Origin of the sequence: Crocosphaera sp. UHCC 0190 (genome assembly GCF_034932065.1) — a bacterium.
Classification (GTDB): domain Bacteria; phylum Cyanobacteriota; class Cyanobacteriia; order Cyanobacteriales; family Microcystaceae; genus UHCC-0190.
On sequence record NZ_JAYGHP010000007.1, the window covers coordinates 173,015 to 218,506 of the forward strand.

Here is a 45,492-nt window from a genome sequence, read left to right on the forward strand (position 1 = left end):
ATTTGGCTATATGTTAATGAAAAATGTGGTTGCTGGTTAGCCAATCATCTTATTGCCGATCACCCAGAAATTAAAGCTTATTTGTCAACCATGACTAATGCTCAAAAAATTAGCATTATTCCTTATGGAGCCGAGCCAATTTTGTTAGTAGATGTGAAGATTTTGGAACCTTATCACCTGCTTCCCAATCAGTATATATTACTGATTGCTCGGCCCGAACCAGAAAACTCAATCCTAGAAATTGTCTCGGCATTTTCAAGAAAAAGACGTGGTTTTAAGTTAGTTGTATTAGGTCGCTATGTCCCTGAAGATTTTGCCTATCATAAAAAGGTATTAGAAAGTGCGAGTGAAGAAGTCCTTTTTACCGGTGCTATTTACGAGCGACCAATTGTCGATGCTTTGCGTTTTTACACAAGGTTGTACATTCACGGCCATCAAGTAGGGGGAACGAATCCCTCATTAGTAGAAGCTCTCAGTGCTGGTTCGCCAGTCCTAGCCCATCAGAATCCGTTTAATGGCTGGGTAGCTGGCCAAAAGGCTCATTATTTCAAAGGAGAGGAAGATTGTGCTAAGGAGCTAGAGCAATTACTAAATGATGACCAAGAATTAGAGAGAATGAAAAAAGCTAGTTTTCAGAGATATCATCAAGATTTTGCCAACCAAACAGATTTGCAAGCTTATGAAGATCTATTCCGCTCTTTTGTGAGCTAATTTACTGACAAAAATATTCAAAAATTTTAGTCCGTGTACTCAGTCATGACTACCAATTTAACCAGTAGTAAATTACGTCAATTTTTTGTTGTCGGCAACAGTCGAAGTGGCACGACATTAATGGCTCGTATTTTAGGGAATCATTCTTTAGTATTTACGTTTGAAGAGCTACATTTTTTTGAAGAACTTTGGAGTACAGATCAAAAATTTACTATTGTCTCCCAGTCCCAAGCTCTTAAAATTATGGCTCGTTTATTAACAATTCAACGTCAAGGTTATTTAACTCAGGGAAACCCTACAGATTTTCTTGAAGAAGCTCAAAGTATATTAGAAACATTACCTCAAGATTTGAATTTAACAGATATCTTTCTGGCTTTTTTGGAATATGAATCTTCGCAACATAATAAATCAATTTCTTGTGAACAAACCCCTCGAAATGTGTTGTATATAAAAGAAATTCTTGAATTTTATCCAGAGGCTAGAATTATTAACATGATTCGAGATCCTAGAGATATATTACTATCTCAAAAAAATCGGTGGAAACGTCCATTTTTTTCAAAGACAATCCCTAAAAAAGAAGGAATTCGTTATTGGATTAATTATCATCCTATTACCATTAGTAAATTATGGAATACTAATATTTTAGCATCTGAAAGGTATCGGCACGACCCACGGGTTTATCACCTTCGTTTTGAAGATTTATTATTCCAACCCGAAGAATCTGTTCAAGAAATTTGTCAATTTCTTGAAATTAGTTATGATTCAGAGCTATTAAACGTTCCCCGTGTAGGATCTTCCAATCTCTCAGATAGACCCGATCAAAACACGATAGATTCAGCTAGAGCCGGCAGTTGGATGAAAGGTGGACTAACAGATACAGAAATTTTTATCTGTCAAAAAATTAATCGAGCTTTAATGAATAGAAAGGGGTATGATTTAGTTGTCGCTCATCCCAATCCAGGGTTTTTCTTGGTTGTTTTAATATCATTTCCTCTTAAATTATGTTTCGCTTTACTTTTTAGTTTTAAAAGAATGAAAAACATTAAAGAAACCTTGAAAAGACGTTTGATGACAAACCATTGAAAAGGTGTTATTCTATCAACATAACTTTTTTGAAATCTGTCTGCTAGAAAATCTAAATCAAGATTAAATCTAGGTTATTTATTATCAGAAACTTAAGCAATGGCAAAACAGAAACTATTATTTAGCAATCTCTTAAAAACAGGTACAGGTAGTGGCTGTATAGTGCTTTGTTTAATACCTCTAATGTTACTGTTTTCTGGATTAGCCAGAGCAACTGATATCCTGCCAAATTCTCCAATAAACCTCCAGCAACAGAGAGCAGAAGAGCCACTCGGATCTACTAAGCAGGAAATGTTTTCAAGCTTGCCCCTGTCTCCAGGGGATCTCGTAAAAATTACCATCCCAGGGAAAGGGGGAGAAGATTTTACCGGGCAATATGAGGTTAACCTGGAAGGCAATTTAGAGATTCCCTATTTAGATCCACTTCCTGTGCTTGGAATGCAGCGTGAAGAAGTTGCCAGAAAGCTACAAGCAATTTTGCTAGAAAAGAAATTTTTTCGCCCTGATTTATTGCGTGTCAGCGTGCAAGTTTTGGAATATTCAGCCATCCAAGTAACCGTAACAGGTGAAGTCTTCCAACCAGGACGGTTTTTGATTAACGAGAGAAATACGTCATCAACGACAGCTTCAGTTTTCACCAATGCTCCTGGGGATAATCCTCTCAATCGTTTTTTGACTATAGCCCTACAAGCAGCCGGAGGAGTCAAACCCACTGCCGATCTAAATAAGATTGAGATTGTCAGAAATGGTAAGTCTTTGGGAATAGTTGACATCCAGGGAATTTTAACAGGAGAGTCAGTGGCAGATGTCCCCCTTGTGGCGGGAGATCATATCATTGTTCCTAATGCAGGCAAGTTCCAACAAGCATTAGTACGTCCTTCTCAAATTACTCCTCAACAGATTCCTCTTTATATCTCCAATCTTACAGATCCAACAGAGGGAAGATTGAATGTGCAAGGAAGCCAACAAAACTCAGTTAACTTTACCTATGGAACTCGTTTTTCGCAAGTAGTGATTGCTGCCCAATGTATTGGAGGAAGTGCAGTAAGCAATGCGGCTCGAACTGCGGTATTAGTACGCTCCGAGCCTGCCATTGGATCGGAAAAAACCTTAGCGATAGCGGTGGAAGATTTATTACAACCATCATTAAACGACCAAAAAAATCCCTTTCTTATGCCCTATGATGGTATTGCTTGCTATGACTCCGATGCCGTCAATTTTAGTAATTTTTGGAAGCTTGTAGGGGATGTCGTTGCCCCATTCAGTCCATTCTTGATATTTTTCAATGGTCGTTAATAACAATATGGACAATATTATGGAAACTGTTACTCCCAAAAAAGGTTCATCCCACCGAGGTAGACGATGGGTTTGGTGGTTAAAATATCTTGGAGCATGGGTTCTAAGTAATGCAGTGGTTTGGGGTTTAGTCTGGGCTTACCTAAAACTCCTTCCCCCTACTTACACCACCCAATGGGGACTGATGATTCTCGGACCTGATCCTGGAGTTGATCTTAACTTACAAGAGGTAGGCCAGGCTAGTTCTGATAGTAAAAACCTCAATAGACAACCACCTTATCAAGATGTTAGAAGCGATTATGTCTATATTGCTAATAGTCCTGGCATTTTAGGGAAGGCAGCGAAGTTAGTTAATTTGTCAGTCGATGATTTTGGAGAACCTGATATTACTACTGATGACAATAGTTCGATTATTTCGTTTGAGATGACTGGTGATACCCCAGAACAAGCCAAGCAAAAATCTGAAGTCCTTTATAAGCTATTGATACAAGAAATTAATCGATTAAGAGAAACAGAGCAACAACGGCGAATCCAAGAAACACAAAAAATCTTGGAATCAGCTCGCCAACAGCTTAATGTTTCTAAAAGCAAGCTGGCTAATTATCGCGCTAAAGCTAGCTTGAGTTCCGATGAACAGACTAAGGCACTGGCAACTAATGTTGAAGCTCTACGCCAACAGAAGGCTCAATTGCTTGCACAAGAACAAGCTTTAAATGCCCATCTACAACAATTATCAAAAGATGTGGATTTTTCTGATCTAGAAGTATCTGAGGCTTATATGCTTCAGGCTGATAAAGTCTATCAGCAACAAGTTGAAACCTATGGTCAACTTAATACTGATTTAGCAAATCTTTTATCTGAATTAGGGTCTGAACATCCTCAAGTTTTAGAAAAAAAGAATCAGCTAGATTCTGCTTTAATTGAGTTACAGACACGAGCTAGTCTTCTATTAGGAAAGCAAATTTCTCAGACAGAACTCGTCAAGCTCGCCGCTCTGACTCTCGATCCTAAGCTGACTACAGTTCGGCAAGAACTTTTCCAAGATTTTGTGACTACTAGATCTGAACTGCAAGCTACTGTCGCCCAGTTTCGAGAATTAGATACTCAACTTGATCAGTTAGAGAAAAAATTAAAAGTCTTAACTCAGGAACAGTCTACGATTGATAGCCTTAAAATCGATCTCAATATTGCTGAGGCAATATTTTCAACAACGGTGACTAAATTGGATTTGACCAAGGGGAATATTGATATCATCTATCCACCAGTTCAATTAGTCGGTGGTCCAAATTTACCTGATAAGGATAAACCTACTTCTCCCGATCTGAAAATTGGCTTAGTTGGTGGAGTTGCTGGATCTTTTCTTATAACAGTTGGCTTCATTTTGTACTGGTGGGAAAAACACAGTCCCTACAGTTTCTACGGAAAGCAATCTTGGACTAACGAGATGCAGGAAACAAATGAAGAGGAAGAAAAGGGTTAGGAGGAATAATAATGGAACAAAAACCGGAAATATATTAAAATAAAAATCAAGAATCTAAACTATAATTATTGAAGAGTAACAGTGATAGCATGATAGACTTTTCTTGGACTGAAGAACAACGTCAATTACAGCAAAAAATCCTTGAATTTTCTCGTCAAGAACTCAATAGTAATTTAATAGACTTAGATGCCCAAGAGGCCTTTAATTGGGAGGGGTGGAGAAAATGCGGGAGCTTGAAAATTCAGGGATTGCCAATTCCCAAAGAGTATGGGGGAATGGGTGCAGATATCTTGACGACTATATATGCTTTAGAAGCATTAGGTTTAGGATGTAAAGATAATGGTCTGATTTTTGCAATCAATGCCCATTTATGGGCTTGCTCACTGCCAATTTTAACTTTTGGCAATGCAGAACAGAAACAAAAATATTTGCCCCAACTTTGTCAAGGTGAACTGATAGGAGGCCATGCTATTAGTGAACCAGAAGCAGGATCAGATGTTTATAATCTTAAAACAGTCGCCCAAAAACGAGACGACAAATATATTTTAAATGGGGTTAAAAATTGGGTTACTAATGGACCAGTTTCAAATCTTTACATTGTTTTTGCCACTGTCGATCCATCTAAGGGAAAGTCAGGAATAAGTGGTTTTATTGTCGAAGCAAACTTGCCAGGTTGTACCTTAAAACGAAAAATCTCTAAAATGGGATTACGGACTACTCAATTAGGGGAATTAGTCTTAGAAGATTGTGAAGTTCCTGCGGAAAATTTACTCGGTAAAGAAGGTGGAGGAATGGCTATTTTTACCCATAGTATGGAATGGGAAAGAGGATTTATTCTGTCTAGTGCCATTGGAACGATGGAACGATTACTCACAACTTGTGTTGACTATGCTAAGAAACGAAAACAATTTGGTCAATCTATTGGCAAATTTCAATTAGTTTCTACCAAGCTAGTTGATATGAAGCTAAGACTGGAAACTTCCAGAACCTTGCTTTATAAAGTAGGATGGTTAAAAAAAATGGGTAAGTCTATTTTGATGGAAGCAGCAATGACAAAATTATATATTAGCGAGTCTTGGGTGCAATCTTGTTTAGATGCTATTCAAATTTATGGCGGTTATGGATATTTAACCGAATTTGAAATTGAACGAGAATTAAGAGATGCTCTGGGAAGTAAATTATATTCAGGAACTTCAGAGATTCAACGCCATATTATTGCTCAATTCATGGGACTCGGACGATGAAACAAACTTTATTAGTCGAAATAGATGATGCGCGTCCTCACCGTTTTTTTATTAAGGTAGTCATCAGCGAAAAAGAAGATTAAGTGAAGCTTAAGTTATGAAAAGGTTAAGAAAATAACAACCAAAAATAAATCTTAAGAATCCTATGTTTTAGATATTTTAGCCTTAAAAAAGAGAGGTGAAAAATCATCAAATTAAAACGAATATGCCATTGTCTTTAGTTCCCAACCCTGTTAAACAGTTTACCTTAAGTATTATTCCAGCTACCTTGATTTTAGGAGCCTTTGGAACTTCAGTTAACGCCTTAGATCTTACCCGTTTAGGTAGTTTTGAAACGGGACAAGCACAAGGCTCAGAAATTGCAGCTTATGATCCAACAAGTCAAAGATTATTTGTTACTAATGGAGCGAATAATCGCTTAGATATTATCAGTATTAGTGATCCAAGAAATCCCACAAAATTCGGTGAAATTGATCTTTCCCTTTTTGGAGGGGGTGTCAATAGTGTTGCTGTAAAAAATGGTGTTGTGGCCGCAGCAGTTCAAGCAAATATAATCACTGATCCTGGTACAGTTGCCTTTTTTAATGTTAATGGAAATCCCCTTAATAGTGTTACAGTAGGGGCATTGCCAGATATGTTAACTTTTACCCTAGATGGGTTGAAAGTTTTGGTTGCTAATGAAGGAGAACCCAATGAAGATTATACCATTGATCCAGTAGGATCAGTTAGTATTATTGATTTATCCAATGGAGTGCTTAATGCAACGGTAAATACTGCAGGTTTTAGTGCTTTCAACAGTGGAAATCTTGATCCTAATGTGCGTATTTTTGGCCCAGGTGCCAGTATAGAACAAGATTTAGAACCAGAGTATATAGCACTTTCTCCTGATGGTCAAAAAGCTTTTATCACTCTCCAAGAAAATAATGCTGTTGCAACTCTTGATCTTGCTAGTGGGACTATTACTGACATTGTAGCACTTGGTTTTAAAGATCACAGTTTACCAGGCAATGGTTTAGACGCTAGTGATAGAGATGGCCCTGGTAATAATGGTCGTATTAATATCCAAAATTGGCCGGTTTTTGGGATGTATCAACCCGATGGCATTAGTGCTTTTCAAGTTGGTAATCAAACCTATTATATCACCGCCAATGAAGGAGATGCCCGTGTTCGTCCCACAGGTGATAATATTTTACCTCCTCCGAATGATGGAGAAGGTGACATTTTTAACGAAGAAGTAAGAGTTAACAGTATTACCCTTGATCCCACTGCTTTTCCTAATGCTGCCATATTACAAGATAATGACAATTTAGGTCGTCTTACTATTACCAATACTCTGGGAGATACTGATGGAGATGGAGATTTTGATCAGCTTTATGCCTTTGGTGGTCGTTCATTTTCAATTTGGGATGATCAAGGTAATTTAGTCTTTGATAGTGGGGATGATTTTGAACAAATTACCGCCTCTTTGTTTCCCTCAATTTTTAATGCTAACCGAGATGCAACCCCCGATAGTTTTGATAGTCGCAGTGATAATAAAGGGCCTGAACCCGAAGGAGTTGCAATAGGACAAATTGGAAATCGTCTCTATGGTTTTATCGGTTTAGAACGCATTGGGGGCTTTATGGTTTATGATATTACCGACCCGACTAATCCTCTATTTGTTAAATACCAAAATGACACGGCATTAGGGGATCTTAGTCCTGAAGGGGTATTATTTATCTCCCCTGAAGATAGTCCCACAGGTCAATCTTTGTTAGTGTTAACCAATGAAGAAAGTGGTAATACGTCTATTTATTCAGTAAGTACCCCGGAACCTGCTTCTATTTTAGGGTTAATGATGGTTGGTTTAATGGGGGGTTTAAGTCGTAAATTTTCCCGTAAGTCTTCATAAAAAAAGGACTTAGGCAACGCCTCTAGATATTGAGTGTTTTGGAAGGGTCAATTCATGAATTGACCCTTACTCTATCTATTATAAAACTTCCTCAAAAGCTGATCCTGATGCAGCCAAAACGAACACCGTTGTCGGTAAATTTTTTGTCCATTGTTGCAACTTTTCATAGGTTTGCATAAAAAGATGGCCCGGAGTAGGCATTCCCAAAAAAATGAAATCTGCACCCGCAGAAGATTGTTTGAGAATGGTGGCAAAGGTGCGTCCATCGGCCAAAATCACCTCAGACAATGCCCCAATCCGTAATTCTTGGGCTAATTTATCCAAATTATTTTTGGCTTCGATGACTGCACTTTCATCCATTACGACCAATTTTAGATAAATTTCCCCTCGTTGCCACTGGGGATTAGAACGCAATAAATAGGCGAGAAGTAACATCAAACTGCCATTGCCTTGCATACCACCTCCCCACCAAACATCAATGCGACAACTGCGGTTTTTGGATTCATCCCAAGGATTATCAGGTAGATCAGGATTTTCTCGCAAAATAATCACATTGCGTTGGGCCTGATGAAGATTAGCGATCATTTGACAATAGCGATCGCGGTGGCTTAGTTGTTGAGAATCCCCCAATAAAATTGTATTAGGAACAATAGACCCCAAACCATAGGTTTCTACCAATCTTTCCGCCCCATCAAAGGTATCAGGTGCGGTAACTAACCTGACTAACGCTTGTACGCCACGACGTTGTAGATAACTGTGAATTCTCTGTTCTAAAACCGCTTGTTTCGCTACATCCCGTGATCCCGTCGGTAAAACACTTGATACGGTGATTAAGCCGCGATTATGGGTTAAAGCTTGGGCTAATTGTATCAGCGGCCAACGTTTAGTTGGGGCCCCAGACAGTACCAAAATTTGAGGCCGCCAGTTTTTTGTATCTTGAGTGTGATCAATCTGCAAAATTGCCATGCGTAACAAGGCCATCCAGATGCCGCGCCGCACATCGCCCCAAGTGACGAATAATTCCCTCTGACGTACCCAAAAATAGATCCCAATGACCACAATACCTGCAACCAGGGTAGCAACGGCATCAATGAGAAACATGACTCCTAAACAGCCGATCGCCCCTAATAAGGAAAAGCCCCAATGAACTTTAAAGGAAGGGCGAAAGGAAGGGCTTTTTAAGAAACCTTCCACCGCAGCCGAAATATTCAGCACTAAATAAGTGGTGAGGAAAAACATGGTCAAGACTGGGGCAATTAAATTTAAGTCCCCAATACAAACAGCAGCGATCGCCACTACTAAGGTAACTAAAGTACCAATTCTGGGTTCATCATCGGGGCCACTACCTTGCCCTAAAAACCTCATCCACTGGGGTAAAATACCATCTCTCGCCAAGGCTTGCAAAATGCGCGGGGCCCCTAACATACTGCCAATGGCACTACTGAGGGTTGCTCCCCAAACCCCTAATAAGATAGAAGGGCCCCAGAGGGCCATCTGTTCCATAATCAAGGGTTCTGCAATTAGGGTACTGCTATCGGCCCGCATGGCCAGGAAAATGGGTAAGGTGATATAAATTAGAAAACCCGTTCCCACGGCTGCTAAGGTGCCAATGGGTAAAGAACGAATGGGATCTCGTAAATCTCCTGACATATTGACCCCGGCCATAATTCCCGTGACAGCCGGGAAAAAAACCGCAAAAACTGCCCAAAATGGCTCCTTATTCGTCACCCACAGTTCAATATGCGTCGGTTCAACGGGATGACCAAAATAAAAGGAGAATAAAGAGAGGAGGATCGCTGCCATGATCACGTATTGGGTTTTAATGGCAATACTAGCAGACGTTAAGGCCAAAATTCCTACGGCCACGGTGACAATTAATCCCACATACAATTGACTTAAGTGGGGAAAGGCAGTCACTACACTTTCCGCAAAACCGATGGTATAAAGAGCGACGGAGAGGGCTTGGGCAAAATAGAGGGGAATGCCCACTGCGCCCCCTGTTTCGATGCCTAGAGAGCGGCTAATCATATAATACGCCCCCCCGACCCTGATGACGCGATCAGTGGCAATGGCACAAACGGAGAGGGCAGTAAAAAAGGTAATGGAGTTGGCTAAGACAACAATTAACAGTGTCCCAATTAACCCCGCATTGCCCACTACCCAGCCAAAACGCAAATACATGATTACGCCGAGGATGGTGAGGATAGAAGGGGTATAAACTCCACCAAAGGTTCCTAACCCAGATTTATTTTCTTCTGTAGAGGTATTCGGCGGTTGGGAAGGTGGCATAAATGGCAATTTCACAGGTTAAAATCATCTAATCAACTCAGTCACCGTCATTATGCCAGATTTTTTCAGAATTCCCTATAAAAACTACCTATCAAATGCTAACAATCCTGATAACTTGATAGTGATTTCTACAACCAAAACCAAGCTGCCAGGATTGTTATATTAGTTGAAAAATAAGGCTAATTTGAGTTAACCTGCTGTCCTATTCAGCCGTTGCTAATTCTGTACTACCATTAGCACGACGACGGGTTAAGGTATTAAAGAGCATGATACCAATGGCTTTGACTAAGTTACCTTCTAATTCCATAAACATTTTCATGTTCATGCCAAAGGCAGCATTTGCTTCTTCAACAATTTTGTCAGCCGTTTCTTGATCAATGGGTAATTCGTTTAAGGCTTGGCGGTATTCGTTTTTAAAGGCTTTTTCATCAGAAATGGTTTCAAATTCATAAAAAGCTGTTCCGCCATTTTCCCCAAGATTCATCGCCCGTTGAGCAATTTTCTTGAGAATTTGTCCCCCTGATAAATCCCCTAAATAACGGGTGTAAGAATGGGCCGCTAATAGTTCGGGTTGGGTGTTAGCAATTTCTCGAATGCGGGCAACATAAGCTTGTGCTGCTGAGGAAGGGGCGACTTCATTGCGCCAGTTTGCCCCATAGTAGAAGTATAAATCTTGCTCTAGGGACTGTTTGCGATGTAATTGGGGAAAGTAAATTTTAGAAACGATGTCATGGTGGCGTAGTTTTTCCATTTCCTCTTCCATCGCTGTATAAACGAAGTAGAGGTTAGCCACCAATGTTCGATAAGAATTTTTTTCAACAACCCCTTTTAAAAAACACTTGACAAAACCGACATTTTCTGCCATTGTATGGGACTTTTTCGTCCCTTCTCGTAACATGGTTGCTAAATTAACGCTCATGCTATAACTTCCTGTTTCTTGAGTGAACATTGGATCGGTGACTTGTTACAAACGCTTAAAAAACCGCCTAATTGGCTACAATAAACTAATTCAGTACAAATTTTTATTAAGAATTCTTACAAAGATATTGCTCAGTATCTAGACTTTATGAATATTTTATCTGTTTACAACCCCCTTATGAAAAAGGTTGCAGAGGTTTTTTCAAGAAGGTTTATGCTGTCCCTCGACTGAGATATTATGTTAATTTTTGTAACATAATTGATAATTTATGATTAACGATTTCCTTTTAAAATTTGCTTAAATCGCTTTAATAGTTGAAATTGTACCCCTTTTTTGGGGGGAGATAATTCTGAGTCGGGGGGAGGTGTTTCTCCTAAATAACGATAATGTTTCCAAATATCCCAATAGGGACATCCTGGTTCAATTTTAATTCCGGCCCAATGCAAATAATGAAGGGGTTGATTGGTTTTGGGATCGATTAATATGTTACCTTCTTGTTGAAAATGACTACTTCTAGCCCAGTTTCCTGGATTAATTTGAGGTTGATGAGCTAAATTAAAACGACGCTCAATATTTTTGAGGATCATATAGTTAATGATGGGTTGATCAGAGGTTTTGTAGGTAAAATCAAAATAGTCAATATGGGCAGCACATTCGGCAAAGGTTTCATAGATTTTTTCCTCAGAAATTAAAGCTTTTTTCGATGCCCAAAAACCACCATTAAACATATCCTTCAGTTGATTTTCACTAAAGACATTATCTTCAACAATTTTTTGAGAAAATACATTTCTAATTCCTGCTTTATGTTGATAATCATAACAAATAAAATCATAATCTGTAAAATAATCTAAATCATCAACAATTTTTTTGAAAACAACAATATCCGTATCAATATATAAAAATTCATCAAATTCGCCAAACCAACAAGCTTGTTTACGAAATTGATTGGGACGCGCAAAAAAATCTTTACCGAAAATATTATGAAGTTTTTGAGATAATCTTTCAATAAATTCTAAATCAGGATACAATTTTACCCCAAAGTCTTGCTCTAATTTTTGGGCAATTATTTGATGCTTATCATCATAAGGAATTAAAACAATGGGAGTTTCTTGATCGTGGAATCGAATACTTTTTAGTAAGGCGATCGCTTGTTCAATTACTTTATCATTTGCGGTGATGTAAATGCCACGGGTCATGATTTTTCCTCGATTATTTTAAGCCTAATTTTTTAAGGACGCGCTGATTTAAGTTGGGTTGTTGATTATAGGGTTTAGGTTTAGTTGTAAACTGAGGTTGATTTTCAGGTTCATGATAATAACGATAATACAAGAAAATGTCTCGATAGGGAAATGTAATATTTTTTCCTTCGCATAATTCTTTGAAAATTTGCGAAGACATCCCAATATAATGAATGTAAGTTAAACGCTTGTCCCGATCATATAATAGATTATCCCGACTTTCAAAATGGGGAGAAGTCACACAACACCCTGTTTTTTTGTCCTGGGGTAAATTCAAGGCTAAATTATAAATTGAAGAACCTGATCGCATCATCATATAATTAATAAGAGTTTGATCGGGAGCCATGGGATAAAGGATTTCTGCTTCCCCTGTTTTCAAAGATTCAATTAATTTTTGACGTTGCTTTTCATCAAATAAGTCTTTTTTTGAACCATAGAACCCAGAACAAAAAATTTCTGTTTTTATTTTTTCTTCTGAAAAAACTTGAGTTAACTGCTCTGATGATTCATTATAAACATGGGTAATATCTTTATGTTGAAAATCATAAACTATACAATCATAGTCATTTAATTTATCAAAAATCTTATCAACTGGCCCCATTAATAAGGTGTCTGCATCCATATAGATAAAGCGATCAAAGGGGCCATCAAATGCACAATAACGACGATGGGTTCCAAAGCGATGATATCCTTGACTTCCTGCTTTTTGCCATTGTTCGCGGGCCGTCGGATGGGTATCCCAAGCCATTTTAGCAAAGTTATCCCATCGCTCCATAGACACTTTATCATTATACAATTGTACCTGGGGACGATTAACAATTGCGGCAGCTATTTTTTCCGTATTATCATCATAGGGGTAGATACAAACGGGGGTTTCTTTGCCTAAAATAATTTCAATACTATTGAGTAAGGCAATGACTTGATCATAAACTCGATCATTCGCTAAGGTACAAATTCCATCCATGATTAAATTATCAATTTATTTACGAAAATTTTCCCACAAAATCAGAAAGCCATGCCATCAAATTGAGTTTATGTAAGATAATTTGTCTTGCTTCTGCGATCGCCTCTTTTGCTTCATGCCAAGCATCCAAATTTGCGGTAACTTCTTTAACATAGGCCATTCCTTTCTCATCTAGACTCGGCAACCTTAAAAAACTACCAGGGGGTAACAAGCGATCGGCAGCACTTCCTCCATAATAAATTGGTAAACACCAACATAATAAAGCATCCCACAATTTTTCGCTAACATACCATTCATTATCGGCATAATTTTCGATGGATAAATTATAATAATAAGGGGCCATGCCATGCCATTTATTATCTAAACTTCCTTTGCTTTGTGTCCATTGGGGTAATCTTCTCCCATAGAGATCAAACTCAAATTCATTATCCCGTAATAACTTCAAAAAAGCTAAACGACGACGATGATTTTCAGTACGATCAATTCCTGATGTTATCCAACAACATTGTTTAACTTTTTGGGGAATTTCCCCTTTATCTAATTCTTCAAATTCATTCCCAACATACCAGATTGCGGGCATATAATCAGGATGAGGGGCAAAATTATCTGGTCCAGATACATAACCACAATAACGACTAGCATCATTATAGTTGGCACAGTTTCTTTCAACAACTTCTTCTAGGGGAGGTTCTCTTAATAAATAAATAATCTTTTCTTTAGGAACATCTCGTAATAAGGCAGGAATATCAAGGGGGGAAGAATTAGATTTGCTTCGCCAATTTTTCCACCAAGGTTGAGGGGGAGGAGGCAAGGGAAAATCAAACTGATATAATAATAAATAATCCGGTTTAGGATCATTTGCTAACATTTGTATGTTATTCCAAAGACCAAAAGGGTGAGGGGTTTGCTTCCATAACCAATCATGTCTATCTTGTAATCCTGGATAACTACTTAACATCCCCACACTTTTTAGATCTATACCCATATTTTTGACCCGAAAATTTGGTTTTTATAAAAATCATCGCTCAATTTAATTAATTGTATCATATTGGTGAGCAACATGAAAATTCATACTTATGCAAAACAGGGAAATATTCAAGGAGTTACGGATGAACTAGCAACGGGAATTGATATAAATATAACTGATCAATTATCTTATTATAAGTATACCCCTTTAATGTGTGCCATTCTCAGGGATAATTTAAGCCTTGATATGGTTAAATTTTTAGTAGAAAATGGTGCGGATGTTAATGCAGTTGAAACTGAAGTAGATAGTACCGTCTTGGGGTTAGCTGTACAAACAGGAAACCTTGATCTTGTTAAATTTTTAATTGAGAGAGGGGCTAATATTAATTATCAAAGACCTGAAGGTTATAATATCATTCTTGATGCAATGTTTTGTGGAAATATTATAAAGAACCCTAATTTAATAACTATGTTGAATTTTCTCATTGAAAAAGGAGTATCTGTCAATAATATTACCAGTTATGGAGAGTCAGCATTAAGAGTAGCGTCAAGAGTAGGAAGATTTGATGTCGTTGATTTATTGTTAACTCATGGGGCAGATTCTCAACAACTAGCATGGACAAAAATCATGTATACTATTGTCTTTGGAGGAGTCAAAGATGTTCAAAAATTAATTGATGAAGGAGAAGATCTCGAAGCAAGAGATTATTGGAGTAGAACCCCATTTTTATTAAGTTTACAAGCAGGAAATTTAGACATTGCTAGATTATTGTTAGCATCAGGAGCAAATCGCAATGTAAAAGGTCGTTGCGGAAAACCTTCCCTATTTTACCCCATTGAAAGTAATCATTTTGACATATTTCAATGGTTAATTGAAGAAGGATTTGATATTGAAGAAACAGATGATTTTAAAACAACTCCATTAATGATAGCAGGGCAATATGGAGTAACTGACTATATTAAAATTCTTCTAAAAGCAGGTGCAAATATCCACAAACTTGATCATTGTAATTCTAAAGCAATTAATCACGCATCTAATCTTGAAATTATTGAATTCTTATTAGAAGAAGGTAATGATTTAAACGAAATTGAGCGAGATATGCGACCTTTATTAACCAAAGTTAAACAAGAAGATATACAGGTAGAGAAAGAAGAATATTTAAAGGCAAAAACCAGAAATTTTGGCACAAAAAATCCAGAAATTATGGACATAGAATTTTGGAAAGCAATGATCCGTAGTCGAGTGTCTGGATATTATCCTAAAGCAATGTTTGATGATACAGATAATTGGGATAAACCTGTTTGGTCTTATGACAGATTTGGTCAAAGTATTACTCAATTACCTGATGGTAGAATTATCGAAATTGCGGGCGAACATGAAGATTATTATGACCCAGATTTTTGTATTTACAATGATGTTGTTGTCTATGATGGAAAAGGAAATTTTACAATTTATGGATATCCAAAATATGTTTTTCCCCCCACAGATTTTCATTCTTCTACTTTAGTTAAAGACTTCATATACATCATTGGTAGTTTAGGATATATGGGGGAAAGAATTGTTAACGAAACTCCCGTTTATCGACTCAGTTGTGATACATTTAAAATGGAAAAAATAGAAACCTTCGGAGATAAACCAGGATGGATACATAGCCATCAAGCTTTTTATCAAAATCCTGATAAAATTCAGATTAAAGGGGGTGAAATATGGACATTAGTTAATGATAAATCAGAATATTTAGATAATATTAATACTTATGTGTTGGACTTAACAACCTTAATGTGGAGTCAAGAGGTTTCCTAAAATATAAGAACCTATAGTAACACAGTCTTCTAGGCTGTCACAAACAAGACTTGTACTGTATTTTGACTATGGGGCAATTGAGCGAAGTCGAAATTCAATAACTGTTTAAGGAATTACGGCTCTACCGCATCTGCTATGTAAAACTATTAAAAAATATAGGCTCAAACCCTTAAGGCTTAAGCTATACAGACAAAAACCGCCTACGGGGGTTTAATTTAGTCTCCGAAGGGAGACTTGGTTTTTATAGTATCAGGCTTCAGTCTGTATGCAATCAAAATGATAGATGAGGTGGGCATTGCCCACCCTACAAGCGGAGTCGAAGCTATGATCACTTTTGATGATAAATGTATTGTTTTTAATGTTTACCGGAAAAAATAACAATCACTAAAATGGTAAAGTAATGAGATTTTATTATGAGGTAAAATTAAAATTATTATGATAACTTTTAACTGTTAAATCAGTAACATTTTCAACAATACCAATAAGTTCATTACCCTGATTTGTTTTCAAGAAAATAGCTGTTCCCTTGGGTAAACTACCAGAAGAAGAAGAAAATAAGTAATCACTTTCTTGACCATATAAATTGATGATATCCTGGGTAACATCAAACCCTTGAATCACAGCATAATCATCATCTCCTTGCTTATTATATAACGAAGAAATACTATTTCCTAAACTAAAGTTATCTACTTTTTCAGTGGCAATCAAATAATCTATATTATTGCTATTTAATCCGACCATAACTTCTGAATTCTTGAGTAAAGTATCACCTACCTGTTGAGTCATAGGAGATGATTCAGAGAGTTTAATATTACTAAATTTACTGAGAGCATTGGGACTGGTTACATCATGATCATTAGCAAAAGTTAGATAGTTAAAATTACCAGTGAAAAAATCTCCCACATTGATTTTATAATGTTTGATTCCTCCAGTATAAATATCAAATTTTCTCCCCCAATTCTGAGTACCATAGACTTGAAACAATTGGGGGCCATCATTTTGCGTCACCCCCTTAATAACTCCGTCAATATTATTATCGTTGTCAAATCCAATGCCATGTATTTCCCCTTGTGCTGTACTTTCAAAGTCAAATTCTAAAACAGTATTGGCCGTAACATTGTAATTCAGAGCTACTTTTTTCCAGCCATTTCCTACAACTTGTAACTGATTTCCATCATTACTAAGGGTAACAGTTGGGTTTAAATCTTGTTGCTCTCCTCCATAGGATTCAATCTCTAATGATTGAGTGGTATTTCCCTTAATAATATTGAGTTTAGAACCAGGTAAAGGTTGAGAATTCAGAGGCAATTCAGAGAGCTTAATATTACTAAATTTACTGAGAGCATTAGGATTAGTTACATCATGATCATTGGCAAAAGTTAAATAGTTAAAATTACCAGTGAAAAAATCTCCCACATTGATTTTATAGTGTTTGATTCCTCCAGTATAAGTATCAAATTTTCTCCCCCAATTCTGAGTACCATAGACTTGAAACAATTGGGGGCCATCATTTTGCGTCACCCCCTTAATAACTCCGTCAATATTATTATCGTTGTCAAACCCAATACCATGTATTTCTCCTTGTGCGGTACTCTCAAAGTCAAATTCTAAAACAGTATTAGCCGTAATATTGTAATTCAGAGCTACTTTTTTCCAACCATTTCCTACAACTTGTAACTGATTTCCATCATTACTAAGGGTAACAGTTGGGCTTAAATCTTGTTTATCTCCTCCATAGGATTCAATGTCAAATGATTGAGTGGTATTTCCCTTAATAATATTGAGCTTAGAAGCAGGAATAATTGGTGGAGTTTCCACAAACTCATAGAGTTGAATATTTTTAAAAATACTGACGGCATTGGGATTGGTTACATCATAATCATTGACAAAAGTTAGATAGTCATACTCACCTGTAAAAAAGTCCCCTACCCGAATTTGATAATGTTTAATACCTGTTGTGTAATCTTCAAAATTTGTAATATTTCCTACCCAATCTTGCGTTCCAAAAAGTTTAAAAGTGGTATTAGCAGTAATTACATTATCTGTGTCAAACCCAATAGCATGAATTTCCCCTTTTTGTGTACTCTCAAAATCAAATTCTAAAATTGTGTTAGCCGTAATATTATAATTAATAGGAATACGTTTCCAACCATTACCTGTAATTGTTAATACATTACTATTATCGCTAATAATAGTATTAGAATTTAAACTATCTTCGGTTTTTCCATAAGTTCTTACCCTGAAAAATTCAGAGTTACCATTGACATTAACCCCAATATGGGTGGTAGGATCATAGGGAGCCATATCTAAAATTGCCTCCCCTAATTCAACTAAATCTAATAATTTCCCTTCATACTCAGGTTTATTAGCAATATCATTTCCTTTAGTTAGTAAGTCTCTAATTTCATCTAACGTTAATCTTCTCCCTAATTCTTGGGTTGCTAACTGTTGTGCTACAGTGATCGCTCCGGTAACATAGGGAGCAGCCATGCTAGTACCTGATAAGGTTGTTGTTCCCCCGCTTTGATTAGCTGCCTTAATACTAACACCAGGAGCAAATACATCGGTTAAAGTCACATCATATTGGGAAAAAGAAGCAATTACTTTGTTATTATCAACAGCAGAAACAGCTAAGGAATTAGGATCAGCTGCGGGGTAAGAAACCCCAATTTCTCCTTTATTACCCGCAGCAGAAACCACAATTACATCTTTGTCAGCTAACTGTTGTAATTCATCACTAATCTGAAAAAATCCCTGAGTAAAAATTGGGGTAATTGCTGTCGTATTATTAGAGCCATCGCTCAAGGACATATTAACACTAGCAATATTGTAAGTTTCTGTATTAGCAATGACCCATTGCAGGGCTTCTTGAACATCGAAAAAATCCCCACTACCACTATCAGAAAAAACCTTCAGAGCAATAATATTAGCCCCAGGAGCAACACCTGGATAATTGACATCACTTGACGCAGCAATACTGGCTACATGACTACCATGATTATTCTTATCACTCGCATCGTTATCATTACTTCCTGAAAAATCATACTGATAAACAATGCGATCTGCTACCCCATTTTTATCCAAATCTGGCCCAAAAAAAGGATGGTTTAGATCAATTCCTGTATCTATGATAACGACAGAAAATCCACGACCATCAATGACATTTCCCAGGCTATCTTTAAAACTGGGATTTAACTGAAATTCGGGGATATTAATGATCGGGATGGAGGGTATAAGTTGAGGAGTAATTGAGCCATCGCTTGTCATTATTGTCTCGCTGCTCAGATTTTCAGATGTTGTTACTAAATTGGCATCAGATAAAGAGTTCATTTGTCCTCTCACAATTAATTAGGATTCCTCGAACCGAGTCGAGTCAGATTTTATAACGGGTTTGTCAAGAGCAAGCAAACAATTGTTAAGTTGCTTTAATTGTTAATTATCTTTACAGTCATTATAAGGTCTCTTTTCTGAAAACAGATCAGTATAAACTATGTAATTCACCTCTATTATTTGTTACTTAACCAAGCAAATCATAATCAATTAACAGTGAATAATCTCAGAGTATTTCCTGTCATTTCAGAAAAACACTTAAGTATTTATACTCTTGACAAAATAATAGCTTTTAGGAAAGTATTTAAAAGCTTGAATGATAACAACTCATCATAAAAATCTGAACTAAAGGCCAAGAAATCGATTAAAGTGTGATATAACAATCGAATCAAGATGGTAGAAAACAAACCATTATGCAGATCAGTGAAATTACGCATCCTAACCAGTTGCATGGTTTATCCCTTCGACAGCTAGAGGATATTGCCCGTCAAATTCGAGAAAAGCATTTACAGACCATTGCAGCTAGTGGGGGTCATCTCGGCCCAGGGTTAGGAGTTGTAGAACTAACCATCGCCCTCTATCAAACCCTAGATTTAGATCGGGATAAGGTCATCTGGGATGTGGGGCATCAAGCCTATCCCCACAAAATGCTAACCGGACGCTATCACCGTTTTCATACCCTACGGCAGAAAGACGGTATTGCAGGCTATCTAAAACGCTGTGAAAGTAAGTTTGATCACTTTGGGGCCGGCCACGCTTCTACCAGCATTTCAGCAGGGTTAGGAATGGCTTTGGCTAGAGATGCTAAAGGAGAAGATTTCAAAGTTGTATCCATCATTGGAGATGGGGCCTTAACCGGAGGCATGGCCTTAGAAGCCATTAACCATGCGGGCCATCTACCCCAGACAAATTTGATGGTGGTTCTCAACGATAACGAAATGTCCATTTCTCCCAATGTTGGGGCCATTTCTCGCTATCTCAACAAAGTTCGTCTCAGCGATCCCGTTCAGTTTCTTTCGGATAACCTGGAAGAACAATTTAAACACCTACCCTTCTTTGGGGAATCTTTTACCCCTGAAATGGAACGGGTGAAAGAAGGAATGAAACGCTTAGCCGTCTCCAAAATGGGGGCTGTGATCGAAGAATTAGGCTTTAAATATTTTGGCCCTATTGATGGTCATAATTTACAAGAATTAATCACCACCTTCAAACAAGCCCATAAAATTCCTGGCCCCGTTTTCGTTCATGTGGCCACGGTTAAAGGAAAAGGCTATGAACTCGCCGAAAAAGATCAAGTAGGCTACCATGCTCAAAGTCCTTTCAATTTAGCCACAGGGAAAGCCATTCCCTCCAACACCCCCAAACCCCCCAGTTATTCCAAAGTTTTTGCCCATACCCTCACCACCCTCGCGGAGAATAACCCCAAAATCATTGGGATCACCGCAGCCATGGCCACAGGGACAGGGTTAGATAAACTTCAAGCCAAACTGCCTAAACAGTATATTGATGTGGGCATTGCTGAACAACACGCCGTCACCTTGGCTGCAGGGTTGGCCTGTGAAGGAATGCGGCCCGTAGTTGCAATTTATTCTACCTTCCTGCAACGGGGTTATGATCAAGTGTTGCACGATGTTGCCATTCAAAACTTACCTGTTTTCTTCTGTATAGATCGGGCGGGCATTGTGGGGGCTGACGGGCCAACTCACCAAGGTTTATATGACATTGCCTATCTGCGATGTATTCCTAATCTGACTATCATGGCCCCGAAAGATGAAGCGGAATTACAGCGCATGATCGTTACAGGGATTGATTATACAGATGGCCCCATTGCTATGCGTTATCCTCGCGGTAACGGTATTGGGGTTCCGTTGATGGAAGAAGGGTGGGAACCTTTGCCCATTGGTAAAGGGGAAATTCTCCGTAACGGTGATGATGTGTTACTCCTTGGTTATGGAACAATGGTACATCAATCCCTACAAGTAGCAGAACTTCTCAAGGAACACGGCATTGAAGCAACGGTAATCAACGCCCGCTTTGTCAAACCCTTGGATATTGACTTAATTCTGCCTCTCGCTCAACGCATTGGCAAAGTTGTTACTCTAGAAGAAGGCTGTTTAATGGGTGGCTTTGGGTCTGCAGTAGCGGAAGCTTTGTTAGATCATAATGTCACTGTTGGGATCAAACGATTTGGTATCCCTGATAAGCTAGTTGATCATGCCAAACCCGATCAGTCAAAAGCTGATTTAGGTTTAACCAGTCCTCAAATTGCCGAACAAATTCGACAACTTTTCTTTAAGACTCTCCAACCTGCTGCGGTGGGTTAAAGGAAGTATAATTTGGTGAGAACGAACAAATGTTCGCTCTTACCTTTTTTAAGGTAATAAAAGGGTTGATTTAATTGTTTTCTTGACTTCGATGCTAACTTGACAATCTCCTTGAAGACATTCAACTAAAAAAAGATTAGCATCATAATAGCTATTCCATAGTTCTTTTTGTTGTTGATTAAGTTGCCAATCATAGCCAATTTGACGATATTGAATCAGAATATCTCGAAACATTTCAACCCATTGTTTACCTTGATTTTTTACCCAATTAACTATGGCTTCTTTTCCTTCATCTGGGTTAGGAAGCTTTAATTTTAGCTGTTTAAATCCAGTCAAGAATTCAGATTCAAGTGGAAATTTTTGCTCTAATTCTAAGGTAAAACATAAATTTAAAAAGTTTTTTGCACTGGGATTATCTAATAAATTTAAACTATCCATAAATGCTCTTGCTAGAGTTGAATCTAAGAGAATTTCTGGGTTTAATTGCTCTTTTTTTGCAAAGTTAGAATCTAAGGACAACGCTAAGTTTAAATCTCGATGACGAAATAGGGTAAAATAAAAAGCCCGCACTGCTGCTTCATCGTAAGATGTTTTCATTGATTTAACTTTGCGATTCAAACTTTCTAAAAATGTTTGCAAATCTAAATCTTGTTTGACCAAATTATCAAGAAACTGTTTCATTTTTTCTATCATTACATCAGCTTTTGGTAACATACTCATTATGAGTAAAATTACTTCTCGCCAACGAAAATCTAACATTTGATCCGCTAATTTAGTTAATTCATCCTCTAAATTTTGATTATCATTCGCAATGATTTTTCGCGCCGTCAAATATTCCTGAAAGGTAAGATGAGAAAAAGAATAGATATCTTTAGCTCTTTCTACTAAAATTCCATGTTGTAATTCAATGGATTTTAAAACGGCTTCACTTGTCAACCAAAGGTTTTCTAAATCTTCCTTAAAGCTAAAATTTTCCGTCAGATAATTTTCAATAATTCCCAGAATATCACGACTTTCAAAAAAATAACGATTTTCTGTAAAAGTAATCGCTGCAATTTGAGACAATAATTTAAGTTTATGTACTAAAGAAAGATCATGATAAAAACCATCTCGATCAATACCTCTCGCTTGATCCCAACGCTGTAAAAGAATATCTAATCCTGCTTGATACAGTTTCGTCCGTTGACGAGGAAAACTTACCCTTTCCTTAAAAACAGAACACAAAAGATTCAGGAGAATGGGGGTAATTGCCAACTCTCGAATTGGCTTATTTTCTGGTCTTTCTAATTGTTCTAAAAATTGTTGTGCCTTATTTTTTGCTTCAGTTTTATCAGCCATGACGGCCCCAAACCATTTCTGGACAAAACAATCAATCTGTTGAGCATCAAAATCCGCCATTTCCACATAAGTAAATCCCCGGAAATGGAACTGCTGCGCTGAACTTCTAGAGGTAATAATTACCTGATTTTTATAAAAATCTTGCGTAAAGGTTTCAATATTTTTGCAGAGAGATTCTCGCATCAGTTGCGGCACTTCATCTAAACCATCCAATAGACAGAGGAATTTGCCTTCCTGCAATAAGGTTAAGGTTTGTTGGTTCGAGAATCCATAACTTTTCCCACAGGTAACAAAATAAGCCAGGAAATTAATCGGTTCCCCATCCCCTTGATCCCAGACACTTCTGAGTTCAATAAAACAAGGAATTAAGTCCCGTCGATACTTACCCTGATTACATTGCAGTGCTAGATACTGTAAAAACGTGGTTTTACCTGCCCCTGGTTTACCCAAAATGACCAACTTCTCCCGTTGAGCGACCAACTCCAAATCAACGACTGAATCATACTGAATGGGAGATAAGTGAAATCCCTCACTGGGAGCCAAAGATTGTTCTAAATCAGAAACTTCTAACCAACGCTGGTAACTGGGTTGAAGATAAAAATTAACTGTGGTATAAACCCTTTGCAGTGGGGGTTGGGTTAGCTCAAAAGATGATTGTAGAGTATTACACTGAGTATCAATAGACTCTCGTACTTGAGAGCGCATTCGCAGGGTTAATTCTTCGAGATCTAAATTGTCCTCAACAACTCTCAATGGACGAGAAACACGAGACTCATCAGGAAGATCAGCAATGTCTTCCCAATTAAGAGCGAGTTTGAAACAGAGTTCTTTAAAGACATGACGCTCAACGGGACGACCGGTGAGAAATTTCCAAATCGATTGGCGACTGGACAAACCAACTTCTCCCGCGAGGTATTCTTGAGTCCAGCCTTTAGCGGCTAAGGCCTGCTTCGCTTCTATAATTCCTTCTGAAGAAGAGCGTAGAGATCTCCGTGTCATGTTCAAGATAGAGAAAACAATAAAATGGACAAAATGGACATGGAGTTATCTTGACATACTTTGACATCCTCCCTGCCCGTTTTAGGGTGGGGATTCCCCTAGAATAAACTTAACTGTTTGTATCTAGGAATGGTTAATTTGGCGTGATTAATATCACCTCTAACATCTGATCTCCTCATTGGTTACGAGTGATTAAAATTATGGCGGTTTGAATCGTGATCGCAGATGCTAGGGGAAGGGTCTTTGCTCGAATCTCTTGACAAAATCTTTATGTCAAAAATTGGATAACCGTCAATCTAAAGGGGAAAAAACTTGATAAAGTATAATTAATATAAATTTTTGCAAAGAATTATCAACAACTTTCCTCAAAGTGTCATTCTCCTGATGTATCAGACCCTTAACTAACCCATTGCCATCTCCCAAGAATCCTCAATCTCTATAGATAAAGCCTATGATGCTGAGTAATCTCAAAATCAATAAAATTACCCTGAGATATTTAGGGTTGACCAGTATAGGTTTACTGTTAGCTCAGTTACTCTTTGGTGTGATCCAAGTGCGTTGGCGATATTATCAGAGATTAGAAACGATGAAAGCAAGAGTAGAAGACTTAGGAAAAGAATTACGTATTATTTCTCAAGAATCTGAGCTTAAATTAAATGATTCGCTCCTTGAGCGGCTCATGAGGCAATCAAGTGTCGGCTCAGATTTAGTTTATAGCATAATTGTCAATGCTCAAGGGCAAACCATTACTAGCTTTTTTAACCAAGAAAATCCCACCGTTGTTCAAACCTTAGCTAATCAAACCAATTTAGGAAAGCCTTCTCAAACGACCCTGAAATTAGGGAAATTAATCGAAAAAATTGAGCAGAATCCTCAGATTCAAGAAATTCGCCAACCGCTCATTGTTGGGGGAACTTCTGTGGGAGAAATTCGGATTGCTTACACCTTAGAAGATACTCAACAAGATAATCTCCAATCAGCCAGTAAAATTTTAATTGCTTCTTTGATTGTCAGTGGAGTTTTAATTTTTATCATGATCGCTATGTTTAGACGGGAAGTCCAGATTCCCCTCGGTAACTTAGTAAGAAAAACCCAATTATTGCTACCCGAAGAAGAGCGCGCTTCCTTAAATCAAGGGGATGAATTACATCAACTAGAAGTCTTAATTAGTAGTTTAGGAGGAAATCTTGAAACCCTTCAAGCCCTACAAACTAAAATTGCTGAACAAAAAGCCACGGAAAAAGCCATTGAAGAAATTAATCAAGCAAAAAATGAGTTTTTAGCCATGATTGGCCATGAAATTCGTACACCCTTAAATGCTGTCACAGGGATGACAGGATTATTACTGGATACTCAATTAAACGATCAACAACAAGAATTTGTCAGTATTATCCGCAACAGTGGGGAAAACTTACTGACTATGATTAATAATATTTTAGATTTTTCTAAAATCGAGGCTCAAAAACTGGAATTAGAAGAACAACCTTTTGAACTAGGCCCTTGCATTGAAGACGTTTTACGTTTATTTATTTCTCAGGCCTCAGAAAAAAACTTAGAATTAGCCTATCTAATCGAACCCAAAACCCCCAGGGCTATTACAGGAGACAGCACCAGATTACGGCAAATTTTAGCCAACCTTGTGGGTAATGCCATCAAATTTACCGAAACAGGGGAAGTGGTGATCTATGTTAATGCAACACCTTTAACCCAAGAAGAAAGTGAGTCTCCTACCTCCTACGAAGTACGATTTGCCGTCAAAGATACAGGCATTGGCATTCCCCCTGAGCGTTGTCATCGCCTTTTCCAACCCTTTAGTCAAGTAGATGCCTCCACAACCCGTAAATATGGCGGTACAGGTTTAGGATTAGTGATCAGTAAACGCTTAAGTGAACTGATGGGGGGGAAAATGTGGGTTCACAGCACAGAAGGCAAAGGCTCGACATTTTACTTCACCCTGCAAGCCGAACCAGCACCCAGTTCCTCCCCTGTGACTTCCCATGAAGGGGAACGGGAATTAATGGGCAAACGAATGCTAATTATCGATGATAATCTGACCAATCAGAAAATTCTCACCCTACAAGCACAGTCCTGGGGAATGTTTACCTGTGCGGTTGATTCTGGGGAAAAAGCTCTGGAATGGTTAAAACGTGGTATTACCTTTGACGTGGCAATTTTGGACATGAATATGCCTCAGATGGATGGACTAGAATTAGCCCGTCAAATTCGCCAACAACCCAACTGCCGAGCATTGCCCCTGGTCATGCTCAGTTCAATTACTCGTCAGGAAATGGCTTCCCAGAGTGATAGTGAGGAATTTGCCGCTGTTCTGATTAAACCCATCAAACAATCCCAACTTTATTATAGTTTGATGCAGATTTTTGCTAGAAAACCCATTAAAATGACTAAATCGGTCAAAGAAGAGTCAAAAGAAAAATTACTGGCAGAAAGCTTACCGTTGCGAATTCTGGTGGCGGAAGATGTCGTAGTCAATCAAGGAGTCATCCGCTTATTGTTAGAAAAACTCGGTTATTGGGCAGATATGGTCAGTGATGGGGCAGAAGTGTTAGAAGCCTTAGATCGTCGGTATTATGATGTGATTTTAATGGATGTCCGAATGCCAGAAATGGATGGATTGACGGCCACACAGAAGATTCGGGAAATGATAGCTCCGGAAAAACAGCCCCGTATTATCGCCATGACGGCTGAATCGATGCGCGGCGATCGGGAAAAATGTTTAGCCGCGGGAATGGATGATTATATTGCCAAACCTATCCGCATCGAAGAATTACAAAGGGCTTTAGGTCAATGTCAACCCGTCTTAGACAAACCAGCCCTTGATCCTCAAGTTCTTGATCGATTAGGGAAAATGGCAGGAAAACGAGCCAAGGATGTCATTAATGATTTGATCATGAGCTATCTTGAGGATGGGCCCCTACGCCTCTCAGCAATTACAACGGCGATCGCTCAAGAAGATGTGCAAGCAGTCCGTCAGGCTGCCCATGGGTTTCGCTCGGCTAGTGCCAATGTAGGGGCAATGAATCTGTCTTGTATGTGCCAAGAAATAGAAACAATTGCACGTCAAGGAACCCTCTTAGGCGCGACGGAAAAAATACCGATGCTCAAAATAGAGTATGATCGAGTTTGCCATGCTCTACAAAAAGAACTAAGCAACCATCCTCAATTATCAGAAAATTGGGTTTGAAACCCCGCCGTTTTAAGGCGAGGGAGGATGTCAACAGTTATCACCCATCATTTAGTTGTGAATAGTCTCTCTCTTCCTCCAGAAGTCCCCTTAATTCTCGTTGTTGATGATGATCGCGCCATGCGGAGTTTATTGAGGGTAGCCATGGAAGAAGAGGGCTATCGAGTCATTGAAGCTAAAAATGGTCAACAATGTTTAGATGAATACGACCGCCGACAAGTGGATATGGTGTTATTAGATGCAATTATGCCAGAAATGGATGGGTTCACTTGTTGTCAGCGTCTTCGCTCCCTTGATAACAATGTTGACTTGCCGATCCTGATGATTACGGCCCTCGATGATCAAGAATCCATTGATCAAGCCTTTGCCGTGGGAGCAACGGACTACATAACAAAACCGATCTCTTGGTCAGTCTTATCTCAACGGGTATCTCGTCTCTTACAAACCAGTCAAGCTCTTAAGCAGTTAAATTCTCTCAAATCTCGCTTAGAAAAACGACAAAAATGGCAAGTTCTTGAGAATTACCTGGTTTCTCAAGGGGAACAACCTATTTCAATGAAAACCTTATTGAAAGATGTCATCAATCAACTTCAAAGCTTGGTTAATGCGGAACGGGTGGGAATGTATCAAAATGATGGAATACTTTTAGCAGAGACAATGCGTCCCGGTTATCCTTCCGTTAAAACTTTATCATGGGAAAAAATGACTCTGTGGGAAACTCATCAGAATACCTATCAACAGGGAAAAATTGTCAACCTTGATTTTTCTGGAGACACTGAATTATCCCCTGAAGCGATCGCCCCTTTTAAGCAATTAATGATTCAAACCGTGACTATGATGCCTATTTTGGTGAAAGAAAACCTTTGGCTCCTTGTCTGGATACATCATTGTCAGTCTTCTTATCTCTGGGAACCTTGGGAAATAGACTGTCTCGCTTATTTAGGGAAATTATTAGCGATCGCTTATCGTCTCCGCACAGCAACTTAAGGGCAATTCTGCTTACAATTTTCTATATTAAGAATAGTAAAGAGCAAAATATGGCCTGTGAGCATTTTGACAACGTTTCAACGTCTCAATCCTAAACAACAGCGTAGTCTATTGTTGTTACTAGGGACAGGTTGTTTCTTTTGGATCAGCCTCACGACTCTGCTACCAACTTTACCCACCTATCTTGCTGATCTCGGTGGCACAAAGGCGCAGATCGGCTTAGTGATGGGAAGTTTTGCCATTGGGTTATTATGCTCTCGGACTTGGTTAGGACATTTAGCAGATACCCACAGTCGCAAAATTGTCCTCTACATTGGGATCTTTGTTGCTGGTATTGCTCCCTTTGGTTATTGGCTGATTCCGTCGGTTTTTCCCTTAATTGCGGTTCGTGCTGTTCATGGGATTAGCATTGCTGCTTTTACGACGGGTTATAGTGCGTTGGTGGTAGATTTATCTCCAGCCAAATATCGGGGGGAACTCATTGGTTATATGAGTTTAGTGGCACCGATTGGTATGGGTATTGGCCCTGCTTTAGGCGGATTTTTACAGGAATCTTACGGCTATGGCCCCTTATTCCTTACTTCTGCGAGTTTTGGGTTTTTCGGCTTATTATTAGTGGGTTGGATTCCAGAAACCCCTCGTTATCACGAAGCTCACCAAGAGGTATCCCTATCAGTGCGATCGCAGCGCAGTTTCAGGGAACTTTTAGCCAGTCGTTCGCTGATGATTCCTGCGTTGATTTTATTACTTATTGGCCTCTTATTTGGTATTTTGGTCACTTTTTTACCTCTGTTTTTACGAGAGACGAATTTAGGGTTAAGTGCTGGTTTATTCTACACTGTGGCAGCGATCGCCAGTTTTTCGGCTCGCATTTTATCTGGACAAGCGTCTGATCGCTATGGTAGGGGTTTATTTATTACAGGCAGTTTATTTTGTTATTTTTTGTCCATGCTTTTCTTAACTCAAGCGAAGGGGCCAGAAGGTTTACTGTTAGCGGCCATTTTTGAAGGAATGGGAGGGGGAATTTTAATTCCGATGATTATTGCTTTAATCTCAGATCGGTCTTTCTCTCAAGAAAGGGGTCGGGTTTACTCGGTTTGTCTGAGCGGGTTTGATGTGGGAATTGCGATCGCCGGCCCTGTAATTGGGTCTTTAGGCAGTTTTCTCAGTTATCCCACTATCTTTACTTTAAGTAGTAGTTTAGCCGTGATCGCTATTATTTTATTTATGAGTCAATCTAATAAAAGTTGGAAAACTTCTTTGAGTTTTGCCCTGGGAAAAGAAAGAGATTTGTATGCAGTGGATGGATAATGCTAATAGTCCCCCACCTTGAGCCTCAAGATGGGGGATTTTTTAACTTAAATGTCGGCTAAGTCCCGCCCTATAAACGAGGCGGACGCATCGAACCCAAGGTGAGTACCGCCAATGTTTTAGGGTCGGGATACAGCCTGACCAATATATTGACGTGCGGCAGCACAACCTTGTCCGATAAATCAATGTTAGCATATTACTTATTCTGTGCTAACATTGATTGATGTTGACTTTGAACTACTCGTACCGAATTTATCCTGATAGCGAACAAGAGGCATTGTTAGATGAATGGCTAGAAACTTGTCGCCGTTCTTATAACTATGCTTTGCGAGAACTAAAAGATTGGATTGCTTCTAGGAAGTGTCCAATAGATCGGTGTAGTTTAGAGTCGGAATACATCATGGCTGCTGATTACCCATTTCCGAGTTATCATCAGCAACAAAACCAATTGCCGAAAGCCAAGAAAGTATTTCCCTCCTTGGGGAAAGTTCCCAGTCAAGTCTTACAAACTAATGTAAAAAGACTTCATGATGCTTGGGATTTTTTCCGTAATAGAGGGTTTGGTTTTCCGAGGTTCAAGAAATACGGACAAATGAAGTCTTTATTATTTCCTCAATTTAGAAGCAATCCTTTGACTGGGTGGCAAATAAATTTACCAAAATTGGGAAAAGTTCAGATAAATCTTCATCGTCCTATTCCTGATGGATTTGTTATCAAACAGGTACGAGTTCTCAAAAAAGCGAAGGGATGGTTTGCTATTATTAGCATTCAATCCGATATGTCTTTACCTGAAATTGAGACTCCTTTTGGACATCCGTTAGGTTTGGATGTCGGCATAACTAAAATTGTTGCTACTTCTGATGGCTTTATTGAGAAAGGGCGTAAATTCTTTAGAACCGAGCAACGTAAGCTTAAATTGCTACAACATCGATTGTCTAAGAAAAATAAGCATTCTAACAATTACGATAAAGCCAGAAAAAAAGTAGAAAAACAACATAATCATATTGCCTTCAAACGCAAAGATTACCATTACAAATTGGCCCATCAAATCTGTGATATGGGAGACAGTATTTTCATGGAAGATATTGATTTCCGTATTATGGCTAAAGGCTTTTTGAGCAAACATACTCTTGATGCAGGTTTTGGGCAATTCAGAGATCTTTTGAAATATGTCTGCAAAATAAGAGGCAAGTATTTTGGACTGGTTGACCATCGGGGTACTAGCCAAACTTGTCCTAATTGCAGGTCATCGTCACGGAAAACCCTTGCTGATAGAATTCATGATTGTCCTGAATGCCAGTATCAATGCGATAGAGATGTGGCCTCTGCCCAAGAAATTTGTAATCGAGGCATAGAAACTACTACCCTGGGACTCAGGGGAAAGGAAACCGTCTGTCAAGTCGAGGTGTCGGGGGTGATAAGCCTAGATAACTGGCGTAGAGGAGCCACTGCGGTCTTGGGGTTTCCCCAAGTAGAGCAAGTGGCGTGTTCTATACCTCTGTGGGCAGAAATATCTCAATGTGAATTGGGAAGCCCACCCTGTACCGCCTAAGCGGTCAGGGTTGGGAGAATGTCACGAAGATGCTTAAGCGGCGATCTGACTAAACTCTAAGGAAGCATCAAGAGGAGCAACTCGCTTTTGAGATGAGTCTGTTTTGGGGATGGAATAATCGATTTGAACGTCATGGGAATGAATCCCTTCATAGGTTCCGTGAATCACACCACTCATGGTCATTCCATTGGCCCAGGTTGCTGATGCTTGTGCTGTGTAGGTTAAATCAAACTTGGTTTGTGTCACTAATACTTGAGCCTCAATTTCACTATGAGGTGGTACAGTCGCCGTTGCTGTATATTCAAAAGAATCTGAAGTTTCTAAGGTTCCCCCCCAAGTGTAATTATAGGAAGCTTCAAGAGATACATCAACCTTTCCTTCCGCAATAAAGGGAATCCCTGTTTTAATGCTAGTTGATACCCCAACTTTTGCCCCAACATTATGAGACCAATTATTACTAGCATTCACTGAACGAGTATGAGTAATTGAGCTAGTCTGTGGGATATCAGATTTATTATCAATCCGAATAAAATCTAAGGATTCGACCTTTAAATTGGTTTCACTGGTGGGGACTAAATTATAGTCAATATGCTCAATATTTAATTGAGTTATATCATTTTTTACAATCAATCCTAGTTGATCAATATCCTTCCCTTTACGACCAAATAAACCCACTAAAACAGTATTTCTGATTCCATATTGTCCCAAGGATAAAGTCGTTGCACGACCATTAAGATCTCCTGCTTGTAAGGTGGAACCGTCATTTAAGCGTAATATAATTCCCCCTAGTCTTCCTCCTCGGAAATCACTATGATAAAGGGTACAAAAATCAATCGGTTTACCGCCAAGACGGAAGCGTGTTTCTTTACCCGCAGGGGTTCCCAAAGTTAGGGGATCATCAACCCGACTATGATCGCCGCCGTCATACCAAATTTTTAGACCACGGATAATTTTTTTCTCAGCATAAACAGAGATCCATTGAATACTATGTTGTTGTGTTTCATTTGCTTGAGTAACGAAAGCACTCCCACCATTTCCCCCGACTGTTTTGGTTCGCTCAATCATATCGTTAACATTGAGGTTAGAGAGTAAATTATTGTTGGTAACTAGCATGATTTTCTCCTAAAGTATTGTATTTAGCAAGTTGTTGTTTTATGTTTCCTTGCTATTATTCCCTTCAGCGTCTTCCTCATGAGTTACGGAAAAAATGATCGAAAAAATCAAAGAATTTTTCTGACTTTTAATATGAGAATTCCCTGAGAATTCCCTGAGATTTATTTATTTATTTTTTCATTTATCTTTAATTAAAGTATTTAAAGTTATGCTATTTTAAATACTTAATTGGTTTTAAACTCTCCGGCTTTTCCTCCTAATGCTTGGACAATACTATTAGTATTAGCCACTAACATTTTAATGTAACTATCTCCCTCACTTCCTGGCGCACCAATGGAGTCAGAATATAAGGGTTTAGGGGCTAATTTTACCCCTGCTTCTTCAGCAACGGTTTTAATCAAGGTAGGATTAATTGTCGTTTCTGCAAAAATAGCAGGAACTTTAGTTTTTTTAATCACTTCTGCTAAATTTTTAACGGTTTGTGCGCTTGGTTGTTCTTCTGTACTAATGCCAATTAATGTCCCTGTCATGGTTAATCCATAAGCTTTTGTATAATATTGAAAGGCATCATGGGTCGTTACTAAGTTTCTTTGATTGTCAGGAATTGTCGTAATTTGTTGTTTTATCCAACTGTCTAAGCGTTCTAAATTGGCGTTTAATATGGCAGCATTTTGTTTAAAAGTAGATTCATCTTCAGGAGAAATTTTAATGAGTTCATCCCGAATTTTATTAACCATAATAATCCCATTTTTTGCATCTCCCCAAACATGAGGATCGGGGGCTTTTTGTCCTTTATAATTAAAATCTAAAGGCTTAACTGCTTCTCCTACAGCAATTTTTTGGGCTTTTATTCCCGCAGCATTCATCAGTTTAATTAACCCTGGCTCTAAATTGTAACCGTTATAAAAAATTACATCAGCTTCTTCAAATGCTACACTATCACTAGGAACAGGTTCATAAACATGAGGATCGGCCCCTGGTTGTAAAATGCCTTGACTATCAACCTCTTGTTTGCCAATTTGTTCTACTAAATCAGCAATAATGGTACTGGTAGAAACAACCTTGGGTTTAGCCGTTTCTGCTATTTCCTGGAATTTTTGTCCCTGACAACCCGTTATTGCCAGTCCTAAAAGGATAACCCAAACCAGTGAAGCAACAGGTAATTTAAAAGGCTTTTGCGGTAATAGTTTCATCATCATCCTAGGACTATTCATAATTATCTCATCATCATTTTCATAATTATCTCATTTTTGGGGTATGCTATGGGTAGGAAGATTTAATTATCTGGGGTCACACAGATGCAGGATCAGGAAATTGCCATCAGTCATTTAGGGGTTTATTACCGTAATTTAGAGGCGTTACGGGACATCAACGTTAAGATCCAACCAGGAAGATTAACAGGTATTATTGGCCCCAACGGTGCGGGGAAAAGTACCTTAATGAAAGGGATGTTAGGGTTAATTCCGGTGACTCAGGGAACAGTGACATATCAGGAGCGGCCCTTTGCGTCACAATTAGAAAAAGTGGCTTATGTTCCTCAGCGATCGCAAATTGACTGGACTTATCCAGCGACGGTTTGGGATGTGGTAATGATGGGAAGGGTGCGTCAAACAGGTTGGTTTCGACGGTTTTCGGCCTATAGTCGTCGTATGGGTTTAGAAGCGTTGGAAAGGGTAGATATGGACGCTTATATTAAACGTCCCATTGGAGAACTTTCGGGAGGACAACAACAGAGGGTATTTTTAGCGAGATCCTTGGCCCAAGATGCAGAAATTTTCCTTTTTGATGAACCGTTTGTTGGGGTAGATCAAAAGACAGAAAATATTTTATTTAGTATTTTTCGGGAATTAGTTGCTAACGGCAAAATTGTCTTAGTCGTCAATCATGATTTAGGAGAATCAATTACTCATTTTGATGATTTAATTTTATTGAATAAAGAAGTGATTGCAGCAGGAAAACGACAATTTGTCTTAAAAGAAAACTATTTGACTCAAGCCTATAGTGGTAAAGTAGCATTTTTTAAACCTAAAGCTGCTTAGGCAAAAGTAGGTAAGTAAGGGCGCATCAACTATTCATAAACCCGATTGATCAGATTAGGATGACTACGACGACTCATCCGGTAAGTAAACTCACTCACAGAACAGTTTGGTGTGTCTGGATCGGGAGTAGAAGTTGTCCGTTTCCAGTCCTCCCGTCTGGCGAGTCTTGTGGTGATTTTTCCTTCTTCAGAACGAGATAAACGCATCCAGATTTTGCCATGGCCTTCGCAAAAAAATTCTTCTAACCAAACATCCCGATCAACCCAAATAGGATTTTGTGTGGCTAAAAAACTGGCTTTTTTAGGGGTCAGCCCAAATCCATGTTGAATTTCTGATTTTCCTTGGTAAAAGATAAAATATTTATGTCCACCTACTCGCCATAATCGACGATTACATTGAGGACAGTGAAACTTTGGCCCATTCTTTTTTCGGCTTCTTTTGTTAGGCATCTGAATTCTATTTTCCTTTTCAAGTGTTTACAAGTATTAAGTTTTTAGCAAACCTAGAAGACTAAAATAATGCTTAAAAAAGTCCACAGGTCAACCAGACCAAAACTAGGTCGTTAGAACTTCAGAAATAAGTAATTTTCCAAACTTTTTCTAAAGGACAAAGGTAGGCTAGAAACCGTAATATAAAGCTAAAAAGCTAGTAGCTTCTTCCTGAGTTAAGGGTTGACTTAATAAATATCCTTGTACCTCTCGACAATCTAAATTACGTAATATATCGAGTTGTTTCTGTGTTTCTACCCCTTCTGCTATGACTCTCATATCTAACATTTTTCCTAAAGATATAATAACCGAAATTAAGGAAATAGCTTGATAATCTTCCGTGAGGTTTTCAATGCAAGACTGAGCAATTTTCAAGGTACCAAAAGGAAATTTTGAAAGATAACTAAGAGAAGAATAGCCACTACCAAAATCATCTAAAGACAAATGAACACCAATTTGTTTCAAATCAAGTAAAGCTTGATGAGCCATTTCTGGATTAGATAAAATCGCTTCCTCTGTAATTTCAAATTCTAACCATTGAGGTTCTAATCTTGTTTCTTTCAAGACTTTTTTTACTATTTTTCCTAAACTGGGAGATTCTAACTGGTATGCAGAAAGATTAACCGATATAATCAAGGGAGGTAAGCCTAAATTTTGCCAGGCTTGATTTTGACAACAGGCAGTATTCAAAATCCATTGGCCAAGAGAACCGATTAAATAGGTTTGTTCAGCTAGAGGAATAAATTTATCAGGAGAAATTAGACCAAAATCCGGGTGATTCCAACGGACAAGAGCTTCAATTCCAGACAATTCTCCCGTCTCAATTTTAATTTGAGGCTGATAGTAAAGAACAAATTCTTCATGATCAATTGCTTTTTGTAATTCCGTTTTCGCTGTTAATAAATTTAAGGTTTCAGTGTCTGTAAAATAATTCATGCAATTTCTCTCAACAATGTTAATACAATGAAATAAAATCAGCATTAACTAAGAAAGGAAAGAAATAAGGAAGGGGGAACAGGGATTAGTTTATTAAGCAACTTTTTGATAAAAACTATCTAAAAATAAGGCTATTTTCTTTGAATCTAAAGGACGACTAAAGAAAAATCCTTGCATTGCTTCACAGTCTAAAATTTTTAACAAATTCAGTTGATCTTTAGTTTCTACACCTTCAGCTACGACCCTCAAATTTAAGCCACGACTCAAAGTCATGATTGCTGAAATAATAGCTTGATCCTCAAAATTTGCATTAATATCTTTAACAAAAGTTCTATCAATTTTCAGCGTCTGAAAAGGAAATTGTTTGAGATAGCCCAAGGAAGAATATCCGGTTCCAAAATCGTCCATTGAGATAGAAATTCCCTTATCTCGAAATATTTCTAGAGTCTGGCAAGCTAGATGAATATTGTCCATTAAGGTAGATTCAGTCACTTCTAATTCTAGCCATTTTGGTTCTAATCCAACTAACTGTAAACTCTGCTCAACAACTTCTATTAAATTAGATTGTTGAAACTGTTGAGCCGATAAGTTAACAGCTATTTTGAAGGGGGGAAATCCCATCGAGTGCCACTTTTGTGCTTGTTTACAAGCTGTTTTAAGTACCCACTCACCAATAGGAATAATTAAACCTGTTTTTTCAGCTAAAGCAATAAATTTATTCGGTGTAACTAAACCAAGCTCAGGATTTTGCCAACGAATTAGAGCTTCCATGGCCTCAATTGTGCCTGTTCTAATATTAATTTGCGGCTGATAATAAAGGCAAAATTCTTCCTTTTCTATGGCTTTATGAAGAGAATTTTCAAGCTGAAAGTTATTGGTTATTTGAGTTTCCATGTCAGGGTGATAAAATTGATAGTTATTCCGACCACAATTTTTGGTTTTGTATAAAGCTAAATCAGCCGATTTCAACAAAGTTTCTTGTTCCTGAGCATCTTGAGGATAGATCGTGATACCAATACTAGATTTAAGATAAATTTGATGCTTACCTACTGTGACAGGATCTTTAAAAATCTCTAAAAGTCTTTGGGCAAATTGTCCAGCTTCATCAGGATTTTTAATCTGGGAAAGTAGGATAGTAAATTCGTCTCCACCCCATCGACAAACTAGATCTCCCCGTCGAATTTGAGACTGTAACCGTTTAGCAAAACATTGCAACATTTGATCTCCAACGCCATGTCCTAGAGTATCATTGATGTTTTTAAACCCATCAAGATCCAATAACAATATTGCCATCAATGTTTCATTTCTTTGAGCATTACCTAAAGAAAGAGCGAGATGCTCATTAAAAAAAGTTCGGTTAGGTAAACCTGTCAGAGTATCATGAAAAGCTTGATATTTAAGAATTTTCTCAGCTTCTTTGCGCTGTGTTACATCGAATAGATAACTTCTAATCAAGTTTTCTTGAGGAAGATAGTGTACGTGTTGTTCAAAAATAGATTCACTAATTTTGATTTCACGAACTAATAAGTTACCCTGACGATCTTGGTGATTGTCTATTAATTCTTGGAGAATAGGATGATCAAGTTGAGCTTGTTTCAAATCAGGAAATTGTAGCTTAGCCGAGGAATTCGCATAAGTAATATTCCCCTCATAATTAATTTCTAGAATGGGATTAGGACTCAATTCGATTAAAGAAGCAAACTTGCTTAAATCAACATGGGAATGGGCAAAAGTTTCCTCACTTAAAATCATAGTCCGCTTGGCTTCGTCCTGTAATTTTTGATGTTTATAATCAGGAAATTTAGCTCCAGTTGATACCTTAGGTAAAAGATTCCTGACGAAATTTTCGTTCCTTTTGTGAAGAATATAGTAATTAGCTTGAATACCTGGTTCAAATTGAATAATATCCCCATGTTGAAGCTCATGTTTGAATCGTCGATTACCATTAATAAATAAGCCATTGCGACTTAACTCTCCTTGTGGAGTGCCATCGATAATTACAAAGGAAATCTCTCCGTTATTTTTGACCTGTTTAAAAATGGTGGCATGAAATCTTGAGATCGCTTCAGATTCAATAACAATAGAATTTTCAGGGGAACGTCCAATCGAATACTGAGATTGTTCCAGATAAAAAATTCGTTGATTATTGGTTAAGTTGAAAGCTAAAATATTTTGTTTATCTTGAATACATTCAACAGATTCCACTAAGTTTTCCATTAACATTTTCCTAAAGATGTAGCATAATTACTCATGCCAAATCTGTTTATATAGGCATCTTAATCTTTAAGATGAGTCAGAGAGCAGAAAACAAAAGGTAAGAAGGGTTTTGAGGATACAGGTGGCAATCTGAAAAGGGAATATATGAATCAGATTTGGTCTTAGTAGAGAATCAGGAAAAACTCCTGAGAAACAAGTTCTTCTCAATTATGAAGCCTGAGCATAAGGTTTTCATTGAGGAAAATCTCTGGTTTAGTGTGTTTAATATCACAGCCCTAATTTGATAGTAAGAAAATAAGAAGAAGAGATTAATTTATTCAAAAATAATAATATGTAATCTGTTAGTGGAATCACTAAAAAATAAATAATAGTCAAGAAAAAACCCTGATGATGTGGACAAAAGCATTATTTAAAGATCAATAACGACTTTTGAAGTTAACCATCAGAGGTGTTTAGGGATTTTTAGTGACAAGAGTGTCCCTACAGTGAGCAGGAAACCTCCTGAAAAATAGAAGTAAAAAGGCTTCTCTTAGTTCCCTTACTCATGGGATAATTTACTATGAGAGCCATCACACAAAGGAGAATTTTGGCTATGTTTACACAAACACAAAGCCACTTTTTTGGGTTCTTCTAGAGTAAATTTTACGGGTGTAAACTCAGTTCCTTTATGAGATCCATCACAATAAGGTTGTTTTTGAGATTGACCACAACTACACCAATAATAATCACCAGCATCTAATTCTAAAACCATAGGCTTAGTATCAGCAATCTTGGGTTGTGTCATGATAAGTGTCCTCCTGATACATTAAATAAATGATTGCTTATGTTGTCTTCAAACAAAGGAGCATTATGATTTTTATTATGAATTGTTTTTTAAAAAAAGACAATAGGATTTTTTGTTTACAGATTGTCAATTAAATAGATACAATCGAAATAAATTCAAGGAAAACAAAACTATGAAAAAATTAATTTTAGCGACCAGCAACCCTGGAAAATTGCAGGAAATACAAGATTATTTAACGGACTTACCTTGGAAATTACAACTAAAACCCAAAGAACTCGAAATTGAAGAAACAGGGGAAACTTTTCTAGAAAATGCTGCCTTAAAAGCATCTCAAGTGGCCACCGCACTAGGAGAATGGGCGATCGCCGATGATTCGGGATTAGCTGTCGATGCCCTCAATGGCGCACCAGGACTTTATTCTGCCCGTTATGGTAACAGCGATCAAGGGAGAATTGAACGATTATTAAACGAATTAGGTAATAATGAAAATCGACAGGCCAGGTTTATTTGTGCCATTGCGATCGCCAGTCCTGATGGCATAATTGCCTTACAAACCGAAGGAATTTGTGCCGGAGAAATTCTCAAAACCCCCCAAGGAATAGGAGGGTTTGGTTATGATCCGATTTTTTATGTTCCCCAATATCAACAAACTTTCGCCCAAATGACCCCCGAAATGAAACAAAAAGTTAGTCATCGGGGTCAGGCATTTGAGACTTTGTTACCACAGTTGCGTCAATTATTCTAATCCCAAACTAAAGTGTTCTTGACAAATTGATCGTTTAAACTTTATTTTGTGGGCATACAGTCTCTGTGACTAAAAATTGCGTTAAAACAAGATAAAAATGAAAAAATACATTGCTGAATTTTTCGGAACCTTCTGGTTAGTGCTAGGGGGTTGCGGTAGTGCTGTCCTAGCGGCTAACTTTGGAGGAGAAACGAACCCTCTCGGATTAGGATTTTTAGGGGTTGCCCTTGCCTTTGGATTAACCGTATTAACCATGGCCTATGCTGTTGGGCATATTTCTGGGGGTCATTTCAATCCTGCGGTTTCCTTTGGGTTATTGGCCGGAAAACGGTTTAATGGCTCTGATTTGCTCCCCTATATCATTGCACAAGTCTTAGGGGCAATTCTCGCCGGGGGCGTACTTTTGCTAATTGCCAGTGGTAATGGTGCGTTAGACTTAAGTGGTTCAAATCCTTTAGCTACCAATGGTTATGGTACTCATTCTCCAGGGGGTTACAGTTTATTATCTGCCCTGATTACTGAAATTGTCATGACCTTTATGTTCTTGGTCATTATCATGGGTGCAACTGATCGCTTAGCTTCAGGAGGGTTTGGCCCTGCGGCGATCGGCTTAGGTTTAACCTTAATTCACTTAATTAGTATTCCCGTCACTAATACCTCAGTCAACCCGGCCAGAAGTACAGGGGTTGCGTTATTTTGTGGCAATGGGGAAATTATCGCCCAATTGTGGTTATTTTGGTTAGCTCCTATTATCGGTGCTGTTTTAGGCGGATGGTTTTATCATACTTTCCTCGAAACTGCGGTAGAAACTCGGCCCTTAGAACCCATCGAACCAGCATTAAAAGACTAATTAACCATAATGGGGACTTAGGAAATCCTTTGTCCCCAAAATACCTTAAATCGCTTCGAGATCGCTTTCTCCGGTACGAATCCGGATAATTTGGTCCACAGGAGAGACAAAGATTTTCCCGTCTCCAATTTCCCCAGTACGCGCAGCAGTAATCAGTTTTTCGATCACCATCTCCACTTGATTATCTTGGACCACAATTTCGACTTTCAGCTTTTGCAGAAACTCAACTGTGTATTCTGAACCCCGATAACGTTCCGTCTGTCCTTTTTGTCGTCCAAACCCTCGGACTTCAGAAACTGTCATCCCGACAATTCCTGCATTGACTAAAGCGATTTTAACTTCGTCTAATTTAAAGGGTCGGATAATCGCCTCTACTTTTTTCAAGCTCGTTACTCCTGGTAAGATAAGTCTATTCGTTTCTATTTATAATGCTAACTAGGACTATTCTTGCAACTAAAATCCGAAAGTTTTTCTAAAAAAGATCTATTCTGCCGTTTGCAACCACTGAATTAGGGAAGATGGGAGAGGGGTGCGTTTGCGGATGAGGGGGTTGATCGAGACGTGCTTTGTCTTTGCTTTGGCCAAGCAAACTGTCGAGCTTGATAGGGTTAAGATTTCATAGGCGATCTCAAATTCTGTATCATTTAATTGGGTGGGAATCAAGGAAATTTGTAAGCGATCGCCACAAAATAAGGGTTGATAAAAGTCAATCTCAGCATGGACAATGGGAACAGCTATATCTGTATTCTGAAAAAAGGTTTTAAGGTCGATTCCTGCGGTTTCTAAGGCGTTTTCATAGGCTTCATGACAAATGGATAACAGAGAGGCAAAATAAACCACTCCTGCTGCATCAGTATCAGAAAACCGAATGATCCGATTATAAGTCATTCAATATTTACTAAATCTTCAGAATTGGCAACCCGATCAATGAATAGGATACCATCAAGATGATCGAGTTCATGCTGGAAAATTCTGGCCACAAAATCCGTTAATTCTTGACGATGTTGTTGGCCCTGTCGGTCTAAATATTCGACGGCTATCGCCTGATAACGAGGTACTAAACCCCTGACTCCCGGAACACTCAAACATCCTTCCCACCCTTTCACCATTTCCTCGGAATGGGAGACTAAACGAGGGTTAATCATAACAATGGGTTCCATCAAGGGTGCATCAGGATAACGGGGGTTAGGATGAGAACAGATAATAAATAGGCGATAGGAATGAGAAAGTTGAGGGGCCGCGATCCCTACCCCAGATGCCGCCTTTGCCGTGCTTAAGAGTGTGTCTATTACCTGTTGTAGCTGTTTATCTGTGATATCTGTAACGGGTTGGGCCTCTTGTCGTAAAATCGGATTTCCTAATGTAGCAATCTCTAAGGAAGGTTTAATCATAGACTTTCCTCAATCTCCATACTCACTTACTTATTATGGCTGTTTTTTCCTATTGTGGGACAAATCCCGCTACACTGATAGAGCTTCGTGACCGATTATCCCTTAAGCCTAACCTATCAGCGAATCTTCTCAAAACTTACCCATAGACCCCATCTGTAGGGATAATTCATGAATTACCCCTAGAAAGAACACATTTTATTAAGGTGTTGCATCAGTCCCACTTTTTTAAGTCTTAATATGTTGAATGAGAGATAAAACTTAATCCCACTAGATAATTTCTCTACTTAACTGTTAGTTTCTGACTAGATAATGACTATTTCTCCCCAATCTATTTGGAATCAAGTGCTTGATCGTCTTAAGTTACGATTAACTCCTCCTGCTTTTGAAACTTGGATCGCCTCAGCAACGGTACAAGATTGGCAGGATAACTGTTTAATTATTCAGGTAGAAAATGCTTTTGTCCTTAATCATTTACAAAAAACTTATCAAGGATTAATTGCTGAAGAAGTAGAGAAAGTTATGGGATATCCAGTAGAGATTAAATTAACGACTTCCCAAGAACAAAATATGGCAATTGTTGGGGAAAAAGAATCATCTCAATTACTCAATCGATCCCATCAACAAATTCCTACAGAATCCCCTAAATTGAGTAAATTAAATCCTCGTTATACGTTTTCTCGGTTTGTGGTTGGACCAACAAATCGCATGGCCCATGCAGCTTCTCTAGCGGTTGCAGAGTCACCAGGGAGAGAGTTTAATCCTTTGTTTTTGTGTGGAGGAGTCGGATTAGGGAAAACTCATTTAATGCAAGCTATTGCAGATTATCGTCTTGAATTATACCCGAATGCTAATGTTTTTTATGTCTCTACGGAACAATTTACTAATGATTTAATTGCCTCTATTCGTCAAGATAATATGGAAGGATTTAGAGAACATTATCGCACGGCCGATATTTTATTAGTAGATGATATTCAATTTATTGAAGGGAAAGAATTCACTCAAGAGGAATTTTTTCATACCTTTAATACTTTACATGAAGCGGGTAAACAGGTTGTCATTGCTTCTGATCGTCCTCCCAAAAGAATTCCGAGTTTACAAGATAGATTAGTGTCTCGATTTTCTATGGGTTTAATTGCGGATATTCAAGTACCAGACTTGGAAACTCGCATGGCAATTCTTCAGAAAAAAGCCGAGTATGAAAATATTCGTCTACCTCGTCCAGTTATTGAATATATTGCAACTAATTATACTTCAAATATTCGGGAATTAGAAGGGGCATTAATTCGCACAATGACCTATATTTCTATTTCTGGGCTATCAATGACAGTGGAAAATATTGCTCCTGTTTTAAATCCCCCTATGGAACAAATTACCGCATCTCCTGAAATAATTATCAAAATTGTGGCGGAAAATTTTCATTTATCTGTGGAAGATTTAAAAGGAAGTTCTCGTCGCCGAGAAATTAGTTTGGCGCGACAAATTGGGATGTATTTGATGCGTCAACATACGGATTTAAGTTTACCAAGAGTCGGGGTAGAATTTGGCGGCAAAGATCACACAACTGTGTTATATAGTTGTGATAAAATATCACAATTGCAACAAAAAGATTGGGATCTTTCTCAACAATTATCGGAGTTAAGCGATCGCATTAATTTGGCAAGTCGGAATAAAGAAGGGTGAGGAGTTCAGCAATTAACAATGAATAATTAACAATTATTCATTATTCGGTGATGGGGTGAGGAGTAACATCAAATCCGATTTAGTTACCCCACTTATTCCCGAATTACTTGTATATCCAATCTGCTCGGTTTAAGCCATAAACAAAACAGTTATCCTCACCGAATCGTCGAAATTCGATAAATTTGAAGCCAAGACGTTCATAGAAGCGGTGGGCGCGACTATTATTGGCTAGTGGATCAACTAGTATCGTAGTTACAGTAGGGTCAGCGAAACATCTGGTAATGGCAACCTGCATTATTTTTGTTCCATACCCTTTGCCCAAATCGGTCTTTTCTCCAATCCAAATATCAATGGCACGAAGATTATCGGCTGCATCACCCCAATAGTGGCTATCTTCACGAGCAGGATCGATAATTTGGATAAATCCGATAGGATGGCCCTCAATTTCAGCGATTAATTGTTCTCGCCACTCTGGGGCGCGGTTAAGTTCTACTTCCCACTCCCAGTCATCATTGGGGTCTGAGGAAATAACATGAGGTTGTTGATCCCAGTATCGCAATAAATCCAAATCAGCGGGGGTGCAAGGGCGCAGATTAATCATCAAAACTTCCCTCTGTGCGGGCCGTGAATCCTATATTAACCAAAAAAACCGCCCTGATATAGTAGGACAGTTTTTTGTATTTGTGAGGAAAATTTCAGAATTGAGCAAAGGGAAAGCGACTGGTAGGGCGTTCAACATCCCCCAATTGACGGTCAAGGGGTTCATAAGTATTATTAAGATTTTCCAGTTTAGCGTCGTAATAATCTAAATCGAGGCTGGTAGAATCTAGGGGTAAGGATTCTTGCGGTTCAGAATATTCGCCACCAACGGCCCAAGGCCAATCAGCAGCACTTCTGGATTCAATACCCGTTAGGTCACGACTGGAAGTGTTAGCTAAAGCGTTGAAATCATCGGAATTGGCAACTTGAGCAACAGCGTTAGGACTGATGAGAATAACGCTGAGGGTGATGAAGATTGAGGGGATAACTTTCATGGAAGGTAAGTATGGGGTTAGGGTGATTTTCTCCTCATTCACACTGCGCCTACCCTAAACTTAAATGGGTTTTTCGGACACAACCTCACTCATCTGGGTTATCCATTGGGGTGAAAAAATTACTAACAATTTGGCGGTTCTTGAGGATCAGAGGCTCTATCTTTCTTGATGGTTTCAATTTTGTTATTTTGATTGTTTCTATCTAATGACAAGGAAGGAATAGTTTATCTAACTTATACCAATTTCCTATAGTTGAATTACACATTTTCCTAGGGGTCAACGGCCGTTGACCCCTACAATATCCACATCCGTAGTCTAGGCACAGAATTAGGGTGTGTAGACAGCCTTTGTGCCTATAGAATAAGGCTTTAGCCTGTATTCATTTATTTATTTTACATGGCAAGTTAGGTAGAATCATTTAACATTAATTCTGCTAACCCTAAATAACGAATACCTTCTGGTGATATTTCAAAGCGACAAGGTAATATTTTTACCCCTTTATTAACCGCTTCTCGAAACAATTTACCATAGGTTTCATCCCATTCATCCCCAGGAGAAAAAGTTTCACAATCTCCCCGATTAATAAAATATAACATCATCGGTTTAGCATTGGGTAATAAGTCCATTAATTCTTGTAAATGTTTCTGTCCGCGAGTCGTAACTGTATCAGGAAAGAAAGCACTTTTATCTTTTGCTAAAGTCGTATTTTTGACTTCTAAATAAATCGGTAATTGTTCAGATTCACCAGTTAAAACAAAATCAATTCTGCTTTTTTTATTAGCTCCATAGGGAACTTCTGAACGAACGTTTGTATATTTCCCTGCCAAGGGTGGTAATTTTTGTTGTTCTAAAACTTGTTTAATAACTCGATTCGGTAAAGCGGTATTAATACCGATCCAAGTTCCCTCAAGTTCGATCATTTCCCAAGTATAAGCTAACTTTCTTTTAGGGTTATTACTCTCAGAAACATAAACAGGACTGTCTACCTTACAAACCCCGATCATGGGGCCAGTATTGGCACAATGAGCCGTAATTATTTCCCCAGATTCTAATTCAATATCTGCTAAAAATCGCTTATAGCGTCGGCGAAGAATACCAGGAATTAACGGGGGATAAGTATAAATAAAATCAGTCATTATATTTATGTCTAAAAGATTTACGTGAAGTACCCCACCCTACTGCGTTGAGGGTGGGGCTTCCTACCCTCAAGAACTACTGCTCTTGATACATGGTATTTCAACCATCTGGTTAGGCGTAGATTCGGAAACTTCCTGCCCTATATATCTA

General features: G+C 38.4%; 35 protein-coding genes (1 of these 35 running past the window's edge). 16 read left to right on the top strand and 19 right to left on the bottom strand.

Going from position 1 to position 45,492, the window contains the following annotated elements; translation table 11 throughout:
- From VB715_RS12335 to VB715_RS12360, 6 genes are all read left to right on the top strand, one after another.
- Positions 1-711 carry the 3' portion of a DUF1972 domain-containing protein gene (locus VB715_RS12335; RefSeq protein WP_323301512.1) on the top strand. 387 nt of this gene lie to the left of the window's left edge, so only the last 711 of its 1,098 coding nucleotides appear in the window; its start codon lies beyond the left edge, outside the window; it ends in the stop codon at positions 709-711.
- 45 nt (positions 712-756) lie between these two features.
- Positions 757-1,794: a sulfotransferase gene (locus VB715_RS12340; RefSeq protein WP_323301513.1), complete on the top strand. Its 1,038-nt coding sequence runs from the start codon at positions 757-759 to the stop codon at positions 1,792-1,794.
- Positions 1,795-1,893: 99 nt separating this feature from the next.
- Entirely contained in the window at positions 1,894-3,090 is a 1,197-nt protein-coding gene (locus tag VB715_RS12345) for a polysaccharide biosynthesis/export family protein (protein ID WP_323301514.1), read from the top strand.
- A gap of 19 nt (positions 3,091-3,109) precedes the next feature.
- Positions 3,110-4,570: a hypothetical protein gene (locus VB715_RS12350; protein ID WP_323301515.1), complete on the top strand. Its 1,461-nt coding sequence runs from the start codon at positions 3,110-3,112 to the stop codon at positions 4,568-4,570.
- Between the two features lie 89 nt (positions 4,571-4,659).
- Positions 4,660-5,814, top strand: a complete 1,155-nt coding sequence (locus VB715_RS12355; protein ID WP_323301516.1) for an acyl-CoA dehydrogenase family protein — start codon at positions 4,660-4,662, stop codon at positions 5,812-5,814.
- Positions 5,815-6,019: 205 nt separating this feature from the next.
- The gene (locus VB715_RS12360; protein ID WP_323301517.1) at positions 6,020-7,705 is read left to right on the top strand and encodes a choice-of-anchor I family protein; all 1,686 of its coding nucleotides are present in this window, start codon (positions 6,020-6,022) and stop codon (positions 7,703-7,705) included.
- A gap of 78 nt (positions 7,706-7,783) precedes the next feature.
- Here the strand turns inward: VB715_RS12360 and VB715_RS12365 are convergent, their stop codons facing one another.
- The 5 genes from VB715_RS12365 to VB715_RS12385 all read right to left on the bottom strand — a co-directional run bounded on the left by VB715_RS12365 (position 7,784) and on the right by VB715_RS12385 (position 14,100).
- Positions 7,784-9,994 (bottom strand): Na-K-Cl cotransporter, encoded by a 2,211-nt coding sequence (locus VB715_RS12365; protein WP_323301518.1) that lies wholly within the window; start codon positions 9,992-9,994, stop codon positions 7,784-7,786.
- 202 nt (positions 9,995-10,196) lie between these two features.
- Positions 10,197-10,913, bottom strand: a complete 717-nt coding sequence (locus VB715_RS12370; RefSeq protein ID WP_323301548.1) for a heme oxygenase (biliverdin-producing) — start codon at positions 10,911-10,913, stop codon at positions 10,197-10,199.
- Between the two features lie 272 nt (positions 10,914-11,185).
- Positions 11,186-12,109 (bottom strand): Npun_R2821/Npun_R2822 family protein, encoded by a 924-nt coding sequence (locus VB715_RS12375; protein WP_323301519.1) that lies wholly within the window; start codon positions 12,107-12,109, stop codon positions 11,186-11,188.
- A gap of 13 nt (positions 12,110-12,122) precedes the next feature.
- Positions 12,123-13,115, bottom strand: a complete 993-nt coding sequence (locus VB715_RS12380) for an Npun_R2821/Npun_R2822 family protein (protein ID WP_323301520.1) — start codon at positions 13,113-13,115, stop codon at positions 12,123-12,125.
- Positions 13,116-13,134: 19 nt separating this feature from the next.
- On the bottom strand, positions 13,135-14,100 hold the full coding sequence (locus tag VB715_RS12385) for a glycosyltransferase family 10 domain-containing protein (RefSeq protein ID WP_416336932.1): 966 nt from the start codon (positions 14,098-14,100) through the stop codon (positions 13,135-13,137).
- Positions 14,101-14,175: 75 nt separating this feature from the next.
- On the opposite strand from VB715_RS12385, the gene VB715_RS12390 reads away from it, so the two are divergent.
- On the top strand, positions 14,176-15,885 hold the full coding sequence (locus VB715_RS12390) for an ankyrin repeat domain-containing protein (RefSeq protein WP_323301521.1): 1,710 nt from the start codon (positions 14,176-14,178) through the stop codon (positions 15,883-15,885).
- 411 nt (positions 15,886-16,296) lie between these two features.
- Here VB715_RS12390 and VB715_RS12395 read toward each other — a convergent pair whose 3' ends face one another.
- Complete coding sequence (locus tag VB715_RS12395) at positions 16,297-19,215, bottom strand: S8 family peptidase (protein WP_323301522.1); 2,919 nt, start codon at positions 19,213-19,215, stop codon at positions 16,297-16,299.
- 413 nt (positions 19,216-19,628) lie between these two features.
- Between VB715_RS12395 and dxs the strand changes: the two genes are divergently transcribed.
- Positions 19,629-21,539, top strand: a complete 1,911-nt coding sequence (gene dxs, locus VB715_RS12400) for a 1-deoxy-D-xylulose-5-phosphate synthase (RefSeq protein ID WP_323301523.1) — start codon at positions 19,629-19,631, stop codon at positions 21,537-21,539.
- A 48-nt stretch (positions 21,540-21,587) separates the two neighbouring features.
- On the opposite strand, the gene VB715_RS12405 is transcribed toward dxs, so the two are convergent.
- The gene (locus VB715_RS12405; protein WP_323301524.1) at positions 21,588-23,876 is read right to left on the bottom strand and encodes an NACHT domain-containing NTPase; all 2,289 of its coding nucleotides are present in this window, start codon (positions 23,874-23,876) and stop codon (positions 21,588-21,590) included.
- A 451-nt stretch (positions 23,877-24,327) separates the two neighbouring features.
- Here VB715_RS12405 and VB715_RS12410 point away from each other — a divergent pair, with 451 nt between their 5' ends.
- The 4 genes from VB715_RS12410 to VB715_RS12425 all read left to right on the top strand — a co-directional run bounded on the left by VB715_RS12410 (position 24,328) and on the right by VB715_RS12425 (position 30,928).
- The gene (locus VB715_RS12410; protein WP_323301525.1) at positions 24,328-27,078 is read left to right on the top strand and encodes a response regulator; all 2,751 of its coding nucleotides are present in this window, start codon (positions 24,328-24,330) and stop codon (positions 27,076-27,078) included.
- A gap of 27 nt (positions 27,079-27,105) precedes the next feature.
- Positions 27,106-28,065 (top strand): response regulator, encoded by a 960-nt coding sequence (locus tag VB715_RS12415; protein WP_323301526.1) that lies wholly within the window; start codon positions 27,106-27,108, stop codon positions 28,063-28,065.
- A gap of 57 nt (positions 28,066-28,122) precedes the next feature.
- A complete protein-coding gene (locus tag VB715_RS12420; RefSeq protein WP_323301527.1) occupies positions 28,123-29,376 on the top strand; it encodes an MFS transporter in 1,254 nt (417 codons plus the stop codon).
- Between the two features lie 223 nt (positions 29,377-29,599).
- The gene (locus VB715_RS12425; RefSeq protein WP_323301528.1) at positions 29,600-30,928 is read left to right on the top strand and encodes a transposase; all 1,329 of its coding nucleotides are present in this window, start codon (positions 29,600-29,602) and stop codon (positions 30,926-30,928) included.
- 33 nt (positions 30,929-30,961) lie between these two features.
- Here VB715_RS12425 and VB715_RS12430 read toward each other — a convergent pair whose 3' ends face one another.
- Together VB715_RS12430 and VB715_RS12435 are read right to left on the bottom strand one after the other, a co-directional pair.
- On the bottom strand, positions 30,962-32,041 hold the full coding sequence (locus VB715_RS12430; RefSeq protein ID WP_323301529.1) for an ETX/MTX2 family pore-forming toxin: 1,080 nt from the start codon (positions 32,039-32,041) through the stop codon (positions 30,962-30,964).
- A gap of 224 nt (positions 32,042-32,265) precedes the next feature.
- Positions 32,266-33,234 carry a metal ABC transporter solute-binding protein, Zn/Mn family gene (locus VB715_RS12435; RefSeq protein ID WP_416336933.1) on the bottom strand — a complete coding sequence of 323 codons (969 nt, stop codon included), beginning with the start codon at positions 33,232-33,234 and terminating at the stop codon, positions 32,266-32,268.
- A gap of 105 nt (positions 33,235-33,339) precedes the next feature.
- Between VB715_RS12435 and VB715_RS12440 the strand changes: the two genes are divergently transcribed.
- Positions 33,340-34,080, top strand: coding sequence for a metal ABC transporter ATP-binding protein (locus tag VB715_RS12440; protein WP_323301531.1), 741 nt, complete (start codon positions 33,340-33,342; stop codon positions 34,078-34,080).
- A 29-nt stretch (positions 34,081-34,109) separates the two neighbouring features.
- Here VB715_RS12440 and VB715_RS12445 read toward each other — a convergent pair whose 3' ends face one another.
- The 4 genes from VB715_RS12445 to VB715_RS12460 form a co-directional block, all read right to left on the bottom strand.
- Positions 34,110-34,529 (bottom strand): hypothetical protein, encoded by a 420-nt coding sequence (locus VB715_RS12445; protein ID WP_323301532.1) that lies wholly within the window; start codon positions 34,527-34,529, stop codon positions 34,110-34,112.
- 168 nt (positions 34,530-34,697) lie between these two features.
- Entirely contained in the window at positions 34,698-35,504 is an 807-nt protein-coding gene (locus tag VB715_RS12450) for an EAL domain-containing protein (RefSeq protein WP_323301533.1), read from the bottom strand.
- 93 nt (positions 35,505-35,597) lie between these two features.
- Positions 35,598-37,721 (bottom strand): EAL domain-containing protein, encoded by a 2,124-nt coding sequence (locus tag VB715_RS12455; RefSeq protein WP_323301534.1) that lies wholly within the window; start codon positions 37,719-37,721, stop codon positions 35,598-35,600.
- A gap of 538 nt (positions 37,722-38,259) precedes the next feature.
- Positions 38,260-38,505 carry a CDGSH iron-sulfur domain-containing protein gene (locus VB715_RS12460; protein WP_323301535.1) on the bottom strand — a complete coding sequence of 82 codons (246 nt, stop codon included), beginning with the start codon at positions 38,503-38,505 and terminating at the stop codon, positions 38,260-38,262.
- 172 nt (positions 38,506-38,677) lie between these two features.
- Here VB715_RS12460 and rdgB point away from each other — a divergent pair, with 172 nt between their 5' ends.
- Positions 38,678-39,250 carry an RdgB/HAM1 family non-canonical purine NTP pyrophosphatase gene (rdgB, locus tag VB715_RS12465; RefSeq protein WP_323301536.1) on the top strand — a complete coding sequence of 191 codons (573 nt, stop codon included), beginning with the start codon at positions 38,678-38,680 and terminating at the stop codon, positions 39,248-39,250.
- A 97-nt stretch (positions 39,251-39,347) separates the two neighbouring features.
- Positions 39,348-40,100: an aquaporin Z gene (aqpZ, locus tag VB715_RS12470; RefSeq protein WP_323301537.1), complete on the top strand. Its 753-nt coding sequence runs from the start codon at positions 39,348-39,350 to the stop codon at positions 40,098-40,100.
- 45 nt (positions 40,101-40,145) lie between these two features.
- Here aqpZ and VB715_RS12475 read toward each other — a convergent pair whose 3' ends face one another.
- From VB715_RS12475 to def, 3 genes are all read right to left on the bottom strand, one after another.
- Positions 40,146-40,484 carry a P-II family nitrogen regulator gene (locus tag VB715_RS12475; protein WP_323301538.1) on the bottom strand — a complete coding sequence of 113 codons (339 nt, stop codon included), beginning with the start codon at positions 40,482-40,484 and terminating at the stop codon, positions 40,146-40,148.
- Between the two features lie 99 nt (positions 40,485-40,583).
- Positions 40,584-40,988 carry a thioesterase family protein gene (locus tag VB715_RS12480; RefSeq protein ID WP_323301539.1) on the bottom strand — a complete coding sequence of 135 codons (405 nt, stop codon included), beginning with the start codon at positions 40,986-40,988 and terminating at the stop codon, positions 40,584-40,586.
- Positions 40,985-41,491 carry a peptide deformylase gene (gene def / locus VB715_RS12485; RefSeq protein ID WP_323301540.1) on the bottom strand — a complete coding sequence of 169 codons (507 nt, stop codon included), beginning with the start codon at positions 41,489-41,491 and terminating at the stop codon, positions 40,985-40,987. The genes VB715_RS12480 and def overlap by 4 nt, the downstream gene beginning before the upstream one ends.
- A 309-nt stretch (positions 41,492-41,800) precedes the next feature.
- On the opposite strand from def, the gene dnaA reads away from it, so the two are divergent.
- Positions 41,801-43,171: a chromosomal replication initiator protein DnaA gene (dnaA, locus tag VB715_RS12490; protein WP_323301541.1), complete on the top strand. Its 1,371-nt coding sequence runs from the start codon at positions 41,801-41,803 to the stop codon at positions 43,169-43,171.
- Between the two features lie 103 nt (positions 43,172-43,274).
- On the opposite strand, the gene VB715_RS12495 is transcribed toward dnaA, so the two are convergent.
- From VB715_RS12495 to sfsA, 3 genes are all read right to left on the bottom strand, one after another.
- Positions 43,275-43,772 (bottom strand): GNAT family N-acetyltransferase, encoded by a 498-nt coding sequence (locus VB715_RS12495; RefSeq protein ID WP_323301542.1) that lies wholly within the window; start codon positions 43,770-43,772, stop codon positions 43,275-43,277.
- 94 nt (positions 43,773-43,866) lie between these two features.
- Positions 43,867-44,205: a hypothetical protein gene (locus tag VB715_RS12500; RefSeq protein WP_323301543.1), complete on the bottom strand. Its 339-nt coding sequence runs from the start codon at positions 44,203-44,205 to the stop codon at positions 43,867-43,869.
- Between the two features lie 404 nt (positions 44,206-44,609).
- Positions 44,610-45,344, bottom strand: coding sequence for a DNA/RNA nuclease SfsA (gene sfsA, locus VB715_RS12505; protein WP_323301550.1), 735 nt, complete (start codon positions 45,342-45,344; stop codon positions 44,610-44,612).
- Between the last annotated feature and the right edge of the window lie 148 nt (positions 45,345-45,492).

Coding starts and splice junctions, on each gene's coding strand:
- VB715_RS12460 (WP_323301535.1), bottom strand. CDS start 38,505: ATGACACAACCCAAGATTGCTGATACTAAGCCTATGGTTTTAGAATTA.
- VB715_RS12390 (WP_323301521.1), top strand. CDS start 14,176: ATGAAAATTCATACTTATGCAAAACAGGGAAATATTCAAGGAGTTACG.
- VB715_RS12455 (WP_323301534.1), bottom strand. CDS start 37,721: ATGGAAAACTTAGTGGAATCTGTTGAATGTATTCAAGATAAACAAAAT.
- VB715_RS12405 (WP_323301524.1), bottom strand. CDS start 23,876: ATGACACGGAGATCTCTACGCTCTTCTTCAGAAGGAATTATAGAAGCG.
- VB715_RS12495 (WP_323301542.1), bottom strand. CDS start 43,772: ATGATTAATCTGCGCCCTTGCACCCCCGCTGATTTGGATTTATTGCGA.
- VB715_RS12435 (WP_416336933.1), bottom strand. CDS start 33,234: ATGAAACTATTACCGCAAAAGCCTTTTAAATTACCTGTTGCTTCACTG.
- dxs (WP_323301523.1), top strand. CDS start 19,629: ATGCAGATCAGTGAAATTACGCATCCTAACCAGTTGCATGGTTTATCC.
- def (WP_323301540.1), bottom strand. CDS start 41,491: ATGATTAAACCTTCCTTAGAGATTGCTACATTAGGAAATCCGATTTTA.
- VB715_RS12430 (WP_323301529.1), bottom strand. CDS start 32,041: ATGCTAGTTACCAACAATAATTTACTCTCTAACCTCAATGTTAACGAT.
- VB715_RS12385 (WP_416336932.1), bottom strand. CDS start 14,100: ATGGGTATAGATCTAAAAAGTGTGGGGATGTTAAGTAGTTATCCAGGA.
- VB715_RS12480 (WP_323301539.1), bottom strand. CDS start 40,988: ATGACTTATAATCGGATCATTCGGTTTTCTGATACTGATGCAGCAGGA.
- VB715_RS12415 (WP_323301526.1), top strand. CDS start 27,106: ATGTCAACAGTTATCACCCATCATTTAGTTGTGAATAGTCTCTCTCTT.
- VB715_RS12440 (WP_323301531.1), top strand. CDS start 33,340: ATGCAGGATCAGGAAATTGCCATCAGTCATTTAGGGGTTTATTACCGT.
- VB715_RS12365 (WP_323301518.1), bottom strand. CDS start 9,994: ATGCCACCTTCCCAACCGCCGAATACCTCTACAGAAGAAAATAAATCT.
- rdgB (WP_323301536.1), top strand. CDS start 38,678: ATGAAAAAATTAATTTTAGCGACCAGCAACCCTGGAAAATTGCAGGAA.
- VB715_RS12350 (WP_323301515.1), top strand. CDS start 3,110: ATGGAAACTGTTACTCCCAAAAAAGGTTCATCCCACCGAGGTAGACGA.
- VB715_RS12370 (WP_323301548.1), bottom strand. CDS start 10,913: ATGAGCGTTAATTTAGCAACCATGTTACGAGAAGGGACGAAAAAGTCC.
- aqpZ (WP_323301537.1), top strand. CDS start 39,348: ATGAAAAAATACATTGCTGAATTTTTCGGAACCTTCTGGTTAGTGCTA.
- dnaA (WP_323301541.1), top strand. CDS start 41,801: ATGACTATTTCTCCCCAATCTATTTGGAATCAAGTGCTTGATCGTCTT.
- VB715_RS12340 (WP_323301513.1), top strand. CDS start 757: ATGACTACCAATTTAACCAGTAGTAAATTACGTCAATTTTTTGTTGTC.
- VB715_RS12395 (WP_323301522.1), bottom strand. CDS start 19,215: ATGAACTCTTTATCTGATGCCAATTTAGTAACAACATCTGAAAATCTG.
- VB715_RS12500 (WP_323301543.1), bottom strand. CDS start 44,205: ATGAAAGTTATCCCCTCAATCTTCATCACCCTCAGCGTTATTCTCATC.
- VB715_RS12410 (WP_323301525.1), top strand. CDS start 24,328: ATGATGCTGAGTAATCTCAAAATCAATAAAATTACCCTGAGATATTTA.
- VB715_RS12425 (WP_323301528.1), top strand. CDS start 29,600: ATGTTGACTTTGAACTACTCGTACCGAATTTATCCTGATAGCGAACAA.
- VB715_RS12450 (WP_323301533.1), bottom strand. CDS start 35,504: ATGAATTATTTTACAGACACTGAAACCTTAAATTTATTAACAGCGAAA.
- VB715_RS12355 (WP_323301516.1), top strand. CDS start 4,660: ATGATAGACTTTTCTTGGACTGAAGAACAACGTCAATTACAGCAAAAA.
- VB715_RS12380 (WP_323301520.1), bottom strand. CDS start 13,115: ATGGATGGAATTTGTACCTTAGCGAATGATCGAGTTTATGATCAAGTC.
- VB715_RS12445 (WP_323301532.1), bottom strand. CDS start 34,529: ATGCCTAACAAAAGAAGCCGAAAAAAGAATGGGCCAAAGTTTCACTGT.
- VB715_RS12345 (WP_323301514.1), top strand. CDS start 1,894: ATGGCAAAACAGAAACTATTATTTAGCAATCTCTTAAAAACAGGTACA.
- VB715_RS12360 (WP_323301517.1), top strand. CDS start 6,020: ATGCCATTGTCTTTAGTTCCCAACCCTGTTAAACAGTTTACCTTAAGT.
- VB715_RS12375 (WP_323301519.1), bottom strand. CDS start 12,109: ATGACCCGTGGCATTTACATCACCGCAAATGATAAAGTAATTGAACAA.